Annotated in this window: 57 protein-coding genes (2 of these 57 only partly in view); 27 read left to right on the forward strand and 30 right to left on the reverse strand. The window is 60.9% G+C overall.

What is annotated here, in order from left to right:
• On the forward strand, positions 1–816 hold the 3' portion of the coding sequence (locus tag DBR46_RS02350; RefSeq protein ID WP_124524868.1) for a class I SAM-dependent methyltransferase. Its footprint begins 3 nt before the window's first position; only the last 816 of its 819 coding nucleotides appear in the window; its start codon lies beyond the left edge, outside the window; it ends in the stop codon at positions 814–816.
• A gap of 135 nt (positions 817–951) precedes the next feature.
• Here the strand turns inward: DBR46_RS02350 and def are convergent, their stop codons facing one another.
• From def to DBR46_RS02365, 3 genes are all read right to left on the reverse strand, one after another.
• Complete coding sequence (gene def / locus DBR46_RS02355; RefSeq protein ID WP_124524869.1) at positions 952–1,491, reverse strand: peptide deformylase; 540 nt, start codon at positions 1,489–1,491, stop codon at positions 952–954.
• A 3-nt stretch (positions 1,492–1,494) separates the two neighbouring features.
• On the reverse strand, positions 1,495–2,439 hold the full coding sequence (locus tag DBR46_RS02360; protein ID WP_124524870.1) for a YihY/virulence factor BrkB family protein: 945 nt from the start codon (positions 2,437–2,439) through the stop codon (positions 1,495–1,497).
• Between the two features lie 169 nt (positions 2,440–2,608).
• Entirely contained in the window at positions 2,609–2,794 is a 186-nt protein-coding gene (locus DBR46_RS02365; protein ID WP_124524871.1) for a CsbD family protein, read from the reverse strand.
• A 200-nt stretch (positions 2,795–2,994) separates the two neighbouring features.
• On the opposite strand from DBR46_RS02365, the gene DBR46_RS02370 reads away from it, so the two are divergent.
• The gene (locus DBR46_RS02370; RefSeq protein WP_124524872.1) at positions 2,995–3,372 is read left to right on the forward strand and encodes a hypothetical protein; all 378 of its coding nucleotides are present in this window, start codon (positions 2,995–2,997) and stop codon (positions 3,370–3,372) included.
• Between the two features lie 207 nt (positions 3,373–3,579).
• On the opposite strand, the gene fadD1 is transcribed toward DBR46_RS02370, so the two are convergent.
• Together fadD1 and fadD2 are read right to left on the reverse strand one after the other, a co-directional pair.
• Positions 3,580–5,271: a long-chain-fatty-acid--CoA ligase FadD1 gene (gene fadD1 / locus DBR46_RS02375; protein WP_124524873.1), complete on the reverse strand. Its 1,692-nt coding sequence runs from the start codon at positions 5,269–5,271 to the stop codon at positions 3,580–3,582.
• A gap of 384 nt (positions 5,272–5,655) precedes the next feature.
• Positions 5,656–7,344, reverse strand: a complete 1,689-nt coding sequence (gene fadD2 / locus DBR46_RS02380) for a long-chain-fatty-acid--CoA ligase FadD2 (RefSeq protein WP_017735667.1) — start codon at positions 7,342–7,344, stop codon at positions 5,656–5,658.
• Positions 7,345–7,554: 210 nt separating this feature from the next.
• On the opposite strand from fadD2, the gene DBR46_RS02385 reads away from it, so the two are divergent.
• Complete coding sequence (locus DBR46_RS02385) at positions 7,555–8,499, forward strand: alpha/beta hydrolase (protein ID WP_124524874.1); 945 nt, start codon at positions 7,555–7,557, stop codon at positions 8,497–8,499.
• 57 nt (positions 8,500–8,556) lie between these two features.
• Complete coding sequence (locus DBR46_RS02390) at positions 8,557–9,027, forward strand: MaoC family dehydratase (RefSeq protein WP_010208208.1); 471 nt, start codon at positions 8,557–8,559, stop codon at positions 9,025–9,027.
• Positions 9,028–9,195: 168 nt separating this feature from the next.
• On the opposite strand, the gene DBR46_RS02395 is transcribed toward DBR46_RS02390, so the two are convergent.
• Complete coding sequence (locus DBR46_RS02395; protein WP_010208206.1) at positions 9,196–9,663, reverse strand: PA2169 family four-helix-bundle protein; 468 nt, start codon at positions 9,661–9,663, stop codon at positions 9,196–9,198.
• A 205-nt stretch (positions 9,664–9,868) separates the two neighbouring features.
• Here DBR46_RS02395 and DBR46_RS02400 point away from each other — a divergent pair, with 205 nt between their 5' ends.
• Entirely contained in the window at positions 9,869–10,105 is a 237-nt protein-coding gene (locus DBR46_RS02400; RefSeq protein ID WP_076949988.1) for a DUF3820 family protein, read from the forward strand.
• Positions 10,106–10,115: 10 nt separating this feature from the next.
• Positions 10,116–11,291: an aminotransferase class V-fold PLP-dependent enzyme gene (locus DBR46_RS02405; protein ID WP_124524875.1), complete on the forward strand. Its 1,176-nt coding sequence runs from the start codon at positions 10,116–10,118 to the stop codon at positions 11,289–11,291.
• A gap of 216 nt (positions 11,292–11,507) precedes the next feature.
• On the opposite strand, the gene DBR46_RS02410 is transcribed toward DBR46_RS02405, so the two are convergent.
• Genes DBR46_RS02410 through zwf form a run of 3 tightly spaced genes read right to left on the reverse strand, consistent with a single transcriptional unit; the run spans position 11,508 to position 14,357 of the window.
• Positions 11,508–12,173, reverse strand: a complete 666-nt coding sequence (locus DBR46_RS02410) for a bifunctional 4-hydroxy-2-oxoglutarate aldolase/2-dehydro-3-deoxy-phosphogluconate aldolase (protein ID WP_099585438.1) — start codon at positions 12,171–12,173, stop codon at positions 11,508–11,510.
• Between the two features lie 17 nt (positions 12,174–12,190).
• Positions 12,191–12,904 (reverse strand): 6-phosphogluconolactonase, encoded by a 714-nt coding sequence (gene pgl / locus DBR46_RS02415; protein WP_124524876.1) that lies wholly within the window; start codon positions 12,902–12,904, stop codon positions 12,191–12,193.
• Positions 12,891–14,357 (reverse strand): glucose-6-phosphate dehydrogenase, encoded by a 1,467-nt coding sequence (gene zwf / locus DBR46_RS02420; RefSeq protein WP_124524877.1) that lies wholly within the window; start codon positions 14,355–14,357, stop codon positions 12,891–12,893. The genes pgl and zwf overlap by 14 nt, the downstream gene beginning before the upstream one ends.
• Before the next feature lie 219 nt (positions 14,358–14,576).
• Between zwf and DBR46_RS02425 the strand changes: the two genes are divergently transcribed.
• Positions 14,577–15,437 carry a MurR/RpiR family transcriptional regulator gene (locus DBR46_RS02425; RefSeq protein ID WP_177413991.1) on the forward strand — a complete coding sequence of 287 codons (861 nt, stop codon included), beginning with the start codon at positions 14,577–14,579 and terminating at the stop codon, positions 15,435–15,437.
• Positions 15,438–15,569: 132 nt separating this feature from the next.
• On the opposite strand, the gene DBR46_RS02430 is transcribed toward DBR46_RS02425, so the two are convergent.
• The 10 genes from DBR46_RS02430 to DBR46_RS02475 all read right to left on the reverse strand — a co-directional run bounded on the left by DBR46_RS02430 (position 15,570) and on the right by DBR46_RS02475 (position 26,730).
• Entirely contained in the window at positions 15,570–16,415 is an 846-nt protein-coding gene (locus DBR46_RS02430) for a D-hexose-6-phosphate mutarotase (protein ID WP_124524879.1), read from the reverse strand.
• Positions 16,416–16,555: 140 nt separating this feature from the next.
• Positions 16,556–17,902 carry a carbohydrate porin gene (locus DBR46_RS02435; protein ID WP_124524880.1) on the reverse strand — a complete coding sequence of 449 codons (1,347 nt, stop codon included), beginning with the start codon at positions 17,900–17,902 and terminating at the stop codon, positions 16,556–16,558.
• 85 nt (positions 17,903–17,987) lie between these two features.
• Positions 17,988–19,148 carry an ABC transporter ATP-binding protein gene (locus DBR46_RS02440; protein WP_124524881.1) on the reverse strand — a complete coding sequence of 387 codons (1,161 nt, stop codon included), beginning with the start codon at positions 19,146–19,148 and terminating at the stop codon, positions 17,988–17,990.
• Positions 19,149–19,150: 2 nt separating this feature from the next.
• Positions 19,151–19,996, reverse strand: coding sequence for a carbohydrate ABC transporter permease (locus tag DBR46_RS02445; RefSeq protein WP_124524882.1), 846 nt, complete (start codon positions 19,994–19,996; stop codon positions 19,151–19,153).
• Positions 19,989–20,897, reverse strand: coding sequence for a carbohydrate ABC transporter permease (locus tag DBR46_RS02450; protein ID WP_124524883.1), 909 nt, complete (start codon positions 20,895–20,897; stop codon positions 19,989–19,991). Before DBR46_RS02450 ends, DBR46_RS02445 begins: the two co-directional genes overlap by 8 nt.
• An 81-nt stretch (positions 20,898–20,978) precedes the next feature.
• Positions 20,979–22,265 (reverse strand): ABC transporter substrate-binding protein, encoded by a 1,287-nt coding sequence (locus tag DBR46_RS02455; RefSeq protein WP_124524884.1) that lies wholly within the window; start codon positions 22,263–22,265, stop codon positions 20,979–20,981.
• A 104-nt stretch (positions 22,266–22,369) separates the two neighbouring features.
• Positions 22,370–23,629 (reverse strand): AGE family epimerase/isomerase, encoded by a 1,260-nt coding sequence (locus DBR46_RS02460; protein WP_124524885.1) that lies wholly within the window; start codon positions 23,627–23,629, stop codon positions 22,370–22,372.
• 196 nt (positions 23,630–23,825) lie between these two features.
• On the reverse strand, positions 23,826–24,671 hold the full coding sequence (locus tag DBR46_RS02465; RefSeq protein ID WP_124524886.1) for an ATPase: 846 nt from the start codon (positions 24,669–24,671) through the stop codon (positions 23,826–23,828).
• A gap of 114 nt (positions 24,672–24,785) precedes the next feature.
• Positions 24,786–25,784 carry an NAD(P)-dependent oxidoreductase gene (locus DBR46_RS02470; RefSeq protein ID WP_124524887.1) on the reverse strand — a complete coding sequence of 333 codons (999 nt, stop codon included), beginning with the start codon at positions 25,782–25,784 and terminating at the stop codon, positions 24,786–24,788.
• 52 nt (positions 25,785–25,836) lie between these two features.
• On the reverse strand, positions 25,837–26,730 hold the full coding sequence (locus tag DBR46_RS02475; RefSeq protein ID WP_124524888.1) for a LysR family transcriptional regulator ArgP: 894 nt from the start codon (positions 26,728–26,730) through the stop codon (positions 25,837–25,839).
• Between the two features lie 98 nt (positions 26,731–26,828).
• Here DBR46_RS02475 and DBR46_RS02480 point away from each other — a divergent pair, with 98 nt between their 5' ends.
• The 7 genes from DBR46_RS02480 to DBR46_RS02510 all read left to right on the forward strand — a co-directional run bounded on the left by DBR46_RS02480 (position 26,829) and on the right by DBR46_RS02510 (position 34,333).
• Positions 26,829–27,230: an ACT domain-containing protein gene (locus DBR46_RS02480; RefSeq protein WP_124524889.1), complete on the forward strand. Its 402-nt coding sequence runs from the start codon at positions 26,829–26,831 to the stop codon at positions 27,228–27,230.
• 5 nt (positions 27,231–27,235) lie between these two features.
• On the forward strand, positions 27,236–27,835 hold the full coding sequence (locus tag DBR46_RS02485; RefSeq protein ID WP_124524890.1) for a LysE/ArgO family amino acid transporter: 600 nt from the start codon (positions 27,236–27,238) through the stop codon (positions 27,833–27,835).
• 178 nt (positions 27,836–28,013) lie between these two features.
• A complete protein-coding gene (locus tag DBR46_RS02490; protein ID WP_016975406.1) occupies positions 28,014–28,610 on the forward strand; it encodes a superoxide dismutase in 597 nt (198 codons plus the stop codon).
• A gap of 128 nt (positions 28,611–28,738) precedes the next feature.
• A complete protein-coding gene (locus tag DBR46_RS02495; RefSeq protein WP_124524891.1) occupies positions 28,739–28,948 on the forward strand; it encodes a hypothetical protein in 210 nt (69 codons plus the stop codon).
• Positions 28,949–29,104: 156 nt separating this feature from the next.
• A complete protein-coding gene (locus DBR46_RS02500) occupies positions 29,105–31,156 on the forward strand; it encodes a bifunctional diguanylate cyclase/phosphodiesterase (protein ID WP_124524892.1) in 2,052 nt (683 codons plus the stop codon).
• Between the two features lie 127 nt (positions 31,157–31,283).
• Positions 31,284–32,627 carry an imelysin family protein gene (locus DBR46_RS02505; protein ID WP_124524893.1) on the forward strand — a complete coding sequence of 448 codons (1,344 nt, stop codon included), beginning with the start codon at positions 31,284–31,286 and terminating at the stop codon, positions 32,625–32,627.
• Between the two features lie 251 nt (positions 32,628–32,878).
• Positions 32,879–34,333 (forward strand): TrkH family potassium uptake protein, encoded by a 1,455-nt coding sequence (locus tag DBR46_RS02510; RefSeq protein ID WP_017737972.1) that lies wholly within the window; start codon positions 32,879–32,881, stop codon positions 34,331–34,333.
• On the opposite strand, the gene DBR46_RS02515 is transcribed toward DBR46_RS02510, so the two are convergent.
• Complete coding sequence (locus DBR46_RS02515; RefSeq protein ID WP_124524894.1) at positions 34,290–35,348, reverse strand: AraC family transcriptional regulator; 1,059 nt, start codon at positions 35,346–35,348, stop codon at positions 34,290–34,292. The genes DBR46_RS02510 and DBR46_RS02515 overlap by 44 nt on opposite strands.
• A 163-nt stretch (positions 35,349–35,511) precedes the next feature.
• On the opposite strand from DBR46_RS02515, the gene DBR46_RS02520 reads away from it, so the two are divergent.
• The 4 genes from DBR46_RS02520 to DBR46_RS02525 all read left to right on the forward strand — a co-directional run bounded on the left by DBR46_RS02520 (position 35,512) and on the right by DBR46_RS02525 (position 37,658).
• Complete coding sequence (locus tag DBR46_RS02520) at positions 35,512–35,823, forward strand: DUF962 domain-containing protein (RefSeq protein WP_124524895.1); 312 nt, start codon at positions 35,512–35,514, stop codon at positions 35,821–35,823.
• Positions 35,824–35,983: 160 nt separating this feature from the next.
• Positions 35,984–36,112, forward strand: coding sequence for a hypothetical protein (locus DBR46_RS30465; RefSeq protein ID WP_256659200.1), 129 nt, complete (start codon positions 35,984–35,986; stop codon positions 36,110–36,112).
• 74 nt (positions 36,113–36,186) lie between these two features.
• Entirely contained in the window at positions 36,187–36,357 is a 171-nt protein-coding gene (locus DBR46_RS30275; RefSeq protein ID WP_177413983.1) for a hypothetical protein, read from the forward strand.
• Positions 36,358–36,461: 104 nt separating this feature from the next.
• A complete protein-coding gene (locus DBR46_RS02525; protein ID WP_124524896.1) occupies positions 36,462–37,658 on the forward strand; it encodes an MFS transporter in 1,197 nt (398 codons plus the stop codon).
• On the opposite strand, the gene arfB is transcribed toward DBR46_RS02525, so the two are convergent.
• The 8 genes from arfB to DBR46_RS02570 form a co-directional block, all read right to left on the reverse strand.
• The gene (gene arfB / locus DBR46_RS02530; protein ID WP_124524897.1) at positions 37,655–38,068 is read right to left on the reverse strand and encodes an alternative ribosome rescue aminoacyl-tRNA hydrolase ArfB; all 414 of its coding nucleotides are present in this window, start codon (positions 38,066–38,068) and stop codon (positions 37,655–37,657) included. The two genes, DBR46_RS02525 and arfB, sit on opposite strands and share 4 nt — an antisense overlap.
• 12 nt (positions 38,069–38,080) lie before the next feature.
• Positions 38,081–38,764 (reverse strand): pentapeptide repeat-containing protein, encoded by a 684-nt coding sequence (locus DBR46_RS02535; protein ID WP_124524898.1) that lies wholly within the window; start codon positions 38,762–38,764, stop codon positions 38,081–38,083.
• A 105-nt stretch (positions 38,765–38,869) separates the two neighbouring features.
• Entirely contained in the window at positions 38,870–40,291 is a 1,422-nt protein-coding gene (locus DBR46_RS02540) for an amino acid permease (RefSeq protein ID WP_124524899.1), read from the reverse strand.
• 637 nt (positions 40,292–40,928) lie between these two features.
• Positions 40,929–42,140 carry a 23S rRNA pseudouridine(2605) synthase RluB gene (gene rluB / locus DBR46_RS02550; RefSeq protein WP_124524901.1) on the reverse strand — a complete coding sequence of 404 codons (1,212 nt, stop codon included), beginning with the start codon at positions 42,138–42,140 and terminating at the stop codon, positions 40,929–40,931.
• Positions 42,141–42,445: 305 nt separating this feature from the next.
• A complete protein-coding gene (gene scpB, locus DBR46_RS02555) occupies positions 42,446–43,366 on the reverse strand; it encodes an SMC-Scp complex subunit ScpB (RefSeq protein ID WP_124524902.1) in 921 nt (306 codons plus the stop codon).
• 12 nt (positions 43,367–43,378) lie between these two features.
• Positions 43,379–44,077, reverse strand: coding sequence for a ScpA family protein (locus DBR46_RS02560; protein WP_177325347.1), 699 nt, complete (start codon positions 44,075–44,077; stop codon positions 43,379–43,381).
• Positions 44,078–44,197: 120 nt separating this feature from the next.
• Positions 44,198–44,827 (reverse strand): L-threonylcarbamoyladenylate synthase, encoded by a 630-nt coding sequence (locus tag DBR46_RS02565; protein ID WP_124525071.1) that lies wholly within the window; start codon positions 44,825–44,827, stop codon positions 44,198–44,200.
• Positions 44,828–44,840: 13 nt separating this feature from the next.
• Entirely contained in the window at positions 44,841–45,704 is an 864-nt protein-coding gene (locus DBR46_RS02570; protein WP_124524904.1) for a PHP domain-containing protein, read from the reverse strand.
• Between the two features lie 87 nt (positions 45,705–45,791).
• On the opposite strand from DBR46_RS02570, the gene DBR46_RS02575 reads away from it, so the two are divergent.
• The 7 genes from DBR46_RS02575 to DBR46_RS02610 all read left to right on the forward strand — a co-directional run bounded on the left by DBR46_RS02575 (position 45,792) and on the right by DBR46_RS02610 (position 51,438).
• Positions 45,792–46,388 (forward strand): septation protein A, encoded by a 597-nt coding sequence (locus tag DBR46_RS02575; RefSeq protein WP_124524905.1) that lies wholly within the window; start codon positions 45,792–45,794, stop codon positions 46,386–46,388.
• A gap of 1 nt (position 46,389) precedes the next feature.
• The gene (locus DBR46_RS02580) at positions 46,390–46,689 is read left to right on the forward strand and encodes a YciI family protein (protein ID WP_124524906.1); all 300 of its coding nucleotides are present in this window, start codon (positions 46,390–46,392) and stop codon (positions 46,687–46,689) included.
• A 107-nt stretch (positions 46,690–46,796) separates the two neighbouring features.
• Positions 46,797–47,204, forward strand: a complete 408-nt coding sequence (locus DBR46_RS02585) for a translation initiation factor 2 (RefSeq protein ID WP_124524907.1) — start codon at positions 46,797–46,799, stop codon at positions 47,202–47,204.
• Positions 47,205–47,211: 7 nt separating this feature from the next.
• On the forward strand, positions 47,212–47,889 hold the full coding sequence (locus DBR46_RS02590; RefSeq protein WP_124524908.1) for a response regulator transcription factor: 678 nt from the start codon (positions 47,212–47,214) through the stop codon (positions 47,887–47,889).
• A 282-nt stretch (positions 47,890–48,171) separates the two neighbouring features.
• On the forward strand, positions 48,172–48,636 hold the full coding sequence (locus DBR46_RS02600) for a Spy/CpxP family protein refolding chaperone (protein WP_017737990.1): 465 nt from the start codon (positions 48,172–48,174) through the stop codon (positions 48,634–48,636).
• 68 nt (positions 48,637–48,704) lie between these two features.
• Complete coding sequence (locus tag DBR46_RS02605) at positions 48,705–50,048, forward strand: sensor histidine kinase KdpD (protein WP_124524910.1); 1,344 nt, start codon at positions 48,705–48,707, stop codon at positions 50,046–50,048.
• Positions 50,049–50,088: 40 nt separating this feature from the next.
• On the forward strand, positions 50,089–51,438 hold the full coding sequence (locus DBR46_RS02610) for a CoA transferase (RefSeq protein WP_124524911.1): 1,350 nt from the start codon (positions 50,089–50,091) through the stop codon (positions 51,436–51,438).
• A 115-nt stretch (positions 51,439–51,553) separates the two neighbouring features.
• On the opposite strand, the gene DBR46_RS02615 is transcribed toward DBR46_RS02610, so the two are convergent.
• A complete protein-coding gene (locus DBR46_RS02615; protein ID WP_124524912.1) occupies positions 51,554–52,417 on the reverse strand; it encodes a DNA-3-methyladenine glycosylase in 864 nt (287 codons plus the stop codon).
• On the reverse strand, positions 52,414–53,841 hold the full coding sequence (gene arcD, locus DBR46_RS02620) for an arginine-ornithine antiporter (protein WP_124524913.1): 1,428 nt from the start codon (positions 53,839–53,841) through the stop codon (positions 52,414–52,416). The genes DBR46_RS02615 and arcD (DBR46_RS02620) overlap by 4 nt, the downstream gene beginning before the upstream one ends.
• A gap of 447 nt (positions 53,842–54,288) precedes the next feature.
• Between arcD (DBR46_RS02620) and arcD (DBR46_RS02625) the strand changes: the two genes are divergently transcribed.
• Together arcD (DBR46_RS02625) and arcA are read left to right on the forward strand one after the other, a co-directional pair.
• Complete coding sequence (gene arcD / locus DBR46_RS02625) at positions 54,289–55,716, forward strand: arginine-ornithine antiporter (RefSeq protein WP_026136948.1); 1,428 nt, start codon at positions 54,289–54,291, stop codon at positions 55,714–55,716.
• Between the two features lie 34 nt (positions 55,717–55,750).
• Positions 55,751–56,146, forward strand: partial view of an arginine deiminase gene (gene arcA, locus DBR46_RS02630; RefSeq protein WP_124524914.1) — the beginning only. It continues 861 nt past the right edge of the window; 396 of the gene's 1,257 nt are visible here — the first part of the coding sequence; it begins with the start codon at positions 55,751–55,753; its stop codon lies beyond the right edge, outside the window.

Consider the following 56,146-nt stretch of genomic DNA (forward strand, 5'->3'; position numbering starts at 1 on the left):
AAAACGACGTTTGCAGCGCTGTCCCTTACCGCCCTCCTCTTCCCGACTTTCAGCCAGGCCGCCGACGCGCCCATCAGCGCCCAGCAGTACGCCAGCGTGCTCGCCGGCAACTGGCGCGACCCGGCCAACAGCGCCCGCGATGGGTATCGCCACCCACAGCAGACCCTGGCGTTTTTCGGCCTGGGCGCCAAACAGACGGTGATCGAAATCACCCCCGGCGGCGGTTGGTACAGCGAACTGCTGGCGCCATTACTCAACGATCACGGGCACTATGTCGCTGCCGTACAAGCCGCGAGCAGCAGTGCCTACGCGCGTACGTCCGAAGAAAACCTGAAGAAGAAGTTTGCGGCGGACCCGGCGCGGTATGGCAAGGCACAGGTGGTCGAGTTCGAGCCCAAGGCGCCGGTGTTTGGCCAGCCGGGGTCGGCGGATGCAGTGCTGACTTTTCGTAACGTGCATAACTGGGTGGAGGCAGGCACCGCGCCAGCCACGTTCAGTGCGTTTTATGCCGTGTTGAAACCGGGTGGTGTGCTGGGCGTGGAAGATCATCGAGCCAAGGACGGGGCGGATCTTGCGGCGATCAAGGACACGGGTTACCTGACCACGGCCCAGGTGGTGAAGCTGGCCACCGATGCCGGGTTCAAGCTGGCGGCGCAGAGTGAAGTGAACGCCAACCCGAAGGACACCAAGGATTACCCGGCCGGGGTGTGGACGTTGCCGCCGACGTTGCGGTTGGGGGAGCAGGATAAGGCCAGGTATGTGGCGATTGGCGAGTCGGATCGGATGACGTTGCGGTTCGTCAAACCTGCGAAATAACCCGAACTGAACGCGGACCAAATGTGGGAGCGGGCTTGCTCGCGAATGCGGTGGATCAGTCAACTTATGTGTGGCTGACACACCGCATTCGCGAGCAAGCCCGCTCCCACATTTGGATCTCTGTATTTCTGGGGGTTAATCGTCGGCAGTGGGATCCATGTCGGGAAACATCACTTCGATAAAGCCGAACTTAGTGAAATCGGTGATCCGCGACGGGTACAACCGCCCGATCAGGTGATCGCACTCGTGCTGCACCACCCGCGCATGGAAACCCTCGGCAATCCGTACGATCGGCTCGCCCTTGGGGTCGAAACCTTCGTAGCGGATCTGCTGGTAACGGTTCACCGCCCCGCGCAAACCGGGCACGGACAGGCAACCTTCATAGCCCTCTTCCAGCACCGGACTCAACGGCGTGATCAGCGGGTTGATCAGGATGGTCTGCGGCACCGGCGGCGCGTCCGGGTAGCGTTCGCTGGCCTCGAAACCAAAGATCACCAGTTGCAGGTCAACGCCGATCTGCGGCGCGGCCAGGCCAACACCGCCGACGTGTTCCATGGTCTGGAACATGTCGTCGATCAATTGCCACAGCTCGGGGCTGTCGAACATTTCCGGGGGCACCGGTGGCGCGATACGCAGCAGGCGCTCGTCACCCATTTTCAGGATTTCACGGATCATCGATCAGACTTCATCAGTGGTGGGCTTGGAGTGGTCCCGGCCGAGGCCCGAGACATGTTGTTTTTCCTGCGGCGGCTCATCGAAATCCTTGGCACCCGGCGCCTTGCCTTCGGCCGACATGTGTTCGATCACCGCATTCATTTCCGCCCCCAGCAGCAACACCGCGGCGGAAATATAGAAGTACAGCAGCAACACAATGATCGCACCGATACTGCCATACATGGCGTTGTAGTCGGCGAAGGTTTTTACGTAGTAGCCAAAGCCCAGGGACGCGACGATCCACACCACCACCGCCAACACGGAGCCTGGGGTGATAAAGCGGAATTTCTGCTTCACGTCGGGCATCACGTAGTACATGAGTGCCACAGCGAACATCAGCAGGATCACGATCAGCGGCCAACGCAAGATGGTCCACAGGGTGACCACGAACTCCTGCATGCCGATCTGCCCGGCCAGCCACTCCATCACTTGCGGACCAAGCACCATCAATGCGGCGGCGGCCAGCAGCATGCCGGCGATACCCACGGTGTAGAAGATCGATAGCGGAAAGCGCTTCCAGATCGGCCGGCCTTCGACCACGTCATAGGCGGCGTTCATCGCGCTCATCATCAGGCGTACGCCGGCCGATGCGGTCCACAGGGCAATCACGATACCCACCGAGAGCAGGCCGCCCTTGGATTGCTGCAACTGGTCGATCACCGGGTTGACCTGCTCCAGGGCCTGGGGCGGCAACACCAGCTCCGACTGCAGGCGCAGCCAGGTGAAGAAATCGGGCAGGTGCAGGAAACCAATCAGGGCGATGAGGAACAGCAGGAAAGGAAACAGCGAGAACAGCATCTGGTAGGCCAACGCCGAGGCGTAGGTGGACATCTCGTCATCGACAAACTCTTTGACGGTGCGCACCAGTACTTTGTGGAGCTTGAGGCCGTTGAGGACCGGAAAAATCATAGCGTCTCCTTTCGCCGCAAAAAATTGAGTTCAAGGGCGACTCAGGGGCCGTTTTCTACATCAAGGTAGCTTATTTGGCGACCTTGAAACAATTTCGAAACTTTAACTGCATCCGGTGACATAAAAACGGCCATCCGTGGATGGCCGCTTTCGCTGCTCAAGTACCCGCCTATTTGACGGCTTTCTTGACGGCGTCCTTGGTGTCGCCAATGGCTTTTTCGACCTGGCCTTTCTTTTCCTGCACCACGCCTTCAGCGCGCAGTTTGTCGTTGCCGGTGACTTTGCCGACGCCTTGCTTGATGTTGCCAATGGCTTCGTCTTTCAAACCTTTTGCCTTATCCGCTGTGCTGCCCATGGTATTTCTCCAGAAGAACAATCAAGGGTTTTGGTCATTACCTAGAGATTGACCCGGCGCTGTCCGGCAGAGTTTCAATTATTTTTCGAGGGGCATTTCATCGCCAGGCGCAGGTTTGGCTTTATGTTTTGCGGCCAACCCACGAGAATGCCCGGCACATTCAGGCTATAACGCTGAATAACAGATCCCGTAGGAAGGTTATGAAACTCAATAAAGCACAGGCCATCGCCCGCAGAAACACCGAACTGGGCGGTGCCGTACTCGGCGTCAACAACTGCCACTTCACCGACCTGGACAGCAAGCGCAACATCTGGTGGTTCGACCTGCCGGTGGTGCGTATTGGCGTGGGCCAGTACGAGTGGATTCACCTGTTGATGCATAACGCCGAGACCGACCAGTTGCTGCACCTGAAGGTGCCGACCGTGTTCCTGCGTGAGCACATCGAAGGGCTGGTGGTGCGTAATGCGAACAAACGCAAGCCGGAGATTACCCTGGAGCTGAGCGCGGACAAGGATTCGTTCTTGAAGGATGTGCGGCCGGCCGGTGCAGGCATCAACTTCGCGCAATTTTCCCTGTAAAAACCGAATCGAAATGTGGGAGCGGGCTTGTGTGGGAGCGGGCTTGCTCGCGAATACGGAGTGTCAGTCGCAGATGTTTTGACTGATCCACCGCCTTCGCGAGCAAGCCCGCTCCCACACAAGCCAGCTCCCACAAGGGATTGCATTTCAAGGCAAGCCAGTCGGCCGGCATTAAAAAACCCCGCATTCGCGGGGTTTTTTATTGGGTTACTTCTTCAGGCCGAGCTTCTTCAGCTCTTCATCACGCAACTCGCGACGCAGGATCTTGCCCACGTTGGTCGTCGGCAAGGCATCGCGGAATTCCACGAGCTTGGGCACCTTGTAGGCGGTGACGTTGGCACGCATATGCTCCATCACCTGGTCCTTGGTCAAGGTGGCACCCGGCTTGACCACGATGAAGATCTTGATGATCTCACCGGACTTCTCGTCCGGCACACCGATGGCCGCGCATTGCAGCACGCCCGGCAGGCCGGCCAGCACGTCTTCCAGCTCATTGGGGTACACGTTGAAGCCCGAAACCAGAATCATGTCCTTCTTGCGGTCGACAATGCGCATGTAGCCGTCCGGCTGGATGATCGCGATGTCGCCGGTCTTCAACCAGCCTTCGCTGTCGAGCATCTCGGCGGTGGCGTCTTCACGCTGCCAATAGCCCTTCATCACCTGCGGCCCCTTCACGCACAGCTCGCCGGTTTCGCCCAGCGGCAGCTCGGTGCCATCATCGGCGATGACTTTGCACACGGTGGACGGCACGGGAATGCCGATAGTGCCGATCTGGATATGCTGGATCGGGTTCACGGTCGCCACAGGGCTGGTTTCGGTCATGCCGTAGCCTTCGCAGATGCCACAGCCGGTCACGTCCTTCCAACGCTCGGCGGCTGCCAATTGCAGGGCCATGCCGCCCGACAGGGTGACTTTCAGCGCAGAGAAATCCAGCTTGCGGAACGCCTCGTTGTTGCACAGCGCCACGAACAGCGTGTTCAGGCCGACAAAGCCGCTGAACTTCCACTTCGACAGTTCCTTGACCATCGCCGGCAGGTCGCGCGGGTTGCTGATCAGGATGTTGTGGTTGCCGATCAGCATCATCGCCATGCAATGAAAGGTGAACGCATAGATGTGGTACAGCGGCAGCGGCGTGATCAGGATCTCGCAGCCTTCATTGAGGTTGGAGCCCATCAGCGCCTTGCATTGCAGCATGTTGGCGACCAGGTTGCGGTGGGTGAGCATCGCGCCCTTGGCTACGCCGGTGGTGCCACCGGTGTATTGCAGCACCGCGACATCGCCGCTCGCCGGGCTGGCATCGCTGACCGGTTGGCCGTGCCCCTTGGCCAGCACGTCGTTGAACTTGATCGCGTCTGGCAGGTGATAGGCCGGGACCATTTTCTTCACGTACTTGATCACGCTGTTGATCAGCAAGCGCTTGAGCGGCGGCAACAGGTCGGCGACTTCGGTGACGATCACGTGCTTGACGGCGGTCTTGGGCACGACTTTTTCTGCCAGGTGCGCCATGTTGGCCAGGCAGACCAGGGCCTTGGCGCCAGAGTCGTTGAATTGGTGTTCCATTTCCCGCGCGGTGTACAGCGGGTTGGTGTTGACCACGATCAGGCCAGCCCGGATAGCACCGAACACGGCGACCGGGTATTGCAGGACGTTGGGCAACTGCACGGCGATGCGGTCGCCGGGCTTCAAGTCGGTATGCTGTTGCAGGTACGCGGCAAACGCGCCGGACAGTTCGTACAACTCACCGTAGGTGATTGTCTTGCCCAGGTTGCTGAAAGCCGGTTTGTTGGCGAAGCGCTGGCAGGACTGCTTCAGTACCGCCTGAATATTTGGATACTCGTCTGGATTGATCTCTGGAGCAATCCCGGCGGGGTACTTATCCTTCCAAAAGTCTTCGTTCATGGAAGCCCACTCCTCAGCGACGCGAATTCATCATCGCATTTGATGCGATTATTATTGGTGTATGTTTTTTTAGGTGAATCTGGCGCTTTCAAGCAGGCCGAGACGTCACAAAGCGCGCCGAGAGTAGCAGCTTTGCCAAGGGCCGCCTAGAGCCAAACGCAGGCCCCACAGTCATATTCGCGACTGTCCTACAATATTTGGTCACACTATAAACAACACCTAATTACCCCAAAAAAATGCTCTGGAATAGGCCTTTCAGGACAACACAAAGCAAATGTGGGAGCGGGCTTGCTCGCGAAAGCGGTGTGCCAGTCACCCAATATGTCGACTGATACACCGCTTTCGCGAGCAAGCCCGCTCCCACATTTTTTACCCTATTTCAAATCAGGCGATGTCGCGAAGCTCACGCCGCAAGATTTTCCCTACAGGCGTCATCGGCAACGACTCACGCAACACAATATGCTTGGGCACTTTGTACCCCGTGAAGTTGGTCTTGCAGTACGCCTTCAGTTCCTCAAGGCTCACGCCCTGGGCGCGCGCGACCACGAACAGCTTCACCGCCTCCCCCGTGCGCTCGTCCGGCACGCCGATCACCGCGCAGTTGGCCACCGCCGGGTGCGCCATCACCACGTCTTCGATCTCGTTGGGGTACACGTTGAAACCCGAGACGATGATCAGGTCTTTCTTGCGGTCGACAATGCTCACAAAACCATCGGTGTCGATCACCGCAATGTCACCGGTCTTGAGCCAGCCTTCGGCATCGAGGGTCTCGGCGGTGGCGACCGGCTGCTGCCAGTACCCCTTCATCACCTGCGGGCCCTTGATGCACAGCTCGCCCCGCTCGCCCAGGGGCAGCTCGCGACCTTCATCATCAATCACCTTCATCGCCGTGCCCGGCACCGGAATACCCACGGTGCCCAGCCGCGATTGGCTGCCGTAAGGGTTGGTACTGGCAACCGGCGAGGTTTCGGTCAGCCCGTAACCCTCGCCGATGGAACAACCCGTCAGCGCCTTCCAACGCTCAGCCGTGGCCTTGACCAGCGCCGTGCCGCCGGAGTTGGTGATCTTCAGGTGGGAGAAGTCCAGGGTCTTGAAGTCCGGATGATCCATCAACGCCACAAACAATGTGTTCAAGCCCAGCAGGCAAGAGAACCGCCACTTCTTCAGCTCCTTGATAAAGCCGCCGATGTCCCTTGGGTTGGTGATCAACACGTTGTGGTTGCCGGTCACCATCATGCACATGCAGTTCGCCGTGAACGCATAGATGTGGTACAGCGGCAGCGGCGCGATCATCACTTCCTGTCCTTCGCGCACCAAGGGCTGGCCGTCGTCGGTGACCTGGGACATGCACGCCCGCGCCTGCTGCATATTCGCCACCAGGTTGCCGTGGGTGAGCATCGCGCCCTTGGCCAAGCCGGTGGTGCCGCCGGTGTATTGCAGCACGGCGATATCATCCAGGGTCACCGGATGGCGGGTCACGCCCAGGCCTGCGCCCATGCGCAAGGCGCGCTTGAATGAAACAGCCCGCGGCAGGCTGTAGGCCGGGACCATCTTCTTCACCTTGTCCACCACGGTGTTGATCAGCCAGCCTTTGGCGGCGGGCATGAAGTCGCCCATCTTGGCTTCGATCAGGTAGTCGATCTCGGTGTCGCCGCACACCTCCTGCACCCGCGAACCGAACAGGTTGAGGTAGACCAGCGCACGCACACCGGCGTCCTTGAACTGGTGGCGCATCTCGCGCGGGGTATACAGCGGGTTGGTATTGACCACGATCAGCCCGGCGCGCAAGGCACCGAATACGGCAATCGGGTAATGCAGCACGTTGGGCATCTGCACAGCGATGCGCTCGCCGGGCTTGAGGTCGGTGTGCTGTTGCAGGTAGCCGGCGAACGCCGCGCTCTGGCGCTCCAGCTCGGCATACGTGAGGGTGATGCCCATGTTGCTGAACGCCGGACGGTCGGCAAAGGCCTTGCAGGAACGTTCGAAGACTTCGATTACCGACTTGTAGGCCGTGAGGTCGATGTCATTGGGGACGCCTGCGGCGCGTTTGTCATTCCAGAAATCAGGTTGCATTATTCTTGTCCTCTTACCTGAGTGTGTCCGGCCGCTTTTGCAGTGCTATATAAAGCGGAGCTTGGGGGACGTTAGCAGTTATGGCCAAACTGGCAAATATGCCAAACCCTGTCATTGATTGTATGAATCTCGCCTCTGATGCGTAGGCAGATACCCCGCCCCTCAATGGATGAGCTATACACTGCATCGACCCCGAGCAAAGGAAGCGCCATGAACCACAGCACCTTCTGGCTGACCGCGAATGACCGCAGCCGCCTGTACGTCAATCAATGGCTGCCGGAAGGCCAGGCCAGGGCGATTATCATGCTGTCCCACGGCATGGCCGAGCACAGCGGGCGTTATGCACGCCTGGCGGGCGCCTTGTGCGCAGCGGGCTACGGCCTGTATGCGCTGGACCAGCGCGGCCACGGCCGCACCGCCGATGAAGGCACCCTGGGCCTGTACGCCGAAAAAGATGGCTGGAACAAGGTGGTGGGCGATCTCGCCAGCCTCAACCAGCACATCGGCCAGCAGCAGCCGGGCCTGCCGATCATCCTGTTGGGGCACAGCATGGGCAGCTATATCGCCCAGGCCTACCTGCTGCACCACAGTGCCAGCCTGGACGGGGCGATTCTCAGCGGCTCGAATTTCCAGCCGGTGGCGCTGTACCGTGCCGCACGGCTGATCGCGCGGATCGAGCGCGCGCGCCAGGGCTTGCGTGGGCGCAGTGCGTTGATCGAGTTCCTGTCGTTCGGTTCATTCAACAAAGCGTTCAAACCCAACCGCACCGCTTTCGACTGGCTCAGCCGCGACCCGGATGAGGTGGACAAGTACATCAACGACCCACTCTGCGGTTTCCGCTGCACCAACCAGCTGTGGATCGACCTGCTCGGTGGCTTGCAGCAGATCAGCAAAGCGTCCAATCTCGCGCAGATCGATCCGGGTCTGCCGATCCTGGTGACCGGCGGCGAATGTGATCCGGTGAGTGAGGGCAAGCGTCTCACAAGCTTGGCCAGCGCCCTGCGCGAGGCCGGCTGCCAGCAGGTACAACTGACGATTTACCCGCAGGCGCGCCATGAAGTGTTCAATGAAACCAACCGCGATGAAGTCACCGCGGATGTGCTGACGTGGCTCGACCAGGCCCTGACCCTGCACAGGCCGGCCCGCTGCGAGTAATTTTTGCTTTAAAATCAGCCGATTAAATGACCGATTAGCCACAGGATGCACCTTTAGATGACCCAGGTAACCAACACCCCGTACGAAGCCCTCGAAGTCGGCCAGACCGCCAGCTACAGCAAATTGGTGGAAGAGCGCGATATCCAGCTGTTCGCCGCGATGTCCGGTGACCACAACCCGGTGCACCTGGACGCCGAATACGCCAAGGCGACCATGTTCAAGGAGCGTATCGCCCACGGCATGTTCAGCGGCGCCCTGATCAGCGCGGCCGTGGCCTGCGAACTGCCTGGGCCGGGCACTATCTATATCGGCCAGCAGATGAGCTTCCAGAAGCCGGTGAAAATTGGCGACACCCTGACCGTGCGCCTGGAAATCCTCGAAAAACTGCCGAAGTTCCGTGTGCGCATTGCCACTCGCGTGTTCAACCAGCGGGATGAGTTGGTGGTGGATGGCGAAGCAGAGATCCTGGCGCCGCGTAAGCAGCAGGTTGTAACGCTGACCGAATTGCCACCGATCAGCATTGGCTGATCTCGATCCAAAGATTCATACAAAACCGAATGTGGGAGCGGGCTTGTGTGGGAGCGGGCTTGCTCGCGAAAGCGCTGGGTCAGTCAATGAAGCAGTGACTGAAAGACCGCATTCGCGAGCAAGCCCGCTCCCACAAAGACCACTCCCACATTTGTAACTGGGTAAGGCTTACGACTGAGCGCGAGCCTGGTTACGCAGTGCCTTCACCTGGTCGTGGTTGCGTTGTACGCCGTGGTACTGACGCTCAACCAGGTCACGAATGCCCAGCAGGTTGTGCTTGTTGATCTTCTCGATCGCTTCCTTGTAAGCCTTCAGCGCGTGGTCTTCACCGCGCTCGGCTTCGTTCAATACAGCCTCTTCATCTTTACCGGTAAGCATCGACTTCACGTCGACCCAGCCACGGTGCAGTGCGCCGGCAACGCTGCCGGAATCTTCCGGATCACCGCCCAAGGCACGTACGGCGGTTTTCAGCTCAGCGGCGGCAGTCGCGCAATCGGCGGAACGCTTTGCAAACAGGGCTTTGAGTTCTGGGTGCTTGATGTCTTCAGCGCACTCCTTGAAACCCTTTTGGCCGTCGATGCTGGTCTCGATCAGGTCGTTCAGTACGGAGATCGATTCTTTATTGATGTCAGTCATTTTTCAATTCCTTGTACGGGTTAGAAGGTTGTCTTAATGGTTGCAGCGCCCGTGCCAGGTTTTACAAAAACAAATTAGTCTTTATTTTCAATAAGTTACGATAAATTGAACCATCTGTATGTACGTTATTTGCATGATCTGTCATTTGGCCTTCATGCAGAATGCCTGTATTTTCCAGGGTCTCGATACAAACACCTGAGCCTTCATGAACCCCGAAAAACTCGAACTGCTGATCACCCGCCAAATGCCCTTCGGCAAGTACAAAGGGCGGATCATCGCCGACCTGCCCGGCCCCTACTTGAACTGGTTTGCCCGTGAAGGTTTCCCCCACGGCGAGCTGGGTGGGCTGCTGGCATTGATGCAGGAAATCGACAGCAACGGCCTCTCTGAATTGCTCGAACCGCTGCGCGCCAAGCACGGTAAACCCGCCCCTCGCCATTGAGAACCCCGCCATGCCAAGGAATGCCAATAACGAACACCACTGGCACACCATCGCCCAGCGCTATGAGCTGGAGCCCGGGCCGATCAACCTGGAAAACGGCTACTTCGGCCGCATGAGTCGCGCCGTGCGTGCGCAGTACCTGGAGCAGGTGGCGTTTATCAACCGCAGCAACTCGTGGCATGTACGCCAGCGCTTCGAGCAGGGCGAAAACGTCGAAATCCGCCGCCAGTTGGCTGAGCTGATCAATGTCGACCCCGAGTCGGTGGCCTTTACCCGCAACGCCACCGAAGCCTTGCAGTCGCTGATCCGCAACTACAACCGCCTGCAACCGGGCGATCAGGTGTTGATCAGTGACCTGGAGTACGACACGGTCAAAGGCGCCATGCGCTGGTTGGCCGGGGTTCGCGGCGTGGAGGTGATCGAACTGTCCCACGCACACCCGGCCAGTTTCGACAGCCTGGTGCAGACTTATCGTGATGCATTCGCCCAGTACCCGCGTTTAAAGCTGATGGCGCTGACCCACGTCACCCATCGCACTGGCCTGGTGATGCCCGTTGCAGCGATTGCCAAGGCCGCGCGCGAGCATGAGGTGGACGTAATCCTCGATGGCGCCCACGCCTTGGGCCAGATCGACTTCAACCTCGCCGAACTGGGTATTCAATTCGCCGGCTTCAACCTGCACAAATGGATCGGCGCGCCGCTGACCCTGGGCTTTCTGTACGTCGCGCCCGAGCGCCTGGCCGACATCGACCCGGACATGGGCGAGTTTCACTACCCGCTCAACGATGTGCGCGCACGCACGTCCTACAGCACGCCGAACTTTCCGGCCCTGATGACCTTGCCGATGGTGTTTGCAGAGCACCGTGCCTTGGGTGGTTCGGTGGCCAAAGGTGCGCGGGTCAATTACCTGCGGGACCTGTGGGTGAGCCAGGTACGGCCGTTGGCGGGAATTGAGGTGCTGACGTCGGATGATCCACGGCTGTATTGCGGGATCACGGCGTTCAAGTTTGTAGGGCGGGATCAGCAGGCGATGGCAGATCGTTTGCTCAAGGACTACAACCTGTTCACCACCACACGGGTGGGTGCGGCGTTTGGCACCTGCATTCGGGTGACGCCGGGGTTGGTAACGTCAGCGGCGGATATCGCTGCTCTGGTGCACGCAATTACCGAGTTAAACGCAGATTAAACTGTGGGAGCGGGCTTGCTCGCGAAAGCGGTGGATCAGTTGATACATGTGTATCTGATGCACCGCTTTCGCGAGCAAGCCCGCTCCCACACAAGCCCATTCCAACCTATGGATGTGTGCGGGCATGAAAGGTGTTTTTCAGGCAAAAAAAAGCGGTACACCGACCAAGTGCACCGCCAAAAATGCCGTTAAGCACAGCAACAACGATTCGATAAATCAGTCCAGCAGCGCCAGCGCCTCGGCGGTGACTTCCTGGATACGCGCCCAGTCGCCGTTCTTGATCCACTCAGGATCAAGCATCCAGCTACCGCCCACGCACATCACGTTTTTCAACGCCATGTAGTTCTTGATGTTGGCCGGGCCAACACCGCCAGTCGGGCAGAATTTCACTTCGCCGAACGGGCCGCCGAGGGCCTTGATCGCCGCGACGCCGCCGCTGACTTCCGCCGGGAACAGCTTGAAGCGGCGATAACCCAGGCCATAACCTTCCATGATGCCGGAAGCATTGCTGATGCCCGGCAGCAGCGGGATCGGGCTGTGTACCGAGGCTTCCAGCAGGTCGCGGGTGATACCTGGGGTGACGATAAACTGCGAACCGGCGACTTCCGCCGCTTCGAGCATATGGCGATCCAGCACGGTGCCAGCACCGGTGCACAGTTCAGGACGTTGCTCGCGCAGGACCTGAATGGCCTTGAGGCCGAACTCGGAACGCAGGGTCACTTCCAATGCGGTCAAACCACCGGCTGCCAGGGCATCGGCCAGCGGCAGGATGTCCTGTTCGCGGGCGATGGTGATCACCGGCAGGATCCGCGCCTTGGCGCAGAGGCTGTCGATCAAGGCAACTTTATCCGCCATGGACACGGTCGGTTGAGGGCTTTTCATAGCGGCTGATCCTTGGCTCATGGGCACCAGTAAATCTCTAATGTAGGTTGCAAAAACGCGCGAATCGGCATGGCAGCAACGTCGTCACTGGCCAGCGCGGCGCTCAAGGTGGTCAATTTCGAACTGCCGGAAATCGACAGCACGGTGTAGTGCGCCGTGGCCAGCAGTGCGCGACTCATGGTCAGGCGCTGGTGCGGCACGGTGGGCGCCAGCATCGGCCAGCAACGGCGGGTACCGTCGGGCTTCAAGGCTTCGGCAAGGTTCGGGCTGTTGGGGAACAGCGACGCGGTGTGGCCGTCATCGCCCATGCCCAGCACCAGCACGTCAATCGCCGGCAATTCAGCCAGCAGGCGATCTGCCTGCAAGGCTGCGTCTTCAAGGTTGGCCGCAGCGCTGTAGAGGCTGAGGAACTTGGCCTTGGCCGCCGGGCCTTGCAGCAGGTGCTGCTTCAACAGGCCAGCATTGCTGTCGGCGTGTTCCACCGGCACCCAACGTTCGTCGGCCAGGGTGATGGTCACCTTGGACCAGTCCAGGCCTTGCTTGGCCAGGTGCTGGAAAAACGCCACGGGGCTACGGCCACCGGACACCACCAACGTCGCTTCGCCACGGGCACTGATGGCCGCGCGCAATTGCTCGGCCACATCATTGGCCAGGCCTTCCGCCAACAGCACCGGCGTGCGGTACTCATGGGGCGTGACGCCCTGGGGCAGTTTCAACTCAGATATCGCCATACCACGACCTCCCATCCCGCGTGATCAGTGCAATGGAGCTCATCGGCCCCCAGGAACCCGCCGCGTACGGCTTGGGCGCATCGCCGGATTTTTTCCAACCGGCGATCAACTGGTCACACCACTTCCACGCGGCTTCGATTTCATCTTTGCGCACAAACAGGTTCTGATTGCCGCGCATCACTTCCAGCAACAATCGCTCGTAGGCATCGGGAATCCGTGCGCTGCGATAGGTGTCGGAAAAATTCAGTTGCAGTGGGCCGCTGCGCAGTTGCATGCCCTTGTCCAGGCCTTGTTCCTTGGTCATCACACGCAAGGAAATACCTTCGTCCGGTTGCAGGCGGATGATCAGTTTGTTGCTGATCTGCAAGCGCTGCTCGGGAGCGAAGATGTAGTGGGACGGTTCCTTGAAGTGGATAACGATCTGCGACAACTTTTGCGGCATGCGCTTGCCGGTCCGCAGGTAGAACGGCACGCCGGCCCAACGCCAGTTGCGGATATCGGCACGCAGGGCGACGAAGGTTTCGGTGTCGCTCTGGGTGTTGGAATTCTCTTCTTCCAGGTATCCAGGCACCGGCTTGCCAGCGCTGTAGCCGGCGATGTACTGGCCGCGCACCACTTGGGTGGTCAGGCCTTCCGGGCTGATGGGCGCCAGGGCCTTGAGCACCTTGACCTTCTCGTCACGGATGCTGTCGGCGGACAAGTCGGCCGGCGGGTCCATGGCGATCAGGCAAAGCAGTTGCAGCAGGTGGTTCTGGATCATGTCCCGCAGCTGGCCGGCCTTGTCGAAATAGCCCCAACGGCCTTCGATACCGACCTGCTCGGCCACGGTGATTTCCACGTGGGAGATGTAGTTCTGGTTCCACTGGGTTTCGAACAGGCTGTTGGCGAAACGCAGGGCGATAAGGTTCTGGACGGTTTCTTTGCCCAGGTAGTGGTCGATGCGGTAGGTGCGATTCTCCGGGAAGAACTGCGCCACGGCGTCGTTGACCTTGCGCGAGGACTCCAGGTCGGAACCGATGGGCTTTTCCAACACGACGCGGGTGTTTTCCGCCAGGCCAGCCTTGGCCAGGTTTTCGCAGATCGCGCCGTACACCGCCGCCGGGGTGGCGAAGTAGGCGATCAGGCGTTGCTCGCTGCCGACTTTTTCCGCCAGGGCGGCGTAGTCGTCAGCGTTCTTGAAGTCCACATGCACGTAGGTCAGGCGCGCCAGGAAACGCTGGGCGATGGTTTCGTCCAGTTCCTTGCCGACGTAGCTGCGCAGTTCTTTTTCGATATGGGCCAGGTGCTGTTGCTCGGTCCCGGCTTCACGGGCCAGGGCCAGGATGCGGGTGTCGTCGTGCAAGAGCCCGGCGCCATCGAGTTGATAGAGGGCAGGAAATAACTTGCGCAGCGCCAGATCACCCAAGGCGCCAAACAGGGCAAAGGTGCAGGGTTCTACGGTTATCGAAGGCATGATGTTTGTTCTTTTATCAAGTTAAGCTACAAATACCTTTTTTCAAGGCATCACTCAAGGAAAAATGTAGTAATAACCACAACATTTTCCCGAAATACGCATTCCGAGTGGTGGTGTTCAGCTACCCTCAGTAGGATAGGCCACCGCAAAAGACCACTGGTCGATTGGTTGCCACCCTTTATTTGCATCGTCGCCCGAAGGAAAGACTGAATGGACCGCGTGCGAAATCTTCTGGAACAGATCCAGAACCGCCTCGAAGAATTGAACAAGGCCGAGAAAAAAGTCGCCGAGGTCATCCTGCTCAACCCACAGCAGGCGACCCGCTTCTCTATCGCCGCCCTCGCCCAAGCCGCCTCGGTCAGTGAACCGACGGTCAACCGTTTCTGCCGTTCGTTCGGCGTCAGCGGCTACCCTGAACTGAAACTGCAACTGGCGCAAAGCCTGGCCAGTGGTGCGGCGTATGTCAGCCGCGCCGTGGAAGCCGATGACAACCCTGAGGCCTATACGCAGAAGATCTTTGGCAGCGCCATTGCCTCCCTGGACAGCGCTTGCCAGGCACTGGACCCGAACCTGATCAGCAAGGCCGTGGACCTGTTGATCCAGGCGCGGCAGATCCACTTCTTCGGCCTTGGCGCTTCGGCACCGGTGGCCATGGATGCGCTGCACAAGTTCTTCCGCTTCAACCTGTCGGTCACCGCCCACGCGGACGTGCTGATGCAGCGCATGATCGCTTCGGTGGCGCATACGGGCGAGCTGTTCGTGATTATTTCCTACACCGGGCGTACCCGCGAGTTGGTGGAAGTGGCGCGTATCGCCCGTAGCAACGGTGCCTCGGTGCTGGGCGTAACCGCCGAGAACTCACCGCTGGCCAAGGCCAGCACAGTGAGCCTGAATATCCCGTTGCCGGAGGATACCGACATCTACATGCCGATGACCTCGCGGATCATTCAGTTGACGGTACTGGATGTGCTGGCGACCGGCATGACCTTGCGCCGAGGGGTGGATTTCCAGCCGCATCTGCGCAAGATCAAAGAGAGCTTGAATGACAGCCGGTATCCGGTTGGGGATGAGTTCAACTAAGGCTGGAATCTCGACCAGCAGTACCGGCCCCTTCGCGAGCAAGCCCGCTCCCACATTCGACCGCATTCTCATGCTGGAACTCGGTCAAATGTGGGAGCGGGCTTGCTCGCGAAGGGGCCATCAGCAACACCGCTAAACCCCAGCCCTAGCCTGCAAACTAAGGTGCGCCCGCTCCCCCGGCGCCAAACTGGCCGCGGCCATCGCCGACTCCACACACACAAACCCCGACGCCTCGTTGAAGCTCACGCCCAACAGCGGCCGGCTGCCCGGATGCCACACCACCGTGTCGGCGCTGTCGCCGGTATCGATGCACAGCTCTCGCTGCCAGGCATGGTCCTTGAGCTGCAATTCCCCATCATGCTGGAACACCCGCTGGCACCCACCGTCTACCCGTAACTCGCCTTCCTGCTGGCAAGCCTGGCGGCTGAGCTGGTCATAGCCTTGCGCGCCGTCGAGCCCAGACAGCGCTATCTCATCGACATGACCAATACGCCAGTAGGCATGCAAAGCATGGCTCAATTGGCACGGCAGCTCGTCCTGATGCTCGGTGCTCAGGCGCAGTTCCAGGGTTTCGCCCAGGTGCGCGTGCAGGTCCACCTGCCAGTCGCACAGCTGCAGTTGCCAGTGCAGGCGCACGCCATCGTCGTCGGTGCTGCTGTCGAGCAGTTTCCAGTCGATCAACCGCGCCCAGCCATGGGACGGCCACGCGTTCTCGCTGGGGTGACGGCCATACCACGGCCAGCACACCGGCACGCCGCCCCGGATGGCGCCGACCTGCGGCCACTTCGCCGCGCACCACAGCCAGGGTTTTTGCCCAGTGGGCTGAAAGTGCAACAGTTGCGCACCCTGGCGACTGAACACCGCCTGGCACAGCGGATGGTCGATCACCAACACGTCACGCATCTGGAAGCGCTCCCAGGCAAACACAGGGCGTTCACGCAGGGATTTGAAAAAGCGTTGCAGCGGTTGCTCATGCATTTGCCACAGTCCTGAATGTCTTTGTAGGGGCTGGCCTGCCAGCTCCCACAGGGAGATGTGCTCCCCTTCCCCAAAAAAAAGCGGATAGCCATGGCTACCCGCAAAATGCGCACAGAGAGAAGGAGCTTATCGCAACAGCGTTAGAACGTAGACTGAATTTTCAGGCCGGCCACCAACGCGTTGTCGACTTTATCCACGCCGCCAGGTTGCACGACGTATTGCAGGTTAGGACGCACGGTCAGCCAGTTGGTGACGTGGAAACCGTAGTTGATTTCGAAGTTGTACTCGGTCTCGCGGATCGGCCGGTACAGCGGGTTGTCATAGTCGCTCACACCATTGGCGATGTTGAGCAACTCAGCGTCTTTCTTCACGTCCTTGTTGACGTGCAGACGCGCCGCGCCAATACCGACGTCGTCTTTTGGACGCGCATCGAATGGGCCTTTGTACACCAGCATCAGCGACTGGTAGTTGTCGACGGTGTTGGTTTCCTTGTCGTGGAACGTGGCGTTGGCCGCGATGTTCAGACCACGGGAAGCGTCGCCGTTGTGCGTGGTGAGTTGCTGTTGCGCAACGAACCAGTAGCCTTTCTTGCTGCTGCGGGTACGGTAGTCGGCGCCGCTGGTCGCTGCGTCGCCGCCATTGACGTCTTCACGCACGTCAGAGGCATCGGCCGCGCTCTTGTAGTAACCCACACGGTATTCGCCTGGCAGGTTGTTGACCTTCGGCGACCAGACCAATTCCACCGGGATCACGGTGCCCTTGGTGCCGCTGCCGCTGAGCTTGAAGCCGTTGCCGTGCTCCAGCTGCGACGGGTTCTGGTTGTAGGCACCGATTTGCGCGTACAGCTCAGGATTGATGTGGTACTTCACGCGGATCGCGGCCTGGCTGACCGGCCAGTTGTACCAGGTGCTCACGTAGTTACCGACTTGGGAGCCGCAGAACGACAGGTTCTGGAAGTCGCATGGGAAGGTGTTGAAGTCTTCGCCTTCGCCGAAGTAGCCGAGTTTCACGTCGAGCTTGTTGTCGAACATCTGGTGCTGGATCCAGAACTGGGTCAGACGCACCATGTGGCCACGGCCGTAGACTTCCATCGACGAGCTCAGCGTGCCGGCACGTGGGTCGCCGATGCGGTCGTTGGAGATGTTCTGGCCATTACGGTTGGTCAACTGGATCTTGGCCTGGGTGTTGTCCCAGCCCCACAGCTTTTCCAGGTCCAGGGCTACACCCAAACCAAACTGGTCGGCATAGCGACCGGTCTTGTCGTTGTTGTAGCCGCCGTGGGCGTTGTAGCCCATTTCGCCTACGTAGTCAGCCTTGATATCGATACCTTGCTCGATCAGCTTGGTCCGTTCGCCGCCCCAATCGCCGGTCATCCACTTGGAATCGGCGCTGAATGCTTCGTCCGCCATCGCATTGGCGGACAAAACCAGGGCTGCTGCCGCTGACAGTTGGCAGATCAGCCGGGTAGTGTTGTGTTGCTTTTTCATCCCTACATCCTCGTCTTTATTGTTATTAAACTGTTTTTATCTAACGTGGTTTACTTTTTTTATCTAAAACAACAACTTATCTGCTTCAGCGGCCTTTGAATTGGGCCACATTGTCGGCATGCCCCTGTGCAGGCGATGAAGAAGCAGTGCCCAGACGCTCACCGGTACTGGCGTCGAACAGCAATACCTTGGATGGATCGAATTGCAGGGTCAGGGTCTCGCCCACCTGCGGTGCCACATCGGGCGCCAGGCGGCAGCAGACCTTGGTGTCATTGAGTTGCACGAACACCAGGGTGTCCGGACCTGTGGGTTCGGTGACTTGTACTTCGGCGCGGATGCTCGACGCACTGTCGCCCTCGCCCGCCGCCAGCATGATCTGCTCCGGGCGCAGGCCGAGGATCACGTCGCGGTCTTCAAGGCCGGCATCGGTCACGTTCAGCGCCAGTTCGCAACGGGCCTGGCCGCTGTCGAGCACGGCCACCAGGCGACCGTCCTTGCGCTGCAGGCGCAGGGGCACGAAGTTCATCGGCGGCGAGCCGATAAAGCTCGCCACGAACTGGTTGGCCGGGTTGTTGTAGATGTCTTTCGGCGTGCCGAACTGCTGGATGATGCCGTCCTTCATGACTGCCACTTTATCGCCCAGGGTCATCGCTTCGATCTGGTCGTGGGTCACGTAGACGGTGGTGGTTTTCAGACGCTGGTGCATCAGTTTCATTTCGGTGCGCATCTCGACGCGCAGCTTGGCGTCGAGGTTGGACAGCGGTTCGTCGAACAGGTAGATCTTCGGCCGACGTGCCAGGGCGCGGCCCATGGCCACACGTTGCTGTTGGCCACCGGAAAGCTGGCCTGGCTTGCGGTTGAGCAGGTGTTCGATCTGCAACAGCTTGGCCACGCGCGCCACTTCGGTATCGATGTCAGCCTGGGGCATCTTGCGGATCTTCAGGCCGAACTCGATGTTTTCGCGCACGCTCATGGTCGGGTACAGCGCGTAGGACTGGAACACCATGGCGATGTCGCGATCCTTGGGGCTCATGCCGCTGACGTCCTGGTCGCCGATCATGATCGCGCCGCCGGTGATGGTCTCAAGGCCGGCGATGCAGTTCATCAGCGTGGATTTGCCGCAACCCGAAGGGCCGACCAGAATCAGGAATTCGCCTTCCTTGATCGACAGCTCGATGTTCTTCAAGGTGTCGGGCAGGCCAGGGCCATAGGTCTTGTTTACATTGCGAAGTTCAAGCGTAGCCATGATTACCCCTTGACCGCGCCGGCCGTGAGGCCGCGCACGAAATACTTGCCTGCGATCACATAGACCAGCAGGGTCGGCAGGCCGGCGATCATCGCCGCTGCCATATCCACGTTATATTCCTTGGCCCCGGTGCTGGTGTTGACCAGGTTGTTCAGCGCCACCGTGATGGGCTGCGAGTCGCCGCTGGAGAACACCACGCCGAACAGGAAGTCGTTCCAGATCTGGGTAAATTGCCAGATCAGGCAGACCATGATGATCGGGGTGGACATCGGCAGGATGATTCGCCGAAAGATAGTGAAAAATCCTGCGCCATCCAGCCGTGCAGCCTTCACCAGTGCATCGGGAATGCTCACGTAATAGTTACGGAAGAACAGCGTGGTGAACGCCAGGCCGTAGACCACATGGATAAACACCAGGCCGGTGGTGGTGCTGGCCAGGCCCATCTTGCCGAGGGTGAACGACGCCGGCAGCAGCACGGTCTGGAACGGCAGGAAGCAGCCGAACAACAGCAGGCCGAAGAACAACTGCGAACCTTTGAAGCGCCAGAACGACAGCACATAACCGTTCAACGCGCCGATGGCGGTAGAGATCAGTACGGCCGGCACGGTGATCTTGATCGAGTTCCAGAAGTAGCCGTCTACGGTGGCCCAGGCCTTGACCCAGCCAATGCCGGTGACCACGGTCGGCCAGCTCAGCAGGTTGCCGTTGCTGATGTCATCCGGGGTCTTGAAGCTGGTGAGCAGCATCACCACCAGCGGCACCAGGTACAGCAGCACGGCGAGGATCAGCACCGCATAGATCGCGACGCGACTCAGGCTGATGGCAGGTTTGGAGGCGAGACTAGTCATTACGTTTGGTCCTCAGCTCGGAGTAGAGGTAAGGCACGATGATCGCAAGGATCGCACCGAGCATCAGGATGGCACTGGCCGAACCCATGCCCATCTGGCCACGGCTGAAGGTGAACGAGTACATGAACATCGCCGGCAGGTCGGACGAATAGCCCGGGCCACCGGCGGTCATCGCCGCCACCAGGTCGAAGCTCTTGATCGCAATATGCGCCAGGATCATCACCGCACTGAAGAACACCGGGCGCAGGCTAGGCAGCACCACGCTCCAGTAGATGCGCGGCAGGCTTGCGCCGTCGATCTGCGCGGCACGGATGATCGACTGATCAACGCCACGCAGGCCGGCGAGGAACATCGCCATGATAAAACCCGAGGCTTGCCACACCGCGGCGATCACCAGGCAGTAGACCACGCGATCCGGGTCGATCAGCCAGTCGAGACGGAAGCCTTCCCAGCCCCAGCCCCGCAGGAGTTTGTCCAGGCCCATGCCCGGGTTGAGCAGCCATTTCCAGGCCGTACCGGTGACGATCATCGACAGCGCCATCGGGTACAGGTAAATGGTGCGGATAAAACCTTCGCGGCGGATACGCTGGTCGAGGAACACCGCCAGCAGCACACCGATCACCAAGGTGATGCCAATAAACATGCCGCCGAACAGCGCCAGGTTCTTGCTCGCGACCCACCAGCGGTCGTTGTCGAACAGGCGCTCGTATTGCGCCAGGCCCGCCCACTTGTAGCTGGGCAGGAAGGTGGACGTGGTGAACGACAACACAAACGTCCACAGGATGTAGCCGTAGAAGCCCACCAACACGATGAACATGCTCGGCGCCAGCACCAATTTCGGTAGCCAGCGCTGCAGTGCATCGAACGGCGAGGCTTTGCTGAACACAGCAACAGAACTCATGGGGAAATCCAATACAGGTAAAAAGGACTACAGGAACAAGCCTTGAGGGGGGCCAGGGAGTTCCCCCCTCAAGGTCAACCGTTACTTGGCAGACTTGATCGCAGCGCCCAGTTTCTTGGCAGTGTCGGCCGGGTCGGCTTTCGGGTCGTTGAGGAAGTTGGTCACGACATCAAAGAACGCACCTTGCACCGCCAGGTTGGTGGCCATGTTGTGCGCCATGCTTGGCTGCAGGCCGCCGGTCTTGGCGTCGGCCAGGAAGTCCTTGGCGGCGGTCTGGGCGCAGGAGTCGAAGCCGAGCTTGTCCATTTCGTGGAGCATATCGTTGCGCACCGGGATCGAACCCTTGTTGATGCTGAACACTTTCTGGAAGTTTTCACCCAGCACGACTTTGGCAATGTCCTGCTGGCCGGCAGCAGTGCCTTTGTCTTTCTGCTTGAACACCGCCAGGGAGTCGATGTTGTAGGTGAAGGCTTTTTCAGTACCCGGGAAGGCTACGCACTCGTAGTCCTTGCCAGCGACTTTCTTCGCGGCAGTCCACTCGGACTTGGCCCAGTCACCCATGATCTGCATGCCGGCCTTGCCGTTGATGACCTTGCCTGCTTCGAGGTTCCAGTCCTGGCCTTTGCCGTCGACGTCCATATAGGTCGCGACTTTCTTCAGTTCGGTGAGGGACTTGACCATTTCCGGGCCGGTCAGCGCGGCGTTGTCCAGGTCCACCAGGGCTTTCTTGTAGCCATCGGCACCCATCACAGACAGAACGACCGCTTCGAACACGGTGCTGTCCTGCCAAGGCTGACCACCGTGGGCGAGCGGAATGAAGCCCGCGGCTTTCAGCTTGTCGCCGGCTGCGTAGAATTCTTCGAGGGTTGTCGGGTTCTTGGTGATACCGGCTTTCTTGAAGACTTCCGGGTTGATCCACAGCCAGTTCACGCGGTGGATGTTGACCGGTACGGCGACGTAGTCACCGTCGTACTTCACGGTATCGGAGACTTTCTTGTCGAGCAGGGAGTCCCACTTTTCTTCTTTGGCGACGTCTTTGAGCACGTCGGTGTCGAGCAGGCCAGTGGACGCCCATTCCTGGATGTCGGGGCCTTTGATCTGGGCAACGCCAGGCGGGTTGCCGGCGACTGCGCGGCTTTTCAGCACGGTCATGGCCGTGGCACCACCGCCACCGGCGACGGCGCCGTCTTTCCAGGTGAAACCGTCTTTCTCAACTTGGGCCTTCAGGACATCTACAGCCGCCTTTTCACCGCCAGAAGTCCACCAATGCACCACTTCAACCGTACCTTTGGAGTCGGCGGCAAATGCAGTGAGGGGAAACAACGAGGCAATGGAAATAGCGACGGCGAGGCGATTAATCGCGTTCATCTGAGTACCTTTTTTTGTTGTTATGCATGCAAGTCTAGAGCTTGCGCTGCACGGAGTTTAAACATGGATTTTTGCGACGCAGGTAACAAAGGGACGTACAAATGTCACCAGCTGGTGACATAACACCCGTCCCCAATCGCACTGGCCATGCTGGGTGCCAAGGGTAGCGCAGGCAGCACGACCGCTTGCCAGGCATGGTACAGGTCCGGCTTGCCGCCCCAGATGGTGCTGCTGGGTTGGTTGTGCGGGCTGAGTTCGTGGTGCCAGCTGCCGTGGATGCGGTCGATGAAATGGGTTTCGCAGAATTCCCAGAAACGCCGATACCAGGTTTCGTAGTGCAGCTCGCCGGTGCGTTTGAGCAAGGCCTGGGCGGCGGCGCTGGCTTCGGCGTGGGTCCAGTGCAGGCGCTCACGCACCACCGGGTGGTGGTTCCAGTCGAGGGTGTAGACGATGCCGGGGGCGCCATCGACGGCCCAGGCGTATTCGCAGGCGCTGGCGAACAGGCCCTTGGCGTCGGTCAACAGCCAGTCCGGCGTGGCCAGCCCGGCTTGCTGGCGCGCGGCTTCCAGGTGCAACACCAGCCGCGCCCACTCAAAACCGTGGCCGGGGGTGATGCCGTAGGGGCGGAAGCCATCGGCGGGGTTGTCTTGGTTGTAGTCGAGTTGGGGTTGCCATTGGGCGTCGAAATGCTCGATCACCATGAATTGGTTACTGGCAGCGTGGGTGTGGATCACCCGCTCGACGATCCGCAGCGCGCGGTCCAGCCAGCGTGTTTCGCCGGTCACATCGGCCAGGGCGAGGAACGCTTCGGTGGCGTGCATGTTGCTGTTGGCGCCGCGATAGGCTTCGACCCCGCTCCAGTCCTGGGCGAAGGATTCGAGCATCACGCCCTCCTCTTCACTCCAGAAGAATTGGTCGATGATGTGGGTCGCGTCGTTCAGAAGATTGTGCGCACCGGGAGCACCCGCGACCACGGCTGAACTGGCGGCCAGGGCGACAAAGGCGTGCAGGTAGGCCGCCTTGCCACGGTTGCCATCGAGGGCGTGGGGCGTGGCGAACCAGCCGCCGTGTGCCGCATCCTTCAGCGGGCCACTGAGGGCCGCGACACCGTGGGCTACCAGGTCGGCATAACCCGGCAACCCCAGGGCGTGGGCCATGGCGAAGCTGTGGGTCATGCGGGCGGTGTTCATGGTTTCGGCGTGGGCATCGGCTGGCAGTTGGCCGTTGTCGTCCAGGTTGCCGAAACCGTCGGGCAGTCGCGAAGCCTTGGCGAACGCCAGCAGGCGCTGACCTTCGGCAGCCAGCCAGGCGTGATGGGCAGGCGCGTTCAGCCAACTGCTGGCAGGCAGAGGTTGGGTGGTCATGGGTGGCCCTTATTATTGTTTGTGGGATGACCGGAGTCTAAACAAGGGGGCCTGGGGGGCAAGTAACGAAGGGGATGGGAAATGTCACCGAGCAGTGACACTTCTTCAACTCTCGGCCCCAATACAACTGTGGGAGCAGGCAAGCCAGCTCCCACACAAGCCAGCTCCCATCGGTTGAGACTCTCCTGGCAGGCAGTCACTGGCTCAGCGGTATGACCTTCGCCGGTTCACTGAGCCGTTGGTGCAGGTTCTGTACCTGGCTCTGCAAAGTGGTGATGTTGCGGGTGGTCTGGATGCGGAACACATCGAACTCTTTGTTGGTCGGCGCATCGCTGTTGGCCGGCTGGTTGTCCTGGGCACTCTTGAGCACCAGCAGGTCCTGCTCCAGACGGGCAATGGCCGCACTTGGGTTACCTTGTTTTTTCAGCGCGGCCACATCGGCCACCAGTTCCTTGAACTCGGCATCGCGTTTGGCCGCATCACCTTGCGCCGCTTTCAGGGTGGCCACGGCGTCGGTCAAGGCCTGGACCTGGCCTTGCAGCTTGCTGTTGGCACTCGACAGCTCGGTGGTGCTAGCGCTCATTTGTGCCAGGCGCTTGTCCAACTCGGAGGCCTGGCCGGCCACGCCAACCTGTTGCTTGCCCTGTTCCAGCAACTGGGTTTCCAACTGGCGGATCTGCAATTTCAGCGCTTCGCTGCCGTTGTTCACACTGGCTTCACTGGCGACGACCTTGCCGGAAATATCCTGCAGGCGCCCCGCCGCTTCTTCACTGATGCGCGCAAAGCTTTCCTGGGTCGCGACCAGTTGCTGACCCATCAGGGAAATCTGCTGGAAGCTCCACCAGGCCAGGCCGGCAAAGGCGATCAGCAACGCGCCGATCAACGCCCACAATGGCCCGGTGCTGGCGCTCTTGACCTTGACCACGGGGGTGTTGCGCGAGCGCACGGACGTGGCGGGAGTCGGTTCGAAATCGTCGTCATCCCCCAGGTCGGCCCGCAGGCTGGGAACGTTGTCGAAATCGTCTTTAGCATCGTTACGCATGAATCAACCCTGAATCGGTGAGGTGGCGAGCGCCGGGAGTATAAACCGCTGTCCTGTTGCTCTGATCGACCCGGAACCACGAATTCGGTTCCCGATGTGTTGCCTGTTGTGACCTTACTTCAGCCCCGGATCCTGGGCCTTCCACCAACCGCAGAACTCGTCAAGGGCGGTCCACAGGCTAACCTTGGGCTCGTAGTCCAGATAATGCCTGGCACGGCTGATATCGAGGGTGAAATCTTTGTTCATCACCTGCATGCCCAACCGCGACAGCGCGGGTTCCGGGCGCCCCGGCCACATCGCGCAGAACGCTTCGTTGAGCGCCGCCACGCTGTAGGACAAGCCGTAGGACCGGTAACGTTTCACCTGCGGCAATTCCATCTGGCGCATCACGTAGTTCACCACATCCCACACCGGCACCGGGGTGCCGTTGCTGATGTTGTAGGCCTTGCCCAACGCCGAGCCGGTGGCGAGCAAACTGCTGAGCAACGCTTCGTTGAGGTTGTGCACACTGGTGAAATCGACTTTGTTCAAACCGTCGCCAACGATGGCCAAGCGGTTCTTGCGCTGCATTTTCAGCAGGCGCGGGAAGATGCTCATGTCGCCGGCGCCGGTGACAAAGCGCGGGCGCAGGGCCAGCACTTCAAGGCCGAACTCCTGGGCACCAAAGACTTTTTGCTCGGCCAGGTATTTGGTCGCGGCATAAGGGTGCTTGAAGCGCTTGGGCACTTGCTCTTCGGTCAGGCCCAAATGGTCGCGGCCATCAAAATAGATCGACGGCGACGACAGGTGGACCAAGCGCCCGACACGCTGTTTAAGGCAGGCCTCGACGACATTTTCGGTCACTAGCACATTGCCTTGGTGGAAGTCCTGATACTTGCCCCACAGCCCGACGGCGCCGGCGCAATGCACCACGGCTTCAACGTCGCGGCACAGGTCACGCACCAGGTCGGCATCATTCAAATCACCCTGGATAAACTCGGCGCCGCGCCGGACCAGGTGTTCCACACCTTCGGCACGCCGCCCGTTGACCCGTACGTCCAGGCCTTGCTCCAGGGCGAAACGCGCAAAGCGCCCGCCAATGAAGCCGCTTGCGCCGGTGACCAGAATTTTCATGTATTACTCCGTGCTCTTTCGTTTTTCATCGCTGTTGCCTTGACGCGCGCCATCACTCCAACGGCACCAACCATTGGCCGCACGCCTGGGCCAGATGGTCGGTCAACAAGCCCAAGAGTTGCCCGCCACTGCGCCAATGATGCCAGTACAGCGGCACATCGATGGGCTTATCTGGCAACAACTCCACCAATACGCCCTTTGCCAGCTGGTCGCGCACCTGCAATTCCGGCACCAGGCCCCAACCGAGCCCGGCCTCAGTGAGGCGGATAAAACCTTCGGACGACGGGCATAAATGGTGTTCGAAACCGCCGTCCACGCCGAGAGACGCCAGGTAGCGGTGTTGCAGGAAATCATCCGGGCCAAACACCAATGCCGGCGTGCGCGCCAGTTGATCGGCGCGTACGCCCTCGGGAAAGTGCCGGGCGATAAAGGCCGGACTGGCCAGCGCACGATAGCGCATGGCGCCGAGCAACAGGCTACGGGCCCCGGCCACCGGGCGTTCGCTGGCGCAGATACACGCCGCCACTTCACCGGCGCGCATGCGCTTTAGGCCGACGGTCTGGTCTTCCACCACCAAGTCCAGCAACAGGTGTTGCTCGGCACAAAACACGCTGACCGCCTCGGCCCACCAGGTGGCGAGGCTGTCCGCATTCAAGGCGATGCGCAGGCGTTCAGGCATGCCCTCTGCGTCCAACGCCGGCACCTGGCTTTGCAGGTCACGCTCCAGCAGGCGCACCTGCTGCACATGGTTGAGCAGGCGCCGGCCGATGTCGGTGGGCGTCGGCGGCGTCGTGCGTACCAGCACCGGTTGGCCGATGCGCGCCTCCAGCAATTTGATGCGCTGGGAGATCGCCGATTGCGACACCCCGAGCACCTGCGCACCGCGCTCGAAGCCGGCCTGTTCCACCACCGCCGCCAGGGCGGAAAGCAATTTATAGTCGAACATCAGTTTCTCTAATGAGCGATCAGCAATATTGGTTTTTCTTATACAGCTTAAGCCATGAAAATGACCAGCATTGCTTCTCTCTATTTAAGGAATCTCACATGGCTGGCGAAACCGCTCTGGCAACCCTGATACGCAGCATGAGCCCGCACTTGAATGACGGTGAGTATGTGTTCTGCACCCTGCCCGACCAGCGCATCCCGGCGGGTTGCGAGGTGATCGGCAGTTTCCGTGAACAGGAAGGCCTGACGGTCATCCTGGAGCGCCAGCAGGCGGAACAGGCGGGCTTGGCCTTTGACTACGTCGCCGCGTGGATCACCCTGAACGTGCATTCGGCCCTGGAAGCCGTGGGCCTTACCGCTGCGTTCGCCAGTGCGCTGGGCCAGGCCGGTATCAGTTGCAATGTGATTGCCGGTTATTACCACGATCACCTGTTCGTTGGCCGCGCCGATGCCGAACGCGCGATGCAGGTATTACGGCGACTGGCGGCGGGCGCGGAGTAAATCCTATGTGGCAAAGCTATGTAAATGGCCTGTTGGTGGCCCTCGGCTTGATCATGGCCATTGGCACCCAGAACGCGTTTGTGCTGGCGCAAAGCCTGCGCCGTGAGCATCACTTGCCCGTCGCAGCGTTGTGCGTGGTGTGCGACGCGTTATTGGTGGCCGCCGGGGTTTTCGGCCTGGCCACGGTGCTGGCACAAAACCCGCTGCTGCTGGCGATTGCCCGCTGGGGCGGCGCGGCGTTCCTGTTGTGGTACGGCACCCTGGCGCTGCGCCGGGCGTTTTCCAGCCAAAGCCTGGCGCAGGGCGGCAACCTCAAGACCCGTTCACTGCGTGCCGTGATGCTCAGCGCTTTGGCGGTGACCCTGCTCAATCCCCACGTCTACCTGGACACGGTGCTGCTGATCGGCTCACTCGGCGCACAGCAAACCGAACCCGGCGCCTACGTGGCCGGGGCGGCCAGTGCGTCGTTCCTGTGGTTCGCCACCCTGGCGCTCGGCGCGGCATGGCTGGCACCGTGGCTGGCGCGGCCGGCCACCTGGCGCCTGCTGGACCTGTTGGTGGCGGTGATGATGTTCAGCGTGGCCTATCAATTGATCGCCGCGTAGGGAATATTCCAAAACGCTCTGGAACCTCTATCCCACACAGTTGTTGCGTGGTTTTGCCGCACCCCCGGTGCTATGATCCAGCCCCTGCGCCGCAAAGAGTACAAACTCCCCGGCGCTTGTTTGGCCGCCCGTGATCGGCCTTGCGCTCACCGCAACTGACCTGATTAGGAGAATCATCATGGCTTTCGAATTGCCGCCGCTGCCCTACGCACACGATGCCCTGCAGCCGCACATTTCCAAGGAAACCTTGGAATTCCACCACGACAAGCACCACAACACCTACGTCGTGAACCTGAACAACCTGGTGCCAGGCACCGAGTTCGAAGGCAAGACCCTGGAAGAGATCGTCAAGTCTTCTTCGGGTGGCATCTTCAACAACGCCGCTCAGGTCTGGAACCACACCTTCTACTGGAACTGCCTGGCGCCAAACGCCGGCGGCCAACCAACCGGCGCGCTGGCTGAAGCCATCAACGCTGCGTTCGGTTCGTTCGACAAGTTCAAGGAAGAGTTCACCAAGACGTCCGTCGGCACCTTCGGTTCCGGTTGGGGCTGGCTGGTGAAAAAGGCTGACGGTTCCCTGGCCCTGGCCAGCACCATCGGCGCCGGCAACCCGCTGACCAATGGCGATACCCCGCTGCTGACCTGCGACGTCTGGGAACACGCTTACTACATCGACTACCGCAACGTGCGTCCAAAGTATGTGGAAGCGTTCTGGAACCTGGTCAACTGGAAGTTCGTGGCTGAGCAGTTCGAAGGCAAGACCTTCACTGCCTAAGCAACGCTTGCAGTAGAAAGAGCCCGGCGAATGCCGGGTTTTTTTGTGGGCGATGGAACCGTACGACGCAACCCGGCCACCCAGGCAGGGAGAGGAATTCGCTTCTCACCCCTGTCGGAGAAATTACGATGTCTATCGGAGTCCTAGCAGCAATCCCCGTGGTCGGCGAGTTTTTCAAAGCCGGCGCAGATTTCGCCAAGTCGGCCACTTCCCTTGCCCAACCCTTCGCCGATGTCCTGGCCAAAGCCCTGGGCAATGCACTGGAACCGCAAAACAAAACCGTGGACTTCTCGGCCACGCAAGACACCGAAAAGCGCAAAGTGACGTTCGCAAGCTGATCACGCAGGCGGATGCGAATCCGCCTTCCTCCTCCCATCCCTCCCGCCGACAGCATCAAACCTGCGTTTACCCCCAATGTTCCTTTGACTGCCATCACGAGATTGCCAATACTCATGGCATATTGAGGCTACCCGCATGGAACAAGGAATAACCCTTTGAAGCTGGAACTCAAAAACAGCTTGTCGGTGAAGTTGCTACGGGTCGTGCTGCTGTCGGCATTGGTCGTGGGTGTGGCGCTCAGCGTGGCGCAGATCGTGTTTGACGCCTATAAGACGCGCCAGGCCGTGGCCAGCGACGCCCAGCGCATCCTCGACATGTTCCGCGACCCCTCGACCCAAGCCGTCTACAGCCTTGACCGCGAGATGGGCATGCAGGTCATCGAGGGCCTGTTCCAGGATGACGCCGTGCGCATGGCGTCCATCGGCCATCCCAACGAAACCATGCTCGCGGAAAAAAGCCGCGCCTTGCAGCAATCCCCCAGCCGCTGGTTGACCGACCTGATTCTGGGCCAGGAACGCACGTTTACCACGGCATTGGTGGGCAAAGGCCCCTACAGCGAATATTACGGCGACCTGAGCATCACCCTCGACACTGCCACGTACGGCAAGGGTTTCATTGTCAGCTCGGTGATCATCTTTATATCCGGGGTATTGCGCGCCTTGGCCATGGGCCTGGTGTTGTACCTGGTCTATCACTGGCTGCTGACCAAGCCGTTGTCGCGGATTATCGAACACCTCACGTCGATCAACCCGGACCGCCCCAGCGAACACAAGATCCCCCAGCTCAAGGGCCATGAGCGCAATGAATTGGGACTGTGGATCAACACCGCCAACCAGTTGCTCGAATCCATTGAACGCAACACCCACCTGCGCCACGAGGCCGAGAGCAGCCTGCGGCGCATGGCGCAGTACGATTTCCTGACCGGTTTGCCCAATCGCCAGAAGTTGCAGGAGCAACTGGACAAGATCCTCATCGACGCCGGCCGCCGGCAGCGCCGCGTGGCGGTATTGTGTGTGGGCCTGGACGACTTCAAAAGCGTCAACGAACAGTTCACCTACCAGGCTGGCGACCAACTGCTGCTGGCCCTGGCCGACCGCCTGCGCGCCCACAGTGGCCGCCTCGGCGCCCTGGCCCGCCTGGGGGGCGACCAGTTCGCCCTGGTGCAGGCCGACATCGACCAGCCCTACGAAGCCGCAGAACTGGCGCAAAGCATCCTCGACGACCTGGAAGCCGAGTTCGCCCTCGACCACGAGCAGATCCGCCTGCGCGCCACCATCGGCATCACCTTGTTCCCGGAAGACGGCGACAGCACCGAGAAGCTGCTGCAAAAAGCCGAGCAGACCATGACCCTGGCCAAGAGCCGCTCGCGCAATCGCTATCAGTTCTATATTGCCAGCGTGGACAGCGAGATGCGCCGTCGCCGCGAACTGGAAAAAGACCTGCGCGACGCCTTGAGCCGCAACCAGTTTCACCTGGTGTATCAGCCGCAGATCAGCTACCGCGAGCATCGCGTGGTGGGCGTCGAAGCGCTGATCCGCTGGCAACACCCGGAGCACGGCCTGGTGCCGCCCGACCTGTTCATCCCGCTGGCCGAACAGAACGGCACCATCATTGCGATTGGCGAATGGGTGCTGGACCAGGCCTGCCGGCAGTTGCGCGAATGGCACGACCAGGGCTTCACCGAGTTGCGCATGGCGGTCAACCTGTCCACCGTGCAATTGCACCACACCGAGTTGCCGCGGGTGGTCAACAACCTGATGCAGATCTACCGCCTGCCGCCGCGCAGCCTGGAGCTGGAAGTCACCGAGACCGGCCTGATGGAAGACATCAGCACCGCCGCCCAACACCTGCTGAGCCTGCGCCGCTCCGGGGCATTGATCGCCATCGACGACTTCGGCACCGGCTATTCATCCCTCAGTTACCTGAAAAGCCTGCCGCTGGACAAGATCAAGATCGACAAGAGCTTCGTCCAGGACCTGCTGGATGACGACGACGATGCCACCATCGTGCGAGCCATCATCCAGCTGGGCAAAAGCCTGGGCATGCAGGTGATCGCCGAAGGCGTGGAAACCGCCGAGCAGGAGGCGTACATCATCTCCGAGGGCTGCCACGAGGGGCAGGGCTATCACTACAGCAAACCGCTGCCGGCCCGGGAGTTGGCGGCTTTTTTGAAACAGTCCGAGCGCAATAACGCCGCGATTCTTTGAACCGGGAAAACGATACTGAATATTTCCCGCGTTTAAGCCTTTACACAAAATGCAAATCTTTCGCATTATGTCGCAGTTTTGCGCTCCCCCCGCGCGCCCTATCAACAACCGAAGCAGGATGTTCGCCATGATTCGTATGCCCCTGGCCACCGCCAGTCTGCTGGCCATTGCCATTTCTCTCGCCGGTTGCGGCGAAGGTAAAGACAAGGCCGCCGCGCCACAGGCGCCGACCCCGGCTGCCAGCACTACCGCTCCAGCGGCTGCCACCCCTGCCGGCCAGGTTGACGAAGCCGCCGCCAAGGCTGTGGTCGCGCATTACGCTGACATGGTGTTCGCGGTCTACAGCGACGCCGAATCTACCGCTAAAACCCTGCAAACCGCGATCGACGCGTTCCTCGCCAAGCCAAGCGACGAAACCCTGAAAGCCGCCCGCGCCGCCTGGGTTGCCGCCCGCGTGCCGTACCTGCAGAGCGAAGTGTTCCGCTTCGGCAACACCATCATCGACGACTGGGAAGGCCAGGTGAACGCATGGCCACTGGACGAAGGCCTGATCGACTACGTCGACAAGTCCTACGAACACGCCCTGGGCAACCCGGGCGCCACCGCCAACATCATCGCCAACACCGAGATCCAGGTTGGCGAAGACAAAGTCGATGTGAAGGAAATCACCCCGGAAAAACTCGCCAGCCTCAATGAGCTGGGCGGTTCCGAAGCCAACGTTGCCACCGGCTACCACGCCATCGAGTTCCTGCTGTGGGGCCAAGACCTCAACGGCACGGGCCCTGGCGCCGGCAACCGTCCAGCGTCGGACTACCTGACCGGTGACGGCGCTACTGGCGGCCACAACGAGCGTCGCCGCGCTTACCTGAGCGCCGTGACCCAACTGCTGGTCAGCGACCTGGAAGAAATGGTCGGCAACTGGAAGCCAAACGTCGCCGACAACTACCGCGCCACCCTGGAAGCAGAACCTGCCACCGACGGCCTGCGCAAAATGCTGTTCGGCATGGGCAGCCTGTCCCTCGGCGAACTGGCCGGTGAGCGCATGAAGGTGTCCCTGGAAGCCAACTCGCCGGAAGACGAGCAAGACTGCTTCAGCGACAACACCCACAACTCGCACTTCTACGACGCCAAGGGCATCCGCAACGTCTACCTGGGCGAGTACACCCGCACCGACGGCACCCAAATGACCGGCGCCAGCCTGTCGTCCCTGGTGGCCAAGGCCGACCCGGCTGCCGACAGCGCATTGAAGGCTGACCTGGCGGCGACCGAAGCGAAGATCCAGGTCATGGTTGATCACGCTGGCAAAGGTGAACACTACGACCAATTGATCGCCGCCGGTAACGATGCGGGCAACCAGATCGTACGCGACGCCATCGCCGCCCTGGTCAAGCAGACCGGTTCGATCGAAGCGGCAGCGGGCAAGCTGGGCATCAGCGACCTGAACCCGGATAGCGCTGATCACGAGTTCTGATCAATGCAGCGTTGAAAAAGGCGACCTTCGGGTCGCCTTTTTTATGCACGCACCCTCAGTCACCCCATCCCCCTGTGGGAGCTGGCTTGCCTGCGATAGCGGTGTGTCAGTTAATGAAGATGTTGCTGACCCACCGCTATCGCAGGCAAGCCAGCTCCCACATTTTGATCGGCGTTGCGCCCAAGCCCCGGTTTACATGCTCTGCACCGCAGGTAGAATGGCGCCTCTGCCCAATCACCCGAGCTCACTTCATGGCGTTGCCGACCCTTCGCATCATCGGTTTCATCATCGGCATCTTCCTGATCACCCTCGCGATCGCCATGGTCGTGCCAATGGCCACCCTGGTGATCTTCGAACGCACCCAAGACCTGCCGTCGTTCCTGTGGGCCAGCATGATCACCTTTCTCGCCGGCCTGGCCCTGGTCATCCCCGGGCGTCCTGAACACGTGCACCTGCGGCCACGGGACATGTACCTGCTGACCGTCACCAGCTGGGTGGTGGTGTGCATTTTTGCCGCGCTGCCGTTCCTGCTGACCCAGCACATCAGCTACACCGACTCGTTTTTTGAAAGCATGTCCGGCATCACCGCCACCGGCTCCACCGTATTGAGCGGGCTGGACAGCATGTCCCCGGGCATCCTGATGTGGCGCTCGCTGCTGCACTGGCTGGGGGGCATCGGCTTTATCGGCATGGCGGTGGCGATCCTGCCGCTGCTGCGCATCGGTGGCATGCGCCTGTTCCAGACCGAATCCTCCGACCGCTCGGAAAAGGTCATGCCGCGCTCGCACATGGTGGCACGGCTGATCGTGGCGGCGTACGTGGGCATCACCATCCTTGGCAGCCTGGCGTTCTGGTGGGCCGGGATGGGTTTGTTCGATGCGATCAACCACGCGATGTCGGCGATTTCCACCGGCGGTTTTTCCACCTCCGATGAGTCCCTGGCCCACTGGAAACAACCGGCGGTGCATTGGGTCGCCGTGGTGGTGATGATCCTCGGCAGCTTGCCGTTCACCCTGTACGTGGCCACGTTGCGCGGCAACCGCAAGGCATTGATCAAGGACCAGCAGGTGCAAGGTTTGCTCGGCTTGCTGCTGGTGACCTGGCTGGTGCTCGGCACCTGGTACTGGTGGACCACCAACCTGCATTGGCTGGACGCCCTGCGCCACGTGGCGCTGAACGTGACCTCGGTGGTCACCACCACCGGCTTCGCACTGGGGGACTACAGCCTGTGGGGTAACTTCTCACTGATGCTGTTTTTCTACCTGGGCTTTATCGGCGGTTGCTCGGGCTCCACCGCCGGCGGGATCAAGATCTTCCGCTTCCAGGTCGCCTACATCCTGCTCAAGGCCAACTTGAACCAACTGATTCACCCCCGCGCAGTGATCAAGCAGAAGTACAACGGCCACCGTCTCGACGAAGAAATCGTGCGGTCGATCCTGACCTTCTCGTTTTTCTTCGCCATCACCATCTGCGCCATCGCCCTGGCCTTGTCGCTGCTCGGCCTGGACTGGATGACCGCGCTGACCGGCGCCGCCAGCACCGTGTCCGGCGTCGGCCCGGGCCTGGGGGAAACCATCGGCCCGGCCGGCAACTTCGCCAGCCTGCCGGACGCCGCCAAGTGGATCCTGTCCCTCGGCATGCTGTTGGGCCGGCTGGAGATCATTACAGTGTTTGTGCTGTGTATTCCGGCGTTTTGGCGCCACTGATCGCCGTCGCTTCCAGCAACCGCGCCCGGTACTCGCCGGGCGTGGCATCGAACCAGCGACGAAACGCGCGGAAGAAGTTACTCGGATCGGCAAACCCCAACAGGTAGGCAATTTCCAGCAAGGTCATGCTCGGCTGCGCCAGGTATTGCTCGGCCAACTCGCGACGGGTGTCGTCAAGCAAGGTCTGGAAGCTGGTGCCCTCCTCCTGCAAGCGCCGCTGCAAGGTGCGCTGGGACAGGTGCAGGGTCTGGGCCACCACTTCACGCTTGGGCTCGCCCTGGGGCAGCAGGCGGCACAGCACCTGGCGCGCCTTGTGGGTCACGCGGCTTTCCGAGAAACGCGCCAGGTATTCCCCGGCAAACCGATCATGCAACAGCGCCATGGCTTCGTTGGCGGTGGGCAGCGGCGCATCCATATCGGCGCGCTCGAAAATCAGTGCGTCGTACGGCGCGTTGAACTCCAGGGGGGCATGGAACGCCTGTTTATAGGGCGCCAGATCCTCGGGCTGATCACCTTGCAACAGCACTTTACGGGGTTGCAGGGTGCGTCCGGTGAGCCAGCCGCACAGGGCCAAGGCACTGGCCAGCGAAGCTTCGGCACTTTGCCGGGTCGGTGGCAGATGATCGCCATGCACCGTCAGAATCAGCGCATAGCCTTCGGCTAACAGGCGGAAACTCAGGTCGGCGCTTTCCGCAATGATCCGCTGATAACGCACCAGGCGCATAAAGCCTTCGGCCAGCGTGTTGCTGGACATCAGCGCATACCCCGCGACATGAAACGACGCAGGGCGCACCACTTTACCCATATTCAAGCCAATCGCCGGGTTGCCCGACAGCTCCACCGCTCGCTGCCACAGGCGGGTCATGGAGTCTTGCGGGAAACGCGCATCGGGATCATCCAGGGCGCTGTAGTCCAGGCCCAGTTGCTTGAACAGGGCGCGGCAATCCAGGCCGTCCATCTCCAGTGCCTTGACTATCCCCATCGCCCAGCTTGCAGAAGTTGTTCGTTCGCTCATGGCGTCTTCTTAATGTAAGCAGGCTTAAAACGGCAGCCAGGAATGCCAAGGATACTAAAGTGGCATCTATTGTCACTGGCTGTTACCACTGATCACTCTAGACTCAAATAAGCTCCCCGCCGAACATCTGTTGGGCGGAACAACAATCAAAGGGCCGTTCACTGTGGAAAATGCCAAGCAATTCAACAGCTTCGCTGAGTTCTACCCCTATTACCTGAAAGAGCACGGCAACAGCACCTGCCGACGCCTGCACTTCATCGGCACTACGCTGGTAATCGGCATCCTCGCCTACGCCATTGGTCGGGGTTCGCTGGGCTTGCTGCTGGCTATCCCGATCGCCGGCTACAGCTTTGCCTGGATCGGCCACTTCTTCTTCGAAAAAAACCGTCCGGCGACGTTTAAACACCCGTTCTACAGCTTATTGGGGGATTTCGTGATGTATCGCGACATGATCCTCGGCAAGGTGCCGTTCTAGGCCTGTGACCTCATGTCACTTGCGTTAAAGGATGAAAGTTCCGACATCCGCCGACATAAAATTCTTTTTGTCATTTGCAGTGCTGTATCCTGCCAAGGCTTTTTGAGAGCGCGGAATCACCTGCGATTGAAAAAAACAGACCTTGCGAGGAGCGACGACGATGCACGAGATACCTAATCTCCCCTTCCCAAGCCTGCACGAAACTGAGCAGCCAACACCGCAGCAGGCCGGCGACAAGCAGCCTGAGGCCAAAGAAGCCAAACCAGTCGACAGCGAAAGCCAGGACTGACGCCGTACCAGACCGTGTGGAAAGCGCAGCTTTGAGCGCTTTCCACACTGCCTGAACAGACCCGGAACCCCCTCATGACCGACACCCCAGACACCGCCGTGCTCGACGCTGCCTTGCAGATGGTCGACGTATGGAACCGCCTCAGCGCAGAGAAACAAGCTGTGCTGCTCAAGCGCTTCGGCACCCAGGAAAACGCCTTGGCCGCCCTGGTTACCACCCAACTGCTCGCCCCCTCCCAACCCTGACGTCTTTTTGATCTGACGTTTTTGCGATTTACCGCCCTGCGCGAGCCCAACCACCGGTATCATTAGCAGCCTATCTTTACCTGCTGCGACTGTGGACCTCTCCCATGCCAGATACCCAGCGCCCCATGGCGGTCACGCTGCAAGTTGTTTCCATCGTGTTGTTCACCTTTATCGGCTACCTGAATATCGGCATCCCCCTCGCCGTATTGCCGGGCTACGTCCACAGCGAGCTGGGCTACGGCGCCGTGATCGCCGGGTTGGTGATCAGCGTGCAATACCTGGCCACCCTGCTGAGCCGCCCGTATGCGGGCAAAATCATCGACAACCTGGGCAGCAAACGCGCCGTGGTGATCGGCTTGGCGGGCTGCGGCTTGAGCGGCGTGTTCATGCTGTTGGCGGCATGGTTTGCCAGCCTGCCGGCCATCAGCCTCGGTAGCCTGTTGATTGGCCGCCTGGTCTTGGGCAGCGCAGAGAGCCTGGTCGGCTCGGGCGCCATCGGCTGGGGCATCGGCCGCGTCGGCGCGACCAATACGGCCAAGGTCATTTCCTGGAACGGTATCGCCAGCTACGGCGCCTTGGCCGTCGGCGCGCCGCTGGGGGTGCTGCTGGTCAGCCATCTCGGGCTGTGGAGCATGGGCGTGAGCATCATCCTGCTGGCGATCATCGGCCTGCTGCTGGCCTGGAAGAAGGAACCCGCGCCCATCGTCGCCGGCGTGCGCCTGCCGTTCATGAATGTACTGGGCCGCGTACTGCCCCACGGTTGCGCCTTGGCGCTGGGTTCCATCGGTTTCGGCACCATCGCCACCTTTATCACCTTGTATTACACCACCCAGCACTGGGACAACGCCGTGTGGGCCCTGAGCCTGTTCGGCGCCAGTTTTATCGGCGCACGCCTGCTGTTCGGCAACCTGATCAATCGCATCGGCGGCTTTCGCGTGGCAATTGCCTGCCTGTCCGTGGAAATCCTCGGCCTGCTGCTGTTGTGGCTGGCGCCGGACGCCAACCTGGCCCTGGCCGGTGCAGCATTGAGCGGGTTTGGCTTTTCCCTGGTGTTTCCGGCGCTGGGCGTCGAGGCGGTCAACCTGGTGCCAGCGTCCAGCCGTGGCTCGGCGGTGGGGGCTTACTCGCTGTTCATCGACTTGTCGCTGGGGATAACCGGCCCGTTGGCCGGCGCGGTTGCGGCAGGCTTCGGCTTTGCGTCGATCTTCCTGTTCGCCGCCCTCGCCGCCCTCGGTGGGTTGCTGCTGAGCGTCTACCTGTACCGGCAAGCGCCCAAGGCCCGTGAGGCGCGCGGCGACTAGAAGTCGACCTTGCCGCGCCCGGCCTTGATGGTGCCGCGCTTGGTCTTGGACTCCAGTCGACGTTTTTTCGAGCCCAGGGTGGGCTTGGTCGGGCGGCGCTTCTTCTCGACCTTGGTGGCACTGAGGATCAACTCCACCAGGCGCTCCAGCGCATCCGCGCGATTCTGCTCCTGGGTCCGATATTGCTGGGCCTTGAGCACCAGCACGCCTTCGCTGGTGATACGGCTGTCGCGCAGCGCCAGCAGCCGCTCCTTGTAGAACTCCGGCAACGACGACGCCGGAATATCAAAACGCAGGTGCACCGCGCTCGACACCTTGTTGACGTTCTGCCCACCGGCGCCCTGGGCGCGAATCGCGGTCAGCTCGATCTCGGCATCCGGCAGCTGCACATTGTTGGAAATCACCAGCATCAATCAAAAATCCTAGGCAACGGACAAGCCCAACTCGGACAACAACATCGACGCCTGGGCTTTGGAAATCACGGCGCCTTTGAACAGTTTGGCATCATTGAGGCGAAACCCGCTCAAATCCGCACCCCGCAGGTCGGCACCGGCAAAGTTGGCACCGTTGATACGGGCGTGGGCGAGGCTGCAGTCGATCAATTCAGCCTTGCGAAAGTCTGCATCCGACAAATCGCTGTCGGAGAAATCCAGGTTATTCAGCACCGTGCGCGCAAACGACAACCCGGACAGGAAGGCACTGTTGAGCCGGGTCTCGCTGAAACTCAGGCCCAGGGACGCACAATGGGTGAAGTTGGCACCGGTCAACTTGCAGTGCTCGAAACTCGCCTGGGGCAACTTGCTGCGTTGCCAGCGGGTGTTGTTCAGGTCGCAACTGTGGAACTGTGCTTCCAGCAGGTTCGCCGCTTCGAAAATCGCGAGGCTGGCGCGGCAGCTTTTCCACTGGGTGCCTTCCAGGCGGGAGCCGAGGAAGGAGGTCTGGACCAGGATGCAGCGTTCGAAGATCCAGTGATCGAGCACCATGCGCGACAGGTCGGCACCGCTCAGGTCCACGCCGACCAGGCGCAAGGGGCCGCTGTGCTGGTCGATCAGATCTTCCAGCTCAGCGCGTTGCAAGGTGCCGCCGTCGATGTCGGTGTGGTGCATGGGGCCTCCGAGCCTGTAGCAAATTAAAACAAGGCGCGAGTCTACCCCGTCAACGCCAACAAAAAACCCGGCAAAGCGCCGGGTTTTCTGTTTACGGGAAGGTCCTTACTCCATAACTGTCCCCGTTGCGCTCAGGGCTGCCTGCGCCTTGCGCTTGTTCTTGACCCAGTAACACACCGCCATAAACGCCACCCACACCGGGATCGCGTACACCGACACCTGGATCCCCGGGATCATCAGCATGACCACCAGGATAAACGCCACGAACGCCAGGCAGACATAGTTGCCGTACGGGTACCACAGCGCCTTGAACAGCGGCACCTGGCCGGTGCGGTTCATGTGCTGGCGGAACTTGAAGTGGGAGAAGCTGATCATCGCCCAGTTGATCACCAACGTGGCCACCACCAGGGACATCAGCAGTTCCAGCGCGTGTTGCGGGATCAGGTAGTTCATCAGCACCGCCACCACGGTGACCGCCGCCGAAGCGAGGATCGAGCGCACCGGCACGCCGCGTTTGTCGATCTTCGCCAGCGCTTTAGGCGCATCGCCCTGCTCAGCCATGCCCAGCAACATGCGGCTGTTGCAGTAGGTGCCGCTGTTGTACACCGACAGCGCCGCCGTCAGTACCACGAAGTTGAGGATGTGCGCCGCAGTATTGCTGCCCAGCATCGAGAACACCTGTACGAACGGGCTGCCGCTGTAGGCATCGCCGGAGGCGTTAAGAGTGGTCAGCAGGCTGTCCCACGGCGTCAACGACAGCAGCACCACCAGGGCACCGATGTAGAAGATCAGGATGCGGTAGATCACCTGGTTGATCGCTTTCGGGATCACCGTGCGTGGCTGGTCAGCCTCGGCAGCGGTGAAACCGAGCATTTCCAGGCCGCCGAAGGAGAACATGATGATCGCCATGGCCATCACCAGGCCGCCCACGCCGTGGGGGAAGAAGCCACCGTGTTCCCACAGGTTGCTCACCGAGGCTTGCGGGCCGCCGCTGCCGCTGACCAGCAAATAGCTGCCCAGGGCGATCATGCCGACGATGGCCACCACCTTGATGATCGCAAACCAGAACTCGGCTTCACCGAAGACTTTGACGTTGGCCAGGTTGATCAGGTTGATCAGCACGAAGAACGCCGCCGCCGAGACCCAGGTCGGGATCTCCGGCCACCAGTAGTGCACGTATTTACCGACAGCCGTCAGCTCCGACATGCCCACGAGAATGTACAGGATCCAGCAGTTCCAACCCGACAGGAAGCCGGCGAAACCGCCCCAGTACTTGTGGGCAAAGTGGCTGAAGGAACCGGCCACCGGCTCTTCGACGATCATCTCGCCGAGTTGGCGCATGATCATGAAGGCGATAAAGCCGCAGATGGCATAGCCCAGGATCATCGACGGACCGGCGGATTTGAGCACCCCGGCCGAGCCGAGGAACAGGCCGGTACCGATGGCGCCACCGAGGGCGATCAACTGGATATGACGATTTTTCAGGCCGCGTTTCAGCTCGCCTGAAGAGGAATGGGGTCCACTCATGAAAAGGGTCTCACGCAAGGTTTGATGATGTTGAATGCACGTCGCTCGCTCGAATCTCGACTCAAGCAGCGCCGCTCAAACCCCAGCGCAGGCACCAGGAATACAGCGTGTTTATATCGGTCATGCGTCACCTGTTTGTTTTTATCTGTGACGAAATCGAACCCGTCCGGCTCGTGGCCAGGCGGAGTGATCAGGGTAGGCAAACCCTGGGTCTTGGCCTTTTGCGTGGGTACGCAAGGGGGGTCACAGTAAAACGCGGCGGATTGTACACGCAGACAAGCTTTAGGCCGAGCGTTGTTGTTGAGGATCAGAACTGTCAGGTAATCCTTACAACTTTCCCCACCCCAATAAACACGCCACCAAGTCGTAAACTATTCGTTACGGAGCGGAATGCAGACGTTACAGACACTGGAGATCTAGTGTGGGAGCGGGCTTGTGTGGGAGCGGGCTTGCTCGCGAATGCGGTGGACCAGTTATAGATGTGTTGGCTGACACACTGCATTCGCGAGCAAGCCCGCTCCCACATAAGCTTGCATCCACATAAGCCCGCATCCACAGGTGTTATTGCATTTCAGATTCAAAGCCAAAAAAAAAACGCCAACCCGGAGGTTGGCGTTTTCAGGCAGCGCTTAACAAATCACTGCGGCTTCTTGCGACCAAAACCAGGACGCTGACCCGAACCGGCCGGGGCGCCACGGCGCTTGCCCGACGGCTCGTCCGCGACCAGTTTCGGGCCAGGGCGCTTGTTCGCCGCTGGCTTGGCTGGGCGCTTGGTGCTGGCGTTGTCGGCTGGGCGCTCGGCTTCACCACGGTTGCTGCGACCACCGGCCGGGGCCGGACGCGGCGTGCGTGGAGCACGTTCGCCTTCCTGGCGCGATGGCGCGGTTGGGCGACGCTCGCCTTCGATGTGCGGCTGACGGGAGATACGCCCGCCAGTGGCCGGTGCATCCAGCGCCGGGCGCACGGTACGCGCAACGCGCTCGGTACGCGCAACAGGACGCGACGATTTACGCTGCATACGCTCAAGCTTGTCTTTGCTCTTGGCGTTCATCTGCGGCATGGCCACCGGCGTCAGGCCGACTTCGGCACTGAGGATGTCCACTTCGTACTGGCTCATTTCGCGCCAGCGGCCCATCGGCAGGTCGGAGTTCAAGAACACCGGGCCGAAACGCACGCGCTTCAGGCGGCTGACCACCAGGCCCTGGGATTCCCACAGGCGACGTACTTCACGGTTACGGCCTTCCATCACCACGCAGTGGTACCAGTGGTTGAAACCTTCGCCGCCTGGAGCCTGCTTGATGTCGGTGAACTTGGCCGGGCCGTCTTCCAGCACCACGCCGGCTTTCAAGCGCTCGATCATCTCGTCATCGACTTCGCCACGTACACGCACGGCGTATTCGCGGTCCATCTCGTAGGACGGGTGCATCAGGCGGTTGGCCAGTTCACCGTCGGTTGTAAACATCAGCAAGCCGGTGGTGTTGATGTCGAGACGACCGATGTTGATCCAACGGCCTTCTTTCGGCTTAGGCATCTTGTCGAACACGGTCGGACGGCCTTCCGGGTCGTCACGGGTGCAGATCTCGCCGTCGGGCTTGTTGTACATGATCACGCGGCGCACCGATTCGGCGGCCTCTTCACGCTTGATGACCTTGCCATCAATGGTGATTGCATCGTGCAGGTCGACGCGCTGGCCGAGGGTGGCCTCGACGCCGTTGACCTTGATGCGCTTCTGGGTGATCCAGGCTTCGACGTCGCGGCGCGAGCCCACGCCGATACGCGCCAGCACCTTTTGCAGTTTTTCACCTGCTGGGCCGATTTCCTGGCTGTCGTTCTGGTCTTTGTCGTTCATCTTAAGCACCTCCCGGTGGGTCGATTCAGGCGTGGCCTGAAGAGTGTTGAAAGCGGGGTCTTGGCCGAAGAGGTCGGCGAAGGGTCGCGAATCATACGCGTATGGCGGGCGTTGCGCATCACAGACTAGTCGATAAAGGTAAAGTCACCTGCCTTGCGCCGACCAGTGGCCCACAGCAGGTCAACATGTGGGAGCGGGCTTGCTCGCGAATGCGGCGTGTCAGTCACCACTTAAGTCAACTGATAGACCGCTTTCGCGAGCAAGCCCGCTCCCACAAGGGTTTCAGCGGTGTTTGTGAGATTGAGTCAGTCTTCAAACTCGCGGCGTTCAGCCTCGATGGCTTCGGCCAGCGCACGGGCTTCCGCTTCTTCGTCGCTCAAGGCCGGCTGTTCGAGGGCGGCGACAGCGGCCAGGAGTTTTTCGCGGGCTTCGGCAACGCCGAGGATGTCTTCCTCAGGCTCAGGCTCGGGTTCAGGCTCAGCACTTTCCGGGGCCTCAGGCTCGACAGCACCATCACGCAGCAAGTCATCAAAGTCAGTCTTGATGCCCTGCTCCATGTCGTCCAGTTCCAACAGCAACGTGTGGAAGCTGGTTTCGTCCTTCGGCTCTTCCGGCTCGGCGCTGGCATCGGCCAGCTCTTGCAAGCTGGCAGGCACCGGCGCGTCGTCGAAGTCCAGCACCGGGTCCGGCTCCATCTCGCGCAACTCGGCCAGCGGCGGCAAATCATCGAGATTCTTCAGATTGAAGTGGTCAAGAAACACCTTGGTGGTGGCAAACATCGCCGGTTTACCCGGCACGTCACGGTAACCGACGATGCGAATCCACTCGCGCTCCAGCAGCGTCTTGACGATATGACTGTTGACCGCCACACCCCGCACGTCCTCGATCTCGCCCCGGGTGATCGGCTGGCGATAGGCGATCAGCGCCATGGTCTCCAGCATCGCCCGCGAATAACGCTGCGGGCGCTCTTCCCACAAGCGGCCGACCCAAGGGGAAAATTTCTCACGGATCTGCAGGCGATAACCCGACGCCACTTCCCGCAGCTCAAAGGCGCGGCCGTCGCAGGATTTGCGCAGGATCTCCAGCGCCTTCTTGAACACCGGCGGCTCGGGGCGTTCGGCTTCTTCAAAGAGTTCGAACAGGCGTTCCAGGGATTGCGGCTTGCCCGAGGCCAGTAGAAACGCCTCCAGCAACGGGGCCAGTTCGCGGGGTTCAGTCAGATTCATCGATTCAGCTCTTTATTCGGCTCGCGCCCGCACGTGGATAGCCGCAAAAGGCTCATTCTGGACCAGCTCGACCAAGGATTCCTTGACCAGTTCAAGCACCGCCATGAAGGTCACCACCACCCCCAGGCGCCCTTCTTCTTTGGTGAACAGCTCGACAAACGGCACAAAGCCACCGCCCTTGAGGCGTTCCAGCACATCGCTCATGCGCTCGCGGGTCGACAGCGCCTCGCGGCTGACCTGATGGCTTTCAAACATATCGCCACGGCGCAGTACTTCGGCCATGGACATCAACAACTCTTCCAGGCTCACATCCGGCAACAATTTGCGCGCGCGGGCCTCGGGGGCATCCAGCTTGGGCACCACCACATCGCGGCCGACGCGGCTCAAGCCGTCGATACCTTCGGCAGCGGCCTTGAAGCGTTCGTACTCTTGCAGGCGGCGGATCAGTTCGGCGCGCGGGTCGTCTTCCTCGGCTTCCACCGTCTCCGAACGCGGCAGCAGCATGCGCGACTTGATCTCGGCGAGCATGGCGGCCATCACCAGGTACTCGGCGGCCAGCTCCAGGCGCACCGACTGCATCAATTCGACATAACCCATGTACTGGCGGGTGATTTCCGCCACCGGGATGTCGAGGATGTTGATGTTCTGCTTGCGGATCAAATACAACAGCAAGTCCAGCGGGCCTTCGAAGGCTTCGAGGAAGACTTCCAGCGCGTCCGGCGGAATGTACAGATCCAGCGGCATCTCCATGACCGCCTGGCCATAGACCATGGCAAACGGCAGTTCCTGCTGGGCGCCGGCCTGGGGATCAACGGTTTCCACGGCGGACATTCAGGCCTCGACCATGAACGGCGCCGGGTCACCGCAACCCACGCGGATCACTTCGGGCTCGCCGTCGGCCAGGTTGATCACGGTGGAGGCTTTGTTGCCGCCGAAACCACCGTCGATGATCAGGTCGACCTGTTTTTCCAAGAGCTGGCGCATTTCGTACGGATCTTCCAGCGGCTCGCTGTCACCGGGCATGATCAGCGACACGCTCATCAACGGCTCACCCAGCTCCGCCAGCAACGCCAGGGCAATGGGATGCTCGGGCACCCGCAGGCCGATGGTGCGTTTCTTCGGGTGCAGCAACAGGCGCGGCACTTCGCGGGTGGCGTTGAGGATAAAGGTGTAGGGCCCCGGCGTGTGCGCCTTGAGCAGGCGGAAAGTACCGGTGTCGACCTTGGCGAACAGGCCCAACTGGGACAGGTCGCTGCAGATCAGCGCGAAGTTGTGCTTGCCGTCCAATTGACGCAGGCGTCGTACACGCTCGACCGCGCCTTTGTCGCCGATCTGGCAACCGATGGCGTAGGACGAATCCGTTGGATAGATCACCACGCCACCGGCGCGAATGATCTCCACGGCCTGTTTAATCAGGCGCGCCTGGGGATTCTCCGGGTGAATCTGGAAGAATTGACTCACGTGTTCTACCTGTTCAGACGGTGGCAGTAATGGGGTCATGCTTGAATCGCCCCGACAAGAGCGGCAGGTCTTCAGGTACCTGGCGATACTCGCCGATTTCGGACCACCCACCTGGGCCATGAAAATCACTGCCGGCGCTGACCAGCAGACCAAATTCGCGGGCAAGAATAGCCAGGCTGCCGACCTGTTCAGCGGGTTGATGCCCATTGACCACTTCGATCGCGTGGCCGCCTGCTCCAATATAGTCGCTGATCAGCTTGCGACGCTTGCTGCGGGTGAAATCGTAATGCCACGGGTGCGCCAGGCTCACCCAGGCCCCGGAAGCGCGCAAGGTCGCGACGGTGTCTTCGAGGGTCGGCCAGTGTTGCTTGACGTCGCCCAGCTTGCCGGCGCCCAGCCATTTGCGGAAGGCCTCGGCGCGGTCCTTGACGAACCCCTCACGCACCATCCAGTCGGCGAAGTGCGGGCGGGCCGGCGCGTTGCCACTGTCGCCCAGCTCCTGCTGGATCGCACGGGCGCCGTCGAGGGCATTGGGCATGCCTTTGAGGCTGAGTTTGCGGCTGATTTCTTCGGAGCGCAGCCAGCGGCCATCGTGCAAAGCGGCGATGGCGGCCACCAGCGGCGCGGCGGTTTGATCGAAACCGTAGCCGAGCACATGAATGGTGGCGCCACCCCAGGTGCAGGACAATTCCACGCCGTTGACCAGCTGCATGCCCAGCGCCTGCGCCGCCGTGCGGGCCTCGTCGAGGCCTTCGAGGGTGTCGTGGTCGGTCAACGCCAGGACTCGCACGCCTTTTTCAAACGCCCGCGCAACCAGTACCGCGGGCGCCAGGGCGCCGTCGGAGGCCGTGCTGTGGCAGTGCAAATCAACATTCACGGGGATGTGTAACCTCAAGTCAGCTGGCGCTTTCGCTACCTAGGATGTTTGTTATTATGCCGCCACATCCAGCTTCTGGCTCTTACTGTGAAACAATTCATCGACTTCATCCCGCTGTTGCTGTTTTTCATCGTTACCAAAATCGACCCCCGGGTCATCGATATCGCCGGTCACCCGGTGTCATTCGGAGGCATCTACAGCGCCACCGCCGTCCTGATCATCAGTTCTATCGTCGTCTACGGCGCCATCTTCATCTCCCAGCGCAAGCTGGAAAAAAGCCAATGGCTGACCCTGGTCGCCTGCCTGGTCTTCGGCGGCCTGACCCTGGCCTTCCACAGCGAAACCTTCCTTAAATGGAAAGCGCCGGTGGTCAACTGGCTGTTCGCCCTGGTCTTTATCGGCAGCCACTTCATCGGTGACCGCCTGCTGATCAAGCGGATCATGGGCCATGCGCTGACCCTGCCGGAGCCGGTATGGACGCGCTTGAACGTCGCCTGGATCGTGTTCTTCCTGTTCTGCGGCGCCGCCAACCTGTTCGTGGCCTTTACCTTCCAGGACTACTGGGTCGACTTCAAAGTGTTCGGCAGCCTGGGCATGACCGTGTTGTTCCTGGTCGGCCAGGGCATCTACCTGTCGCGCCACCTGCATGACACCGCCCCTACCACGCCAAAAACCGAGGACTGACATGCTCTACGCCATCATTGCCACCGACGTCGCCAACTCGCTGGAAAAACGCCTGAGCGTGCGCCCGGCCCACGTCGAGCGCCTCAAGCAGCTGCAAGCCGAAGGCCGCCTCGTCCTGGCCGGCCCGCACCCGGCCGTAGACAGCAATGATCCGGGCGACGCCGGTTTCACCGGTAGCCTGATCGTCGCCGAGTTCGCTTCGCTGGCAGACGCCCAGGCCTGGGCCAAGGCCGATCCGTATATCGCCGCCGGCGTTTATGCCGACGTCGTGATCAAGCCGTTCAAGCAAGTCCTGCCTTGACCCGAGCCTGTGCCGGACCGATTGCGTTCGGCACACGCCTAATTGCTCATTATTCTCGGTAACCTGCCGACAACGATCTGAATATTCGTGTGGAATCAGGAGTTCCGATGCGCTTACGTCAGTTGTGTCTGTTGGCAGTGTTAATGATCGGGGCTACGGCCCACGCGGAAGAAACCTCGAACACCGGCAATTCGACGCCCCTGTCGTTGAGTGCCGGCAGCCAGATCAGCGAGTTGCAGCAACGCTTGAAAGACAGCGAGCGGCAACGTGAAGAATTGAGCAAGCAACTGCAAAACGCGGATGCTGCCCGCGAAAGCGCACAATTAAGTCACCTTCGCCAAGAGAACCAACGCCTGTCCCAGCAACTCAAAGAGACACAGGGCGGTGCCTTGACCCGTTGGCTGACCGAGCAACAACAGTGGTTTGTCACCGGTGGGGCCGTCGCACTGATCGCCTTGCTGTGCGGGATCTTCGCCAGCGGTGGGCACCGTCGCCGTCGACAATGGCTAAATTGAGTGAGTCATGAGCGAGCTGTTACTGATAGATGATGACCAGGAGCTCTGTGAGCTGCTGACCAGTTGGTTGAGCCAGGAAGGCTTCCAGGTGCGCGCCTGCCATGACGGCTTGAGCGCGCGTAAAGCCCTGGCTGACACGGCACCTGCCGCCGTGGTGCTGGATGTGATGCTGCCCGACGGCAGCGGCCTGGAGCTGCTCAAGCAATTGCGCAGTGATCACCCGGACTTGCCCGTGCTGATGCTGTCGGCCCGGGGCGAACCGCTGGACCGCATCCTCGGCCTCGAACTCGGCGCCGACGACTACCTGGCCAAGCCGTGCGACCCTCGCGAACTCACCGCCCGCCTGCGCGCGGTACTGCGCCGCAGCCACCCCGCCGCCGTGTCTACGCAGATGGAACTGGGTGACCTGTGCTTCAGCCCGGTGCGCGGCGTGGTCAGCATCGACGAGCAGGAATTCACCCTCACCGTCTCCGAAAGCCGCCTGCTGGAAGCCTTGCTGCGCCAGCCCGGCGAGCCACTGGACAAACAGGAACTGGCGCAGATCGCCCTGGGTCGCAAGCTGACCCTTTACGATCGCAGCCTGGACATGCACGTCAGCAACCTGCGCAAAAAGATCGGCCCACACCCGGATGGCCGGCCACGGATCGTGGCGTTGCGTAGCCGCGGTTACTACTACGCCCCCTGAGCATCAACACTATTCCTGTGGAGCGAGCTTGTGTGGGAGCGGGCTTGCTCGCGAAGACGGAGTGTCAGGCAACATATTCATTGGCTGATCCACCGCTTTCGCGAGCAAGCCCGCTCCCACACAAGCCCGCTCCCACATTTTATCTCATCTGCCTTGCTGGTTTTGTCAGCTCCCGCCAAACTCCTCTTTACCCAAGCTTTACGCTCCCCTGACTGCCGCTGACCTTCATCTCCGTAATCTACTTACATCCGGACTCACCGGAATAGAGACAGGAGAATCACCATGCGCAAGACCCTTATCGCTTTGATGTTCGCCGCTGCCCTGCCAACCGTTGCCATGGCGGCAATGCCCGACGGCCGCGGCCCGATGGGCGGCCCGGAAGGCCACATGATGGGCGGCCCGGGCCACGGCGGTGAACACGGTCCGCGTGGCAAAGGCGGCCCCTTCAGCCAGCTGGACTTGAGCAAAGAGCAGCGCGAGCAAATCGGCAAACTGATGGGCGACCAATGGCACGCTCGCAAAGACCTGACCAAAAAGTACCTGGACAAACTCCCGGCCGCTGAGCAAAAAGCCATGCAGGACGAGATCGCTGCCGGCAAGCAGAAAACCCAGGCGGATATCCGCGCTGTGCTGAAACCCGATCAGCAGAAGAAATTCGACGAGATCGTCAAGAAACAAGCCGAGCGCCGTGCCGAGTGGAAGGAATTCCAGGCCTGGAAAGCGCAACAGCCGCAAAAAGCGCAATAATGCCCATGCGTTAACGCTTCCAGCCCAGTGGCCACCGCCACTGGGCTTTTCCTGTTTGAGGGTTTCCTGTGCGCTCATTGTTCTGGCGGATCCTGGCCAGTTTCTGGCTGGCCATCGCTCTGGTTGCCGGGTTGTCGATCCTGCTTGGGCACATGCTCAACCAGGACGGCTGGATTCTCAGCCGCCACCCCGGCCTCGCCAACCTGCCCGAAGAATGGGCGCAACTCTACGAATCCCAGGGTGAAGATGCCGCCCAGGAGTTGTTGCAACAGCGCAAGCGCCAGTACCACATTGACGTGCAAGTGCTCAATGAAAGCGGCGAACCGGTGGTGCGCGGCACGTTCCCGCGGCGCTCGGCCGCGTTCGAAGCCCGGCAAAATGACAGCAAGGACGGCCATCTGCCGTGGCGGCGCCTGACCGCCGAGTACACCAGCGAGAAAACCGGCGACACCTACCTGCTGATCTACCGCATCCCCCACCCGGAACTGGACGCCTGGCACCGCAGCAGCCTGTTGTGGCCGCTGAGCGCCCTGGCGATTGCCCTGGTGGTGCTGACGTTGTTCAGCTTGCTGGTGACGCTGTCCATCACCCGCCCCTTGAGCCGTTTGCGCGGCGCAGTGCATGACCTCGGCCAAGCCACCTACCAGCAAAACAGCCTGGCACGCCTGGCCAACCGCCGCGATGAGTTCGGCGTGCTCGCCACCGACTTCAACCGCATGGGTGCGCGCCTGCAAAGCCTGATCGGCAGCCAGCGCCAACTGCTGCGCGACGTCTCCCATGAACTGCGCTCGCCCCTGGCCCGCCTGCGCATCGCCCTGGCCCTGGCCGAGCGCGCCAGCCCCGATGAACGGGAGAAACTCTGGCCGCGCCTGACCCGAGAATGCGACCGCCTTGAAGCCTTGATCAGTGAAATCCTGGTGCTGGCCCGCGTCGATGCCGACAACGCCAGCGCTGAGGACGTCGATCTCGACCCGTTGCTCAAGGCCCTGCAAAAAGACGCCCTGCTCAGCGCACCCGAGCAAAAGGTGCAACTGAGCGGCGACAGCGACCTGCACCTCAAGGGCTGGCCGACCATGATCGAACGCGCCGTGGACAACCTGCTGCGCAATGCCCAGCGCTTCAACCCACCGGAGCACCCCATCGAATTGCATGCCCAGCGCCAGGGCGAGCGCATCCTGATCAGCGTGCGCGACCACGGCCCCGGCGTGGAAGCCGAGCACCTGCACCAGTTGGGCGAACCGTTTTACCGCGCCCCTGGCCAGACCGCTCAAGGCCACGGCCTGGGCCTGGCGATCGCGCGCCGCGCGGCCGAGCGTCACGGCGGCAGCCTGCTCCTGGCCAATCACCCGGGCGGCGGGTTTATCGCCAGTATCGAGTTGCCGCTGGAACCTGGGGTTGCCACACCGACCTGATCATCTCTTATAGTGGCCCTTCTCTTACGGAGGGCCTTTGATGACTGACCTGCTGACTCCCATCCAAGCCGCACTCGCTCTGCCCCACACCCCGTTGGCCTTTACCGAGGCCGGCGCCCTGCCCTCGGCATTTGCCGTCACCGAACTGGCCAGCGCCAGCCTCGGCGCTGCGGGCCAGGCGGTGGCGCAACTGATCCTGCAACAGACCGGGCGTTTGCCCGCCGTCAGCGTGGACCGGCGCCTCGCCTCCTTCTGGTTCTCCTCTTCGATCCGCCCGGTCGGCTGGCAAGTGCCGCCACTGTGGGACCCGGTGGCCGGCGATTACGCCAGCACCGATGGCTGGATTCGCCTGCACACCAACGCGCCCCATCACCGTGCGGCCGCCGAACGCATCCTCGGCAAGGTCGCCGACCGCAACGAGATGGCCAGCAAGGTAGCCCAATGGAACGCCGCCGAACTGGAGCAGGCGATTGTCGATGAAGGCGGCTGTGCCGCGCAGATGCGCTCGTGGCAGGCCTGGCAGGCGCACCCGCAAGGATTGGCGGTGAATGCCGAAGCCTTGGTCCAACGCCAAGCCTTCGAAACCACCACCGACACACCCTGGCTCGGCTCAGTCGCACGGCCACTGGCGGGCATCAAAGTGCTCGACCTGACCCGCGTATTGGCCGGCCCGGTGGCCAGTCGCTTCCTCGCCGGCCTTGGCGCCGACGTGCTGCGCATCGACTCGCCGACCTGGGACGAGGCCGGCGTGGTGCCGGAAATGACCCTGGGCAAACGCTGCGCGCGCCTCGACCTTAAAAGCCCCGAAGGCCGGCAGGTGTTCGAAGCGCTCCTCAAGGACACCGACATTCTGCTCCACGGTTACCGCGCCGACGCCCTGGAACACCTGGGCTACACCGCCAGCGAATTGCAGCAGATCGCCCCGGGCCTGATCGATGTGAGCCTCAACGCCTACGGCTGGAGCGGCCCGTGGCGCAATCGCCGCGGGTTCGACAGCCTGGTGCAGATGAGCAGCGGGATTGCCGACGCGGGGATGGCCTGGAAACACGCGGATAAACCGGTGCCGCTGCCGTTGCAGGCGCTGGATCACGCCACCGGATACTTGATGGCGGCCAGCGCGATCCAGGCCTTGAGCGAGCGCTTGAAAAGCGGACGCGGTGGCTCGGCGCGCTTGTCGCTGGCGCGCACAGCGGCGTTGTTGGTGGAGGCTGGGCACGTGCCGCCGCAACCGGCGTTGCGGGCAGAGCAGGCAGGTGATCAAGGTTTGCTGGTGGAACAGACGGCCTGGGGGCCGGCCCATCGATTGCTCGCACCGGTGACGATCAGCGGCACGCCGTTGCAGTGGGATTTGCCGGCTGGGGAATTGGGGTCACACCGGGCTCAGTGGTGACCTGAGGACCGCTTTCGCGAGCAAGCCCGCTCCCACATTTTGACCGAGTACATCCCTTGGAATGCGGTCAAGTGTGGGAGCGGGCTTGCTCGCGAAGAGGCCCTCACAGCCACCCTCAATCCCCCCGACTCAACGACGCCCACAAATGCTGCGCCGCATACGCCCGCAACGGCCGCCAAGCCTCGGCCCGTGCCAATAGCTGCCGCGCCGAAACCGGCCCGCCCTCCAGTGCTGCCAGGGCATTGATCAAACCAATATCCCCCGAAGCAAACGCATCCACCTCACGCATCTGACGCATGGCGATGTACTGCGCCGTCCAATCGCCAATCCCCGGCAACGCCACCAACCGCGCCACGCCGTCCTTGAGGCTGGCCTTGGGCTCGAACAATTCAGGATCATCCAGCAACGCCTGGGCAACACCGGACAAGGTGCGGCCCCGTGCCTTGGGCATGCCCAAAGCCGCCAGGTCTGCCACCGCCAACACCTGGGCCGTCGGGAACACATGGGTGATGCCTGCGTGTGGCGTCGCCAGTGGCTGGCCATACTGGGCGACCAATTTACCCGCCAGGCGAATCGCCGCCGCCACCGTGATCTGCTGACCCAATACCGCACGGTTCGCCAGTTCCAGGCCGTCCCAGGTGCCCGGCAAGCGCAGGCCAGGACGGGCCGCCACCAGCTGCGCCATCAACGGGTCGCTCGCCAACTGTGGGTTGATCACCTGCGGCTGGGCATCCAGGTCAAACATCCGGCGCAAGCGCCGCTCGATCTCGGGCAAGGCGGCGGCGTGAGGAAAATCGACAGTGGCCTCCAGCCAATCCCCCACCCCCAGCGCCACACTGATCCAGCCATGCTGGCCGCCGACGCTGATGCTACGTCGATACACACCTGCCTCGACCGTCTCCAACCCGCTGATCGCCCGCGCCGACAAAAACCCGATCATCGCTGCCCAATCGTAGGGCGGCGCAAATGCCAGTCTCACAACGTCAATACCCCGCTATACAGCCCATACGCCGCCAGCCCGGCGCCAGCAATCACACAGCTGAAAATGCCCTTTTCCATGTGGGTAAACAACGGCTGGCCCTGCTCACGCTTGGCCAGGGCAAACAGGATCACCCCCGGCGCGTACAGCAGCGCCGACAACAGCAAGTACTTCAACCCGCCGGCATACAGCAGCCACACCGCATACCCGAAGGCAATCAGCGCCACCAGCAAGTCCTTCAAGCGTTGGCCATGGGCGCCTTCGTAGGTCTCGCCACGCCCGCTCAACAGCACCGCATAGGCCGCCGACCACAGGTACGGCACCAGGATCATCGACGAGGCCAGGTAGATCAGGGTGGTGTAGGTGCTGTGGGAAAACAGCGTGATCACCAGGAAGATCTGGATCATCACATTGGTCAGCCACAGCGCATTGACCGGCACCTGATTGGCGTTTTCCTTCTTCAGAAAGGCCGGCATGGTCTTGTCATGGGCGGTGGCGTAGAGGATTTCGGCACAGAGCAATGCCCACGACAGCAACGCGCCGAGCAGCGACACGGCCAGGCCGATGCTGATCGCCATGGCGCCCCACGGCCCGACGATATGTTCCAGCACGCCCGCCAGGGACGGGTTCTGCAATTGTGCCAGCTCAGGCTGGCTCATGATCCCCAGGGACAACACGTTCACCAGCACCAGTAACGCCAGCACGCCGAGAAAACCGATCACCGTGGCCCGGCCCACGTCCGAGCGTTTCTCGGCCCGCGCGGAGTAGACGCTGGCACCTTCGATGCCGATAAACACAAACACGGTGACCAGCATCATGTTACGCACCTGGTCCACCACATCGCCGAGCTGCGGGTTGCCCAGGCCCCAGATATCGCGGGTGAAAATATCCGCGTTGAACGCCACGGCGGCGATCACGATAAACATCAGCAACGGCACGATCTTCGCCACGGTGGTGATCAGGTTGATAAACGCCGCCTCCTTGATCCCGCGCATCACCAGAAAATGCACCGCCCACAGCAACAACGACGCACAGCCGATGGCCACCGGCGTGTTGCCCTGGCCAAACACCGGGAAAAAGTAGCCCAGGGTGCTGAACAGCAACACGAAGTAACCGACGTTGCCCATCCACGCACTGATCCAATACCCCCAGGCCGACGAGAAACCCATGTAGTCGCCAAACCCCGCCTTGGCGTAGGCGTACACCCCGGAATCCAGCTCGGGTTTGCGGTTGGCCAGGGTCTGGAACACAAACGCCAGGGTCAGCATGCCCACGGCGGTAATCCCCCAGCCGATCAATACGGCCCCCACTTCGGCGCGGGCGGCCATGTTTTGTGGCAAGGAAAAAATCCCCCCGCCGATCATCGAACCCACCACCAGGGCGATCAGGGCGCCGAGTCGAAGTTTCTGGGCCGGTTGGGACATGGCGACTCCTGGATAAACAACTGTTTGAGCTGACAACTGTGCACTCAACTAATTAACTCAGCGAGTGTAGCGTTTATTAGAGAAGGCGATAAGGCAGGCAGGCTCATAACCTAAAGGCATGTCGCTTTATGAAGTTTAGGCTTATTTAGATTTTAAATACGGCGACAAATTTAACCCTTATAGCGCTTTGGTGAAACTTCGTTCAAAAAGTTTGCACATCCGTGAAAACGGTCTAGCTTCAAACGTCCATGCCCCTGGCTAAATAATTAATCACAACGGCGAAACCGCTCTGGAAAGCGCCTTCCCGAGGATTTTTACTGCCCAAGAGATTCCATCCTAAGTCATTAATTCACAATGGAATGTGCCAATGAAGTGATCTGAGTCAGCTGTTTGAATAGCGCACAGAATTATTCTGTGGTCTCTCTTCTCCTGCATTGGAGTCACGCAATGTCTGACACTCCCGGAAAACTTAGGCTAGGTGCATTGGTTGCACTTGTCGTGGGCTCAATGATTGGTGGCGGGATCTTCTCTCTGCCACAAAACATGGCCGCCAGCGCCGATGTCGGCGCAGTGTTGATTGGTTGGGTGATTACCGCCATCGGCATGTTGACCCTCGCTTTTGTGTTCCAGACCCTCGCCAACCGCAAGCCCGACCTCGACGGCGGTGTGTATGCCTACGCCAAGGCCGGTTTTGGCGATTACATGGGCTTCTCGTCCGCCTGGGGTTACTGGATCAGCGCCTGGCTGGGCAACGTCGGTTACTTCGTATTGCTGTTCAGCACCCTCGGTTATTTTTTCCCGATCTTCGGCGAAGGCAATACGCCGGCGGCGGTAATAGGTGCCTCGGCGCTGCTGTGGGCCGTGCATTTCCTGGTGTTGCGCGGGATCAAGGAAGCGGCGTTCATCAACCTGGTGACCACCGTCGCCAAGGTCGTGCCGCTGGTGCTGTTCGTGTTGATCGCGCTGTTCGCGTTCAAGCTGGAGATCTTCACCGCTGACATCTGGGGCGTGAAAAACCCCGACCTGGGCAGCGTGATGAACCAGGTGCGCAACATGATGCTGGTCACCGTGTGGGTGTTTATCGGTATCGAGGGCGCGAGCATCTTCTCGTCCCGTGCGGAAAAGCGCTCCGACGTGGGCAAGGCCACCGTGATCGGTTTTATCACCGTGCTGCTGTTCCTGATGCTGGTGAACGTGCTGTCCCTGGGGATCATGACCCAACCGGAACTGGCCAAGCTGCAGAACCCGTCGATGGCCGCCGTGCTGGAGCATGTGGTGGGCCACTGGGGCGCGGTGCTGATCAGCGTCGGCTTGATCATCTCGCTGCTGGGGGCGCTGCTGTCGTGGGTGCTGCTGTGTGCGGAGATCATGTTCGCCGCCGCCAAAGACCACACCATGCCGGAGTTCCTGCGCAAGGAAAACGCCAACCACGTACCGGTCAACGCCCTGTGGCTGACCAACGCGATGGTGCAGCTGTTCCTGATCATCACGCTGTTCTCCGCCAGCACCTACCTGTCGCTGATCTACCTCGCTACTTCGATGATCCTGGTGCCCTACCTGTGGTCGGCGGCCTACGCCCTGCTGCTGGCGGTGCGCGGCGAGACCTACGAAAACGCCCTCAAGGAGCGCAAGAAAGACCTGTTCATCGGCGCCATCGCCCTGATCTACGCGATCTGGCTGCTCTACGCCGGCGGCACCAAATACCTGCTGCTCTCCGCCCTGCTCTACGCCCCCGGCGCGATCCTGTTCGCCAAGGCCAAGCGTGAACTGGGCAAACCGATTTTCACCAATGTCGAGAAGCTGATTTTCGCCGCAGTGGTCATTGGCGCCCTGGTGGCGGCCTATGGGCTCTACGACGGCTTCCTGACCCTGTAACACCTGAATCTTTTTGTTCACTGGAGGATCTGAAATGACCACGGAAAAAGTGAAGTACGGCGTACATTCCGAAGCCGGCAAACTGCGCAAAGTCATGGTGTGCTCCCCAGGCTTGGCCCACCAGCGGCTGACTCCCAACAACTGCGATGAACTGCTGTTCGATGACGTGCTGTGGGTGGCCCAGGCCAAGCGTGACCACTTCGACTTCGTGACCAAGATGCGCGAGCGGGATATTGATGTGCTGGAAATGCACAACCTGCTCACCGATATCGTCGCCATCCCCGAAGCGCTGGACTGGATCCTGGAGCGCAAGATCACCGCCAACACCGTCGGCCTGGGCCTGGTCAATGAAGTCGGCTCGTGGTTGCGCAGCCTGGAGCCGCGCAAGACCGCCGAGTTCCTTATCGGTGGCGTATCCGCCGATGACCTG

It is taken from the genome of Pseudomonas sp. KBW05 (assembly GCF_003852405.1).
GTDB lineage: Bacteria > Pseudomonadota > Gammaproteobacteria > Pseudomonadales > Pseudomonadaceae > Aquipseudomonas.

Excerpts from the sequence above, each read along its gene's own strand:
- def (WP_124524869.1), bottom strand. The coding sequence starts at position 1,491 with ATGATCCGTGAAATCCTGAAAATGGGTGACGAGCGCCTGCTGCGTATC.
- DBR46_RS02360 (WP_124524870.1), bottom strand. The coding sequence starts at position 2,439 with ATGATTTTTCCGGTCCTCAACGGCCTCAAGCTCCACAAAGTACTGGTG.
- DBR46_RS02365 (WP_124524871.1), bottom strand. The coding sequence starts at position 2,794 with ATGGGCAGCACAGCGGATAAGGCAAAAGGTTTGAAAGACGAAGCCATT.
- DBR46_RS02370 (WP_124524872.1), top strand. The coding sequence starts at position 2,995 with ATGAAACTCAATAAAGCACAGGCCATCGCCCGCAGAAACACCGAACTG.
- fadD1 (WP_124524873.1), bottom strand. The coding sequence starts at position 5,271 with ATGAACGAAGACTTTTGGAAGGATAAGTACCCCGCCGGGATTGCTCCA.
- fadD2 (WP_017735667.1), bottom strand. The coding sequence starts at position 7,344 with ATGCAACCTGATTTCTGGAATGACAAACGCGCCGCAGGCGTCCCCAAT.
- DBR46_RS02385 (WP_124524874.1), top strand. The coding sequence starts at position 7,555 with ATGAACCACAGCACCTTCTGGCTGACCGCGAATGACCGCAGCCGCCTG.
- DBR46_RS02390 (WP_010208208.1), top strand. The coding sequence starts at position 8,557 with ATGACCCAGGTAACCAACACCCCGTACGAAGCCCTCGAAGTCGGCCAG.
- DBR46_RS02395 (WP_010208206.1), bottom strand. The coding sequence starts at position 9,663 with ATGACTGACATCAATAAAGAATCGATCTCCGTACTGAACGACCTGATC.
- DBR46_RS02400 (WP_076949988.1), top strand. The coding sequence starts at position 9,869 with ATGAACCCCGAAAAACTCGAACTGCTGATCACCCGCCAAATGCCCTTC.
- DBR46_RS02405 (WP_124524875.1), top strand. The coding sequence starts at position 10,116 with ATGCCAAGGAATGCCAATAACGAACACCACTGGCACACCATCGCCCAG.
- DBR46_RS02410 (WP_099585438.1), bottom strand. The coding sequence starts at position 12,173 with ATGAAAAGCCCTCAACCGACCGTGTCCATGGCGGATAAAGTTGCCTTG.
- pgl (WP_124524876.1), bottom strand. The coding sequence starts at position 12,904 with ATGGCGATATCTGAGTTGAAACTGCCCCAGGGCGTCACGCCCCATGAG.
- zwf (WP_124524877.1), bottom strand. The coding sequence starts at position 14,357 with ATGCCTTCGATAACCGTAGAACCCTGCACCTTTGCCCTGTTTGGCGCC.
- DBR46_RS02430 (WP_124524879.1), bottom strand. The coding sequence starts at position 16,415 with ATGCATGAGCAACCGCTGCAACGCTTTTTCAAATCCCTGCGTGAACGC.
- DBR46_RS02435 (WP_124524880.1), bottom strand. The coding sequence starts at position 17,902 with ATGAAAAAGCAACACAACACTACCCGGCTGATCTGCCAACTGTCAGCG.
- DBR46_RS02440 (WP_124524881.1), bottom strand. The coding sequence starts at position 19,148 with ATGGCTACGCTTGAACTTCGCAATGTAAACAAGACCTATGGCCCTGGC.
- DBR46_RS02445 (WP_124524882.1), bottom strand. The coding sequence starts at position 19,996 with ATGACTAGTCTCGCCTCCAAACCTGCCATCAGCCTGAGTCGCGTCGCG.
- DBR46_RS02450 (WP_124524883.1), bottom strand. The coding sequence starts at position 20,897 with ATGAGTTCTGTTGCTGTGTTCAGCAAAGCCTCGCCGTTCGATGCACTG.
- DBR46_RS02455 (WP_124524884.1), bottom strand. The coding sequence starts at position 22,265 with ATGAACGCGATTAATCGCCTCGCCGTCGCTATTTCCATTGCCTCGTTG.
- DBR46_RS02460 (WP_124524885.1), bottom strand. The coding sequence starts at position 23,629 with ATGACCACCCAACCTCTGCCTGCCAGCAGTTGGCTGAACGCGCCTGCC.
- DBR46_RS02465 (WP_124524886.1), bottom strand. The coding sequence starts at position 24,671 with ATGCGTAACGATGCTAAAGACGATTTCGACAACGTTCCCAGCCTGCGG.
- DBR46_RS02470 (WP_124524887.1), bottom strand. The coding sequence starts at position 25,784 with ATGAAAATTCTGGTCACCGGCGCAAGCGGCTTCATTGGCGGGCGCTTT.
- DBR46_RS02475 (WP_124524888.1), bottom strand. The coding sequence starts at position 26,730 with ATGTTCGACTATAAATTGCTTTCCGCCCTGGCGGCGGTGGTGGAACAG.
- DBR46_RS02480 (WP_124524889.1), top strand. The coding sequence starts at position 26,829 with ATGGCTGGCGAAACCGCTCTGGCAACCCTGATACGCAGCATGAGCCCG.
- DBR46_RS02485 (WP_124524890.1), top strand. The coding sequence starts at position 27,236 with ATGTGGCAAAGCTATGTAAATGGCCTGTTGGTGGCCCTCGGCTTGATC.
- DBR46_RS02490 (WP_016975406.1), top strand. The coding sequence starts at position 28,014 with ATGGCTTTCGAATTGCCGCCGCTGCCCTACGCACACGATGCCCTGCAG.
- DBR46_RS02495 (WP_124524891.1), top strand. The coding sequence starts at position 28,739 with ATGTCTATCGGAGTCCTAGCAGCAATCCCCGTGGTCGGCGAGTTTTTC.
- DBR46_RS02505 (WP_124524893.1), top strand. The coding sequence starts at position 31,284 with ATGATTCGTATGCCCCTGGCCACCGCCAGTCTGCTGGCCATTGCCATT.
- DBR46_RS02510 (WP_017737972.1), top strand. The coding sequence starts at position 32,879 with ATGGCGTTGCCGACCCTTCGCATCATCGGTTTCATCATCGGCATCTTC.
- DBR46_RS02515 (WP_124524894.1), bottom strand. The coding sequence starts at position 35,348 with ATGAGCGAACGAACAACTTCTGCAAGCTGGGCGATGGGGATAGTCAAG.
- DBR46_RS30465 (WP_256659200.1), top strand. The coding sequence starts at position 35,984 with ATGCACGAGATACCTAATCTCCCCTTCCCAAGCCTGCACGAAACTGAG.
- DBR46_RS30275 (WP_177413983.1), top strand. The coding sequence starts at position 36,187 with ATGACCGACACCCCAGACACCGCCGTGCTCGACGCTGCCTTGCAGATG.
- DBR46_RS02525 (WP_124524896.1), top strand. The coding sequence starts at position 36,462 with ATGCCAGATACCCAGCGCCCCATGGCGGTCACGCTGCAAGTTGTTTCC.
- arfB (WP_124524897.1), bottom strand. The coding sequence starts at position 38,068 with ATGCTGGTGATTTCCAACAATGTGCAGCTGCCGGATGCCGAGATCGAG.
- DBR46_RS02535 (WP_124524898.1), bottom strand. The coding sequence starts at position 38,764 with ATGCACCACACCGACATCGACGGCGGCACCTTGCAACGCGCTGAGCTG.
- DBR46_RS02540 (WP_124524899.1), bottom strand. The coding sequence starts at position 40,291 with ATGAGTGGACCCCATTCCTCTTCAGGCGAGCTGAAACGCGGCCTGAAA.
- rluB (WP_124524901.1), bottom strand. The coding sequence starts at position 42,140 with ATGAACGACAAAGACCAGAACGACAGCCAGGAAATCGGCCCAGCAGGT.
- scpB (WP_124524902.1), bottom strand. The coding sequence starts at position 43,366 with ATGAATCTGACTGAACCCCGCGAACTGGCCCCGTTGCTGGAGGCGTTT.
- DBR46_RS02580 (WP_124524906.1), top strand. The coding sequence starts at position 46,390 with ATGCTCTACGCCATCATTGCCACCGACGTCGCCAACTCGCTGGAAAAA.
- DBR46_RS02585 (WP_124524907.1), top strand. The coding sequence starts at position 46,797 with ATGCGCTTACGTCAGTTGTGTCTGTTGGCAGTGTTAATGATCGGGGCT.
- DBR46_RS02590 (WP_124524908.1), top strand. The coding sequence starts at position 47,212 with ATGAGCGAGCTGTTACTGATAGATGATGACCAGGAGCTCTGTGAGCTG.
- DBR46_RS02600 (WP_017737990.1), top strand. The coding sequence starts at position 48,172 with ATGCGCAAGACCCTTATCGCTTTGATGTTCGCCGCTGCCCTGCCAACC.
- DBR46_RS02610 (WP_124524911.1), top strand. The coding sequence starts at position 50,089 with ATGACTGACCTGCTGACTCCCATCCAAGCCGCACTCGCTCTGCCCCAC.
- arcD (WP_124524913.1), bottom strand. The coding sequence starts at position 53,841 with ATGTCCCAACCGGCCCAGAAACTTCGACTCGGCGCCCTGATCGCCCTG.
- arcD (WP_026136948.1), top strand. The coding sequence starts at position 54,289 with ATGTCTGACACTCCCGGAAAACTTAGGCTAGGTGCATTGGTTGCACTT.